The sequence below is a fragment of the Pseudoalteromonas sp. L1 genome (assembly GCF_021728095.1).
Lineage (GTDB): Bacteria > Pseudomonadota > Gammaproteobacteria > Enterobacterales > Alteromonadaceae > Pseudoalteromonas.
In genome coordinates, this window is record NZ_JAKKCT010000002.1 from 634,385 (window position 1) to 692,055 (window position 57,671).

Here is a 57,671-nt window from a genome sequence, read left to right on the forward strand (position 1 = left end):
ATGTAAGGAATAACATTTATGCGACCAAGAAATGCTGCTTTAAACACATCTAACAAATCATTTTGTAATGCTTTTTGCAGACCGGCAATGCTTGGTGCAGTCTCCTCGTCCTCAAATAAGCTCATTGTGGTGTCGGTACCCACGTTAGAAGTCATGATTATGATGGTATTTTTGAAGTCGATATCTCTACCTTCACCATCTTTTATTGTACCTTTATCAAACACTTGATAGAAAATATCATGAACACCTGGGTGTGCTTTTTCTATTTCATCTAACAAAATTACGCTATAAGGTTTACGACGAATAGCCTCTGTTAATACACCGCCCTCACCGTAGCCAACATAACCAGGAGGAGAGCCAAGCAACAGCGACACTTTATGCTCTTCTTTATACTCAGACATATTAATGATGGTGATATTTTCTTCACTACCATACACTTCGTTCGCTAAAGAAAGCGCAGTTTCTGTTTTACCTACCCCGCTTGGGCCTGCCAACATAAAGATACCATTAGGACGGCTTTCATCGGCTAAGTGTGCTTTCGATGTTTGCACAACTTTCGCAATTAGATCGAGTGCGTGGTCTTGGCCTACAACACGTTGTTTCATGGTATCAGCAAGTTTTAAAACACTGATAACTTCATCTTCATGCATTTTACCTACAGGAATACCAGTCCAATCAGAAATAACTTGGGCAATTAATTCATCATCTACTTGCCAATGCACCATATTCGAATCAAATTGTGCAAGGTTCTCTTTATACTGCTGCAGTTTCTGAATTTCCTCAGCGTTGTCATTGTCATCATCGTTAAGCGCAGTAAGTACTTCTTTTACGTCTTTAATTAATGACATTTCACTCTCAAATTGCTCTTTTAGAGGTTCAAGCTGCTGAGAGATTTGCTCACTTTTTTCGTTTAGTGTTGCAAGTATCTCGCTGTGATCAAGGCCTGTACGCTGTTCACGGCTTAACATAGCAATTTGAGATTTAATTTCTGACTGCTCGTTTTCTAGCTTTTCGATCGAGTTAGGTTTAGATGCTTGGCTCATAGCAACGCGCGCGCATGCAGTATCCAGTAACCCAACCGCTTTATCTGGCAGTTGTCTGCCAATGATATAGCGGTGAGATAAGTTAACAGCGCTTTCTAATGCTTGCTCAGAAATAAATACATTATGGTGTTTTTCCATCACTGGCACTAAGCCACGTAACATAGCAATGGCTTTTTCTGGTGTTGGTTCTTCCACCTTAACGACTTGGAAACGTCTTGCTAATGCAGCATCTTTTTCGAAAAACTTCTTATACTCAGCCCATGTTGTTGCAGCAATCGTTCTTAACTCACCACGCGCTAGTGCAGGCTTTAATAAATTTGCCGCATCATTTTGACCCGCTTGGCCACCGCTGCCGATCATAGTGTGTGCTTCATCAATGAAAAGGATAACTGGGTAAGGGGCATTTTTAATTTCTGAAATAAGTGACTTTAAGCGATTTTCAAACTCACCTTTCATACCTGCGCCAGCTTGTAATAGCGCAAGATCTAAAGTATGTATTTTTACATTTTTTAATACTTCAGGAACACTTCCTTGCGCTATACGCAGTGCTAAACCTTCAACTACCGCAGTTTTACCTACCCCAGCTTCGCCCGTTAAAATTGGGTTATTTTGCCTGCGGCGGGTAAGAATATCGACCATTTGGCGGATTTCAAAATCGCGGCCTAAGATAGGATCAATCTTGCCTGCTTTAGCTTGCGCCGTTAAATCAACTGTAAACTGATCTAGATTAGGTGTTTTCGATGACACATTTACCGGCGCATCTTGTTGTGTCTGTGAAGCAGGGTTTACCTCATTCGATTTAGTAACCAGTTCTGGCCAAGCATGTAAAAGTTGCCCTGCATCAATTTTATTGAACTCTTTACTACAACGGCTGACAACGCTTGCTAACGTATCGTCTTTCACTAGCGTATAAATAATGTAGGCACTGCGTATTTGTGTGTCTGTAAACTCAATGCTTGTACTTAGCCAAGTTTGTTTCAATAAGCTTGTTACATGAATTGATAAACTAGGTGATGAGTTACACCCTGTTTTATGCGATTCAAGTGACTTATTTAAGTCGTGCTTAAGTTTGTCTTCATCAATATCGTAAGCACTTAAAATGAGTCTAAGGTCATCAACTTGCTGTTCAAGCAATGCTATAATCCAATGCTCTAGTTCAACAGTAAAATGGCTGCGGCTATTACAAATAGCAACAGCTAGCTCAAGACTTTTTTTACATTCAGGACTTAGCTTTTCAACTAGTTTATTTAGTGTCATGGTAGACATAATATTTCCTTGTATTTATTTATCCTTTAAACGACAACTCAGTGACGTTTCCCTTACGAACACCACTTTGCGGTAAAAGAAAGCTATTACAGCCTAATTGAAAACGCTCTTCTTTTAGTTGTGTTGCATCTAATTCATAAAAATTCGACTTAATAACCAGCTCATGTTGAACTTGATTACCGAGAAAATCTTTCGTTATTTTGTGTGCCAGATCGTATAAATCTCTGCGCGGCAAAAGACGCGTTGTTTGCTTTGCATCTTTTGGTTTAACAATCACTTTCACTTTTGTAGAAATATCCCATACTTGCTTTCCTGCCATCGCATCTACACCTAAACGCGCATGCTTTGCATTAAAACCCGTACTGGTTATTTGTGTTTGTTCGCTTTGTTTTAATGGTTGCCACTGGCCAACAAACTGCGCAATTTCAACATCACAATCGAGATAGAAAGCGAGAATATTTCGCAAATCAGCAGCATTACGTGCTCTTCTGCTAAATAAACCACCAAAATACAACTGATGCGGGGCACGACCACCACTTAACAAAGATAAGATCTTTGTATGTTGGTCATGCTCTTTATTGGCAAAGTTAAGTGTGGGCTTATACTTCTTCCAAGCACGATAATATAAAGAGACTAAGCGATGATTAAACATGTCATAGAAATCACGCATGGTTGTGTCTTTAAAGCGCAACCTTTGCATCACCAGCTCACTATAAAAATGAGGCAACGCACCAGAGCATCCCGTCATTCCCATAAATGAGACTTCCATATTAAATTTTGTGGCGCCTTGGTATGTTCCTGATGACTTTAGATTTGTGATCGCATTGCCGGCAAAACCAAATTTTTGAGTGGCCGAAAAACGAATAAGTTCTAGCTTAGGGTGACTGTCATAGCCAACCTTACGATACTGCTGCGCAGATTCTTGTAACTGTGATTCAATAATGAACACCGCTTTATAAAAATCAGTTTGAGTTGCACTGTGCAGTAACTTATCAATCATAGTAAAACCCCAGAACCAACCCGAGCAGGCCATTGATGGTAAACTCGATCTTGCTCTTTGAGTTTTAAACTCAACCGGGTGAAGCTATTAATTGATGCAAATTGTGAGAAAAAACAATCTAAAACAGATGCAAAAAAGAATACACCACTACCCGAGAAGTCATCATTTGCAAAGGTAATTTCGATATCTGTGCCAGATGCAAACGCCACTCGACCATTTTGCACTACACGCGCCGTTGCAGGCTCAATTTTTACATTGTAGATATTATCGATCATGCCTTTTGATTGTGGTGTTGCTTTGAAATCATATAATCTAAGTGTTTCTTTCAACTTATCGACTGCGTTTTCACCGCTAAATGAATCAATGGTGAGGTGATTAATTAGCTGCCAACGCGTGCTACTTCCTAATACTGGTCTGACTGCGTGAGTAGGTGCCACTAAACACCTAATTTTTTTAATTACATCACCCCGTTTTGGCATAGACAAACCAAGCTCATCATCACCAAACGGTAAGCTTGCTGGCAGATTTCGGTTACTGCATTGAGCGCGCACGGTTAACACACTATTGCCTTCACTCAGCTCTTGGGCACTATTTTCAAAGCCACCATTAACCAAAGATAAATAGGTTTCTGTCCCCGCCTCTGCATAGCCGCCAGCCCATAAAGCGGTTTCACGGCGTGTATGCCAAAATAGATCTTTATGTTCTTGATATTTAGGGTGTGTTTGCCCATAAAAAGGCGTAACGATTTGTTTATTACCCTTATGGTCAAATGCCACGACTTCTTCAATGCTTATGATTTCAGATATTTCAGAATCGATATAACGTGGTGCAAGCTTGTACTCGTACTCACTTAGCTCAGGTCTGATCGGCTCAATTTCTTGTTCAAACATGTTAATAATGGGTGTGCATCCCAATAAGAACATGTCTTTATCAACTTGTTTTTCTAACTCTGTAGACTCTGTATCCAAATAGAAATACAAGGTCGTTGTGTTTGAATCACGCGGCAACACATGGCGAATATTTTGTAATTCGAAAAATTTAAACTTTTCAGGAAAAATAAAGTGTTCAACCAATAACCTAAAGCCAGATGAAGAGCGTAATGAATAAGGCACTACAGCCTCATCGTGCTCAAAACCAACAGGCTTTAAATGCTCATTTGACAGATAGTGAACACCTTCATCGCCATTATCAACGGCAATACCAATACAGTGTTTGAATAATAATTCGTACACTTTTAATGAAAAATGCCACTGTCCGTGTATAAATACTTTTAGATTATTAAGCTCAGTCTCATGCAGCGGTACTCCTTCGTACTCACCTGTGAGCTGTACTTTGAAAATGGCTTTTGCAGGCTCATTCCAAGTTGGTTTTGGTGCAATAAACGGACTATTATCAAATTGAGCCGCCGTGATTTCAACTGGCCAAAGGTTGGTGTCAAAGCAGCTTTTAAACTTACACTGCTTCATGTTTTCAACATTGGTTTCGACTTCACTTCCTCTCGGTATGACGATACCTGTTGTCGATAAGTTTTCTGACTCAAGCTTAATAACAGACAGTGAAGGGATAGGTGCTTGGTAATCAGGATAGAGCTGACCTAATAGTGCATCTGTAAGTTCAGGAAAACTATCATCAAGCTTTTGCCTGATGTTCGCTGTCAAAAACGCAAATGATTCAACCAACCTTGAAACATGAGGATCTTCAATCGTTTCATCACTGAGTTTTAGTCTTCCAGCAACCTTTGGGTATTTCTCAGCAAAGTCTTTACCTAAGTGGCGAACATACGCCAACTCACGGTTATAATATTTTAATAATTCATCATTCATAGTGAAGACTCGAAAATTTTCATGCCAAGGCTAACCGGCTCAACCTCAGAGTTAAAACTAATAAACTCAGGCTCAGGATCGGCATATAACAATGCATTTATTCTTAGGTTTAAAACACGATTAATTGGCAACTCTTCGTCAACTAACACTTCAACTTCAATGAAACGCGGCTCAAATCGTAAAATGGCATCGCGTACTTTTTCGCACAACACGAGTCGCCCCTCATGAGAGCTCACAGACATACTCGAAAAGTCGGGGAGCCCATAAGATAAGCAAGATGTCGCAAGCTCAGTATACTGACTAGGCCATGTATGCCATTGAATACGAGCATTAAGCAAAGCTTCCATATCTCGTCGCACTGAATTTTTTAACTGAGATAGACTAATTCCATCCGTTCTTTGTGGCGATTCCTGAATTTCAGGTTCATCGTCAATTAAACGGTCTAGAATCGAAGCTTTAAGCGACTGTTTGCTTTCAATCATGATTATGCGAACACTCGTTAAGCGATGAAACGACCAAGGTCAGAAATAAGAATGGCTTCATCATTTGCATAAAACATTTTCATTCCTTTACCTTGAATCAAGTTTTCGCTTAATTCTTGCCATTCAGTCACTTGCCCTAGCTTCTCAAGCTCCGTTTCAGAATACGGGTAAACGAGAGGGATATGAGCTGTACCACTTGGGCCATTTTTGATGATAACTTCAGCGCGCAACCAAATTTGTTCAACAATTGAATCAACAGGTTCGAACTCAAGCTTTTCAATTTCATCAAAGCGAGCTAAATAAAACTCACCATTCGTTCCAAGTATCTCTAAATACGGATTAATCGAATCATCTAGGTCTCGGATGGCAGCTTGTTGATCTTCAACTGTGTTAGTACGAAGCTGCTCAACTTGCGCTGCAATCTCAGTAGCTTTATCAATATCGTTAGCTAGTAAGTTGATGTGCATTTCCAGAAAAGCTTCATCTAGCTCATTTGCATCATGAAATAACTTGGGTGCAGCTTTACCCGCGTAAAAGTCTTGTCTTGCCTGCTCTGCTCTAATCAGGTGTCTTAAATTAACAGCGCCTACAGCAAATTCTGGTGACTTGGTTACCATAAAATCAAGCTGTTTATCTGCCTTTTCTAATTCACCATTTACACATAACAATTCCGTGTAGGCACTTCTGATGTCAAAATTAAGCGGATCATCTTTTAATTTTTCAGCACAATACTCAAGTGCTTCTGTTAATTTTCCGTTTCTGATGAGTGCATGGATCTCTCTCATTTTTATTCCTTTATTTGGTGGTGAGGACTGAGCTCAGTCACTAATTTGATACTCGATATCATTTGATCAAGTTGAAAATGCGGCTGTAGTTGCAAAACTGAAAAATAATGCCCTGGCCTCGATTTATTTTCGGTCACTCTCACTTTTGCATTCGCAAGAGGGTATTTACTACGAATATGCTCCGACGCGGAGTCAGACGCCGTAGTGTAATTATTCACCCACGATTGCAACCCTTGCTCACATGCTTGTGCAGTGCTGTACGAGCCAACACGGTCACGGGCAAGTAATTTTAAATAATGGGCAAACCGTGACACACATAAAATATATTGCAGCATGGATGAGAGGCGCGCATTGACTGTTGAAACTTCACTGTCATAGTACTTAGCCTGTTGCACCGAAGCATTACTATAAAAAACTAAGTGCTCAGTATTCGTCACAGATGATGCAGGGATAAAACCCAGCTCAGAAAATTGTTTTTCTAATTTACTCGTTACAATTAAATCCAGCGGTGGTTTCGCTTCTTTTCTGTAAACATCTGTCGAATAATAGTTTTTCGTAAGCCCTGTGACGATGCCTTTGGAAACCTTACCTGGCTCAATGCCACGAATTTGACCAAACCAGCCACTTTCTGAGTAAGCACGAACAAGCGTTAATACAAACTGATAAGCTGCATTGCCCCAAAGCATTTCGGTTTCAGGGCTGGTTATTCGCTCTTGATAAGCAAAATCTTGGTTGCGAGTGCCATCATTTTTATAAGGGGCACGCGCCAGCACATGGGGTAAAACAAGCCCTACAAAGCGTGAATCTTCCATCTGCCGAAAACTTCGCCATTTAACATATTCAACTTGTTCGAATTGATTATACAAATCGAAGTAATAGCCAAGATCAGCAAAACTATCGGCACCGAATAAGTTTGCCGAAGCTGAACTTATAAAAGGTGAAAAAGAGGCAGCGGCTACTTTAGATATTTCTTTTAACGTATCTATGTCGTTATAAATCGTCCCTTTTGTATATCCATTGGTAATTTCATAATCACCAATAAGCACACCAAATGGCTCTCCACCTGGGCGGTCAAATTCATTTTGATAAATAAGTTGAAAGAAACTACTTTGATCAAAGTCGATCGCTTTATTTACATCACGAGATAACGTAATCCAATCGCAATTAAGTACACGCAACTTCACTTTTTTTTCTTTGTCGTGAAGTTCGGTTTGCCCTACTAACCACCACAAATTACGCCAACTTGCTTCTAAGCGTTGTAATTGTGGGTGATGTAAAATTTGATCTAATTGCTTAGATATAAGTGCGTCTATTTTGACAATGGTATGTTGTAAATATGAACCAACTGATTCTTTGTTCCATATTAATGGTGAATCTGATGAGCCTTCAAGCCATAGCAACAGTGCCTTATAGGTGTCTTTCTCATTGAGAAAACGTTCCAATAAAGCACTGTTATCACAAATATTAGATGCTGTATTGCGATTCAATACAGCATCTGATTCTATGAATGAAAACTCTTCAGAGTTCATTTTGCATCATCCTTAATGCACATAGGTATTAGCCAATCTCAGGGATCTTCGCTACTAATCTTAGTGACGAAGTTAGCTCTTCCATTTGCAACCATGGACGTAACCACGCAACTGCGTTGTACGCACCAGGTTGACCTGGTATTTCTTTTACAGATACTTTTGCATCCGCTAATGGGTAACGCGCACGGATATCTTGACCACCACCCTCAGTCGCATTCACGTATGACAGGATCCAACGGTTTAACCAAGACTCAACGTCTTCTGCTTCCATGAAGCTACCAATTTTATCGCGTGCCATTACTTTTAAGTAATGAGCAAAACGAGATGTTGCCATCAAGTATGGTAGACGTGCTGAAATTGCAGCATTTGCTGTTGCATCTGGCGTTGAGTAAACTTGTGGCTTCTGACAAGATTGGCCACCAAAGAATACCGCATAATCAGTATTCTTATAATGACAAAGCGGTAAGAAACCAAGTTTGCTTAGCTCTGCTTCACGACGGTCAGTAATACCGATTTCAGTTGGACATTTAAGATCCGGATCACCATCATCACTTGTGAAAATATGGGTTGGCAAGCCTTCAACTTTACCACCACCTTCCGCTCCGCGGATAGCTGTACAGAAGCCATACTGAGAGAACGCTTTTGTCATGTTGGTCGCCATTGCGTATGCCGCATTACTCCAACAGTAATCACCGTTATCAGTATTAACAGAACGGCCATCAATCGGATCAACTGTGAACTCTTCGAAATTAAACTCTTCTACTGGCTTAGACGCCGCACCGTAAGGTAAGCGAGATAAGAAGCGTGGCATAGTAAGCGATACAAAGCGAGAATCATCGCTGTCTCTGAACGAGCGCCATTTAGTGTATTCAAGTGACTCAAATACTTTTTCTAGATCTCTAGGCTTTGTTAGCTCTTCCCAGCTGTCAAAACCGAATAAAGAAGGTGATGACGCAGAAATAAACGGACAGAAACCAGCTGCTGCAACATTAGACATTAAGCTTAATGTTTCAACATCTTCTGGGTGATTTGTGAATTCAAAGTCACCAACAATCGTGCCGTAAGGTTCACCACCTGGTGTACCAAACTCTGATTCATAAATCTTTTTAAATGTCTGGCTTTGGTCAAACTCAACCGCTTTACTTAAATCTTTATGAAGTTCTTTTTTCTTCATGTTAAGAACGCGTATTTTAAGCGTTGAGCTGGTCTCTGAGTTCATCACTAAGTGACTTAGACCACGCCATGAACCTTCAAGCTTTTGGAAGTCTTCGTGGTGCATAATGACGCTGAGCTGTTTTGATATTTTTTGATCAATCAGCTGAATGGCTTCATTAAACGTCACTGTCATGTTTTTATTCCATTGCACAGTGCCCTTCAATGCTTCTTCAGTTAGCGTACGTAATAACTCTTCAGCCCTGCTTGCATCAGTTTGTTTTGTTGCGCCAATCGCTTGCGTTAATAACGACGCCGACTCAGTTGTTGCTGTATTTTCTACATCTTGTGCTAACGTTTCGGTGCTCATTTTTCAGACTCCTCAACTTTTAATTCCTTCGCAATAGAGTCAAGACTCGCTGTGTTGCTCAGTACTTCTTCTAACACATTCTCTAACTCTTCAGAGCGGTCAATCTTTGTCATTAAGTCACGTAACTTGTTGCGTGTTTCCATTAGGTTACGTAGTGGTTCAACTTGGTTAACAACAGCCGCAGGCTCAAAGTCATCAATCGTTTTAAAGTTCAGATCAACACTGAATTGTGAGCCATCATCCGTTAAAGTGTTGTCTACATTTAACTGTAGCGAAGGGCTCATTTTCTTTAAAACATCATTGAAATTGTCACGGTCAATTTGAATAAACCGTCTGTCTTTTAATGGCTTTAATACTTCTTTATTGTGGCCAGAAAAATCACCCATTACACCAACAACAAAAGGGAGTTCTTTTTTTACAACTGCGCCTTCAGTTTCTACATCATAGGTAATGTGGACTCGTGGTTTACGAACACGTTTTAATTTGTCGTGGATACTCATTCAAAACTCCTTTTACTCGGTTTCTGTTTCGCTAACTTTGATGCCAGACAGCTTAAAGTATCCAGTCCTAGCATCACTATCGGTTATTAATTCATTTAATAGCTCTGGTAACGACAATTCGCTCCATCGAATAACTTGCTCAATGGTATAAGACATAGGTGAATGTGGTTCTGTCTTTCTAAAGTAGAGAGCTATTTCTTGTAATTTTTTAATTGCGCCTTCACGGCTGGTGATTGCACCATTATCACTTTTGCTGGTGCTCGCAGAAGATGACTCTTGAGACTCATCTTCCTCAGCAATATCTTGTTGTTCTTCTAAAACTTGCTGTTCAAGCGCAGACAGCTTATCTGCACCAAGATGAAGTACAGCATTTAAGCATTGTTCAAGCGCTTGTTTAATATAAGAAGTTGGCTGTGATTGGTTTGTTGCTTTATCAAGTGATGCACTCAGTTGTAAAAACTCTGTCAGCGAATTTTCAATGCCATTCTTTAAATCAACAAAATACTCAACGGGCGTTTCTTGGGCGCCTTTTTCGATGACATCAAAATCAATAGCGCCTTGCGCTATTTTCTTTTCACGTTTTTCGTCACTTAACCTAGAGGTGTCGTAAGCTTGTTGATATTCCCAGAAAGTAAATGGTTCATAGTTATGGCTTTCTGTCAGTGGAATACTTTTAATAGGGATAATTAGCGCCCCTTCACTCGCAACACCATTTAAACCTATTAATGCAGAGACTTTATCGGATATCTCGTCGTCTTCATCCAGTAATGGGTATAATTCATCGAAATGATTTTCGATTAGCTCATGCGCGGCACGAAAAGCAAAGGCTAAGCCTTTGAAACCGTGTACTCTACACATTGCTTCAATGAACCAAGCTAAGTATTCAATATCTTTACTTTCGGTTTTTAACGCATTGCTACATTGGTCAAGTAATGGCAACCAATCACGTGCTATAGATGCAATTCCTTCATCATCAACAAGCGCTAAGCGCTCAGCTGCACGCAACTGATTTCTTAAATCTTTCAGAGAATAATACGTTGATGTTGGAGACACATCTGAGCGAGGTTCAATACCCGCAAAATGCTCTTCTGAGATGGGGGCTATATATTCTTCAAGTGTGAACATTCCATTGCCTTTATTACCTTCCATTTTACACCTAAAAAAGAAACGATATGGTATATTACATTTCTTATTTAAGATTACAAGAGAACATCGCTCTTATAAATACACAATTTCAATTATAACAACCAAAATAAATAATAAAACCATATTTATGATGGAGTTAATAAAAATAACAAAACTTACTTTCTTGACAACATCGGGATAGTCAAATCATCAAGCGTTAACTTTTGATTAGCACAAGAGTTAACCCCTTCATTCTTCACTAAAATAAATGTCACATTATCTTTTGCGCCACGCACAAGCGAAGAGTGAATTAGTGCCATGCCAGAATCAATAATATTTTTTGGTTCTAACGCAAGACTTATCTCTGAGTCGTTCAATTCTCCAGTTAAGCCATCCGAACAGAGCAAAAAAATGTCTTCGCTGCGCAAATCACCTTCTTTAAAATCAACATCAACTTCATCTTGCACACCTACAGCACGTGTTATCACATTCGCTAAAGGGTGATGCCTTGCTTCTGCTTCAGATAAAACACCCTCATCGATAAGGTCATTGACTTGACTGTGGTCCCGAGAGACTTGTGATAAGCCGCCGTTACGGTATAGATAAATGCGACTATCACCCACCCAAAGTACATAGTATTTGTCATCCTTCAAAAGCAAAACAGTGACCGTGCTCCCTGCGGTTTTATTCGATAGGTAGTCAGTGCTGTACTCAAACAACTTTTGGTTTGCTTTTTTTATCGCGTTAATAAGGATGATTGTTGATATGGAAGAAGCTGGTAATGATTCAACTTCATTCTTAATAACATCAACAACCATTTGGCTTGCAAAATCACCCGCCTCATGGCCACCCATACCATCAGCGACAACCCAAATATTAAACTTATTTAGCTCAACATAAGCATCTTCGTTTAACTGCCTTACTGCACCTCGATGAGACACCGCATAACTTGTATAATTTTTATTCACGCTCTCTTACCTGAGTATAATTCCACTCCCAATGCTGCCATCGGCCATCTAGCATTGCTGCAACCTGATTAACAGGCGGTAATCCAGCAGTAATAAATACCACTGGTTTAATGTTTATCGAACCATGTGTCCACCAAACACTGTAATCGCCATACTTACTTGTGAGTAAGCTATGTAAAACGTCCTCTAATGATTCGTCGCCAAGCTCAACCCCTTGAAACTCAAAAGCTATCGCTGATTTATTCTCATCTGGTGAAGTATGCTTACTAAAACGTTTTTTCACCACAGGCGTATTTTGTAATGTACCCAGCACTTTTTTACGCCACACACTTAATTCAACGCTCTCTTCAAGCACTGATAGCACCGCATCTTCGTACTCCAATGAAAGCAAGTTTGAATGTAAAGCCTTCATTGGTAACTGCTGCGTGTCTATCACGACGGTAAACGGGTAATGTCTGCCAACGGCATCAACACTCGGCAGTAATGTGCCTACTTTTCTATCCTCAGTGACAACATTTTCACATAATGCAAAATGCCATACAGGACTGGTCAAGTATCGCTCCTGCCACTGTGAACCGAGCTGTTCTTTGCTTACAGCAATAGCAGCTTGTAACCAATGTTCCCAATGCTCACTAAATTGCTGACAAATGCCATCTTGGACAAAGTCGCCCAGAAAGGGGACCTTACCCAAGTAGCCTAACTTTAAAGCCTGGTCGGACATGAAAAACTCTCTATACTTGCGTTCCAGAATGGATGTCTAATCGATTTCGGCAGTAACTCAACCGTCGCATTATTTCCTTGCAATGAAAATTGCAGCTGCAAATCCTTTTCTGTCTGTGCTCTTTTCGCCTGTAAGTCGTCTAGCATACGATACAAAGACCATTCACCTTCGTAACTGGCATTAATAGTGCGTCCTCCATATGGTGGAGTAAACACAATACGCGTTTTATTTTGAGCGACATCACCAGGCCAAACGATGCTTTTAACTTTAGGTGGACCATGACGATAAATCATTGATTGGCCATCTATTTCTAGCATGAAACTGGAAACTGTTTGATCTAACTTTAATGGTTTTAAACCAAATTCAATGCGCGGTGTTTTGCTGTTACCATCAAAAAATACTTCGCGAATTTTGGCGGCTTTTTCAAACATTTCTAATGCTGACTTGCTTACACCGATATTCTTTTCGAATCGCCAAGGACTCTTACTGGTGTCGACACTTGGTGCAATATAAGTATTAAAAAAGCTATCGATTGTGCCATCTGGGCCAAAAAAGTCTGAGAAATCTTTAAGATTTACCTCTTTAGATGAAGTTGAAACAAACGGATAACGACCGACAATTGCATCGTTGTACTCGCGTAATACAGTACTTTTCCATATTTCATTCAAGTGACGATTTGCACTGCTTCTGGTGATATTTGATGTATCTTGACTGATATTCAATAACCAGTTGTTCGCAGGATAAGGTAACCCTTTACTCTGGAACTCTAATTGACTAAGAAACTCAGGCTTACTCTTACCACTTAATTGATTTTTTACAGATGATTTTAGTAACCCGCCTCTATCAAGTTGATTTAAATAAATATTTAACTCTCTTAAACTTGCTTGAATCTGTTCAAGTTGCTGCTCATCAATTTCTAAAATATCACTAAAAGCTTCTTCAACCTGATAACCCGGAAGCTTTATATCAAACTGTGGTGCTTCATTTGGCAAATAGCGCTTAAGTCTATTAGCCTTAGTATGCATTGCAACTTCAGCAGCGTTCGCCGCAACCTTACCGGCTGCTTTTTGATTTTCTGAGATAGGTAGCTTAGTTAAACGCACATTCTTTTGTACTGTGGTAATGATATTTTTTATTGGGGTTTCTGGACCCGCTAACACATCAGTAACTCTGACGCCTTCATTAGGCGAGTTAAACTCATTTAGCGTAAGCTCATTAATAAACGAGCGCCAATAATAGATGTAATCTTGGAAATATTTCTGTTCAAGCTTTTTCTCTATATCTGCTTTCGAAATATCATAGGTCCCTGACGCTTCTTCACCATAAACCCAGCTACTTGCCATCAAATTACCCAACATCTTACTTTTCTCGACATTGAAGATGCCATGATAGCCATTATAGGTGTAAAGGCCTGGAATACTTTTCATGATTGATTCTGAGTTTTGGAAGCTAAACTGTTTCGCACTTTCATAGCTGATGATATCAGTTAATTTGAAAGGCGGAATGCTGCTGTCGATAAAGTCAGCTTGTAACCTTTGATAAGCACGTTCAGCAATAGGTAATTTAGTTAACTCCGCTCGCGCTAATCGTACGGCTTGATGATCAATTTCTGATTCTGAGAAACCATGCTCTAACAATGCTTTTGTGTGCTCAAATAATTCAGCACGCGTTTGGAAATTAACATCACCTGGTAAGTTTCTCTCGTAATAGGCACTAAACCAAGCAAGCACATCTTCATTATTGTAATGCTCAGGTTCAAAGAACATTAAATAACAACGTAAGGTTTCGTAGAGATAACTTAAATAATCAGCCTGCTCTGTCATCTCAGAGGTCAGCGCATTTAATAAGTAAGGCTCTAAGTATGTTTTTAATGAACGTATATATGCTTTCTGTGAAGCCTCTGTAAGAGGTTCTACTTTACTAAAGCCATACGCTTCAAAATCATCGGCTTCTAACTGATTAACAGGGAAATTTTTAAGCATATTAAAGCGCTGATTTAGCACAATTAAATTCGCTTTATCGACCGTATTTTGATCAAGAGCTTGATACTCACTGAGCGCATTATCGGTTTTACCGATAAGCTCATTATTCCACGAAAAGCTCACATACCATGAAATACTCAAGCCTAATAAAACGACACTCGTTACGGCCAAGCAAGATATACGTAGCCACTTGTTCTGTTTCTCATGGTGTTTGTTAGTGCTTGCTAAGTTTTGCTCAGGAAAAATGACTTTTTCTAATAAGCGTTTAATAAAGAAACTTCTTGTCTGATTGATATAATCTTTCTTTACCGAACTTTGCTCGTTTAACAGGTTTGAAGGTACGCCTTCTTGAGTCGAACTTGTTAAATAAACACCGCGGAATATTGGCAGACTTTCGTATGCATTAGGTGTGAAAATTTCTTTTAAGAATGAGTAACCTACATTTTGTAAAACACGAAGCTGTTTAGGAAACTCAAAGATCTTCGATCTATTCGTTAGATCATGTTCATTGATCAAACGTCGATTAAGTAATGTTGTTAAATTAGAGATAAGCGCGTGAAACTCTTTATTAAATGCATCCATTTGATTGTCAGAGTTAGCATCAAGTTCGAAGGTAACACCCCAAACCTGCTCACACTCTTCATCGCTGAGTTCACAAAAGAATTCTCTAAACCCTTCAATTAGGTCAACTTTTGATAAAATAACATACACGGGAAATGTCATTCCAAGTTGACTTTGTAGCTCTTGTAAGCGCTGTTTAATGGCGCGTGCGTGTAAGTTTCTCTCTGTTTTTGTTTGGTTCATTAATTCAGAGATGCCCATACTAATAACCACACCATTGATGGGTCTTTTCGGGCGGTACTTTCTTAATAAGCCTAAAAATCCTTGCCACGCTTTCGCATCATGTAGAGCATGACTATTTTGTGTTGTATAGCGCCCTGCTGTGTCAATAATCACGGCTTTGTTGGTGAACCACCAGTCACAGTTTCGCGTTCCGCCAACACCATGCACTAAATCAGTGCCAAGCTTATCTTTTAATGGAAAATCAAGACCTGAGTTATTGATGATATTTGTTTTACCGGCACCTGGAGGGCCAATCATGATATACCAAGGCAATTGGTAGATGTTTCGCCCATTGAATAACTTAGCATTCTTAAGTAATTCAATCGCCTCAACCATACGTGCTTTTAATGTTTTGATCTCCTCTTGGATTTCATCACCAGCACCTTCATCAACCTCAATTAGTTCTTCGGCCATGCTTTCGTTGCGTTTATTTTGCTTTCTTAGATGCAATAGCTTGGTTAAGGTATAAATTAATAGAATAGCGAGTATCAGAATCGCGCGTGCCGCAACACTTGCCAAAGGAGTGTAATCAGCAATAGAGATCAATGGACCGCCAAACCAGATCAATAAGAAGAGCGCTATAAAGCCAATTACAATCATAACTTTACGAGAGGTAAGCGCGTACATAGCACGCTTGCACTTTTGAATAAAACTCATTGCAACTCCATTAAAAAAGTAAGTCGATTTCAATTCTGCGATTCAATGCTTTCTGATTTGAATCGGCATTACTCACCAAGGGCTCCGCAGAACCTCTTCCTTCTGGCCATAACCTACCCATTAAGCCTGTATTTTTGGCCATAGAGTTTGCAACTTGCGTTGCTCTTGCTAATGACAGATGCCAATTTGAGGGGTACTGGTTGGTACTTATTGGACTGTCATCAGTGTGACCTGTTATTAAAATTTTACCTTTTGTGCCCTCAAGGCTTAGCGCAAGCTTTTCTAATATTGGTTGGAATGAAGGACGTAACGACGCTTCACCAACATTAAAGAGGCTTTCGTTATTAATGGTAATTCTAATTCGATCCGATTGACGCTCGATACTAACTACACCACGTTGTATTTCGGTGTGCATTAACTGCGTTAGTAGATCAAGCTGTGTATCTTTCGTGTCTTCGGTTTGTGAAGATGAAATAGGATGTACTAAATTTAAATTATCCGTTGTCGTCGCCACTTTTTCATTCAAACGCATATTAAAAAATAAATACACGGCCAATGTGAGTAGGGTCAAAACAGATACAACGACCCAAAGTGGGATCTGGTTTCTTAACTCCATACCGGCTGCAACACGGCTCTTCCAAGACGGAGTTAGGTATTTACTTTGAGGTCCATCTAGTTGATTTAAAATGTGATATACGCGATTTCGATAATCATCTATCTTACTATCGCCGCCGGTATCAACCCGATACTTACCTTTAAAACCTAAATTTAGACAGTGGTACTGTAGTTCTAAAAATTCTTTGTTTGCTTCAGGGTGTAGCAAGGCATCATCTAGCAGAGTGAAAAAGTATTCTCCGCCAAACGTCTCTTTGTGGAATGTTGATAGTAAACTTTCTTCAGCCCACTCCAGTGAGCTCCACTTAGCATTTAACGCAGCTTCATCCAGTGCAGCACACAAACAATAGCGGGCATTATTTATCACTGACAAATCGATAGATTTGGCACGCAAAGTACTTTCAAAACGTTTAATCGACTCAATGGCTCGGTGCTTCAAGGCCGCTAAATTTTCAACTTCCGAAGATTGGTTGATGAAAATCACTAAAGAAAAACAGTCATTAGCAGCTTCAAGCAAGCCATTTTTGAATATTGAAATATTATTTAAAGGTGCACTTCCACTTTCAGATTGACTCAACGATACGACTGTTTTGTCTGAATGCGATTTTGAAGTATTTGCATCCTCCATGCCTCGGCTCAAACGGCCTGGACGTGGTTTAATTATTGTTTCATCCATTGAAACTTCCCTCTGTTAGCTTCTAATAGCCCATAAAACCAAGTTAAGATCCGGATAGTTACCGGACAAGTGAATTGCAATCCCACCGCTTGATTTTAGCTTATTCCAATGTTCACTTTGTTTGTTCAGTTCAAAGTAATGATAGCCCGCATGATACGGAACCTGACGCGGTGCTGTTGGCAGACTATTAATCGAAATCCCTGGTATTTGGTTATTTACCAAGTCACGAATAGTCTCCACACTACCTATCTTAATTTGTGAAGGTAGTAGTTTACGTAATTCTTCATGCGGCACACTGGCTTTAACTGCAAGCACAAACTGAGACGAATCAAGAATACTTTTATCTTTTAAGGCGCCAAAAGAAATACCAAACTTGCTTTGTTCAAGCTTAATTTCGGTTGCAGTTTGTTCAATAACTTGACTCAGAGATTGATACAAGAAGCTTACAACCTCAGAAAAGACGAACTGTAAATTTGCATGATCATACTTAGGCAAGACGGGCACACGCTTATTGGCCGCACTAAATGTCGCAAGTTCGCCAGCCATCTCAATTAAGCGCGTGTAAAATGCTCTCGGATGAACGTGAGAATGACTTAATAAGCTTTCAAAAACAGCGTCGTATTTGTTAAGTGTTTGAAGCATGATGAAATCAGCCACAGACGCACTGCCAGCATACCCTTGACATAATCTTCCAGAGATACTTTCAGCGCGCTGTTTTATCAAACTGCCAATCTCTCTTACAAGTCCAATTAACGCTTTACAATGAGTAACTTGCAAGCATGGCGGAACGTATTTAGAGTCAAGCTTAATCGCCCCCTCGTTCGTTACTTCACTAATACGCGCAAGGGGCAATGTTACATAACCGGCTGTATCATCAGACATTAACATTAGTTTGCTATGAAGCTGTGCCACCTGAATAACTTCTTGCGCTTGAGAACCTAAGTTATCATCACTAATCGATAAATCGGCAATTCGGTATCGTGTAACTAGCTCATCTTCTTCAGTCGCTAAATTTATACCACTGCTTTTCAACGCTGGAACAGCTAAACATACAATTTCATTGTAGGTATTTTTTGGCACCACAAGCGGAGCAGGCAGCTGCTCATTACTTGGCATGTTAATTGGACACAAATCAGAGGTAACAGCCGTTAGACTATCAACAGCGAACTGCCCTGTTACCAATAAGCCTGTGTCAATATCGATATCAACAACACCCCACGAGTCAGCAACATTCGCTTCTATAATTTTCCTAATCGTGCTGAAGGTATGCTTGTCTGCTTGCTGGAAATGTTGGGGCCTTAAAAACATGCCCTCTGTCCATGCGACCCGCGTGTAATCACTCATTTTAATTCCTTTTAATCATCTCATGTAAGTCGCTAGCGACTCTACATTCACATCGATATCGTCATAACCTGTTGGATCTACTTCAATAACTGAACGCCAACGTGCTTTTTCAATATCTCTGTACGCCAATACAACACCAATGAATCGTGTGTTTCTATTTAAGCTCATTTTATACTCGAGCTTAGACCCTGGCTGTAACTCTAACTCATCCTTCTTTAGGAGGTCAGGTCCTAAAATTTCTTCTGGTGTATCATAAAGACTAAAAAAGTCTTGCGTATCAAAAATAGTTCGCGAACTAAGTTCAAACACTTTTAAAACTACAGGAGAAGGACGTCCTGAAATATCAGGGTTTACGTCAGCGGCAACATTAATATTTAGATCAGTTGACGGTGGTACAAATTTATTAACCGTTGAGCAGCCAACTAAAAAAACTAATAGAGCTCCAGCAAAAGTAAGTTTGGACTTTAACATGCTTTTATTCCCTTATATCACGCTTTACTGTGATTATTGTAAGCTCGCAAAAATTCTTCAGATAATGCTAATACACCTTTTGTTTCAACATCTTCAATAATTTCAGCGTGTAATTTTTGATATATATCCCAACTCGATGAGTCAGAATAAGTTGGTAAGTAATTTAAGATACTCTCTTTGTTACGCACTTGCTGCTTGATACCATCAGGAGATAATTGCTCTAATGCACCAGAAAGCGCGCCGGTGGCACCTGCTAACAGCCCTTTTTCATGAGCTTTGGTGTCGATAAAGCTCTCTTGAACGGCTTTATTTGCCTGTAAGTAGCTTGAACTTTTACGAATAAATAAGTTTTGAATAGCATCATCAAGCGTAGCAGAGAACTTCAAAGGGTTATTTTGTTCAACCTGAAATGTCGTGTGATTCAACTTGAGTTGATTTTTCAGTAATGAACGTTGACGAATTAAATCCATAGAGCCAACTAAAAAGTGTCTCAAGCTCTCGCCCATTTGTGCCCAAACACGTTCATCGTTTAATTCATTCGCAAGTTCACTATTCACTCCCAAGCCCTCTAAAAAAGCAGCAACTAAAGGCGAATCACCATTGCCAGTAACAGGTTTAGGTGCTTTAGCAGGTTGAGTAGCGCGAGGCTGAGCTGGCTTTTGTTGAACTTGCACAGGCGGTTCAGTAACAGGTGGACTAGCCAAATGTTGACTACTTTCACTTGCTACTTCATTACTTGAACCCATAAACGCTATTTCATCCCAGTCTTCAGGGATTGGTTGGCTTAATGGGCTACTGTTAACAGGCTCTGAAATAGGTGCTTGCGGTTGCTGGAAAGAAGGCGCAATCATCGCTTCATCCATGCCATTAGTAAATTCATTATTTAACGACGAATTAGCCACGTCATTATTCTGGTTATAGTTCTCTACTGACGGATTGGGCTGACTAAAGGCTGCAGCTGATTGATGTGAACTTTGCTTTTGAAGCTGATTAGACAACTTAGCTTCAATTTGAAAATCACCAATGGATAGTACGTCACCATCCGATAGCAAATGTTTATTTTCCTTACCCAGCGGTGAAACAGAATAGTTGATAAATAAACCATTCGTAGAGTAATCATAAACGTAGAAGCCATCTGCTTCTTTGACAACTTTACCGTGTTGACCAGAGATGACCTTTTCAGGATCAGGTAGATGCCAATCACATTGATCAGAGCGGCCAAAAGTTAATTCCTGTTCTACTGTTTTTGTAGCCTCAATCTCAGGTGAAAGTCTATGATAGCTGGTAACATTTAAAACCACTTCCATTTGATTGTTAGTCCCATAAATCTAAACATTCTAATAGAATAAAATACTTCGTTAACCAAAGTCAACGCTGTCTAATATACAAAAAACCAATTTAATTATTTCATAAAACTAAACAATAGGCGTTCTATCTAATAAAAATAACTCAAAAATAGTTAAACAACATAGTTCCTTGTTTATTTATACTAGCTGAATGATTGCTTATTATTTTGTTTTTTGTAAAATACACACCAATCAAACAGGAATGTTGATTTCAAAAAAGGAATTTAAATGACGACCGATAACGATAAAACACGCATTGCTTCAATTGAAACTAAAGGCAAAAGCCAAAATTCAAATAAACTTCATCTTATTGGTAAGAAGTTAGCCCAACGATATCTAATTGAAGAGTTAATAGGCGAAGGTGGTATGGGCCACATATACCGTGCCCGCGACATTCACTTAGAAACAAGCACCCATCAAGATAACTTTGTAGCAATAAAAGTTTTGCATGAGGAGCTTTGTGACTCAGAGGAAGCCATTTCGCTTCTAAAAGACGAAACAGTCAAAACTCGTTCTTTATCTCATCCAAATATTGTAAAAGTATTCTCTGCGTCTTCAGATGAATCACACCACTTTGTTGTTATGGAGTGGGTTGAAGGTGAAACATTAGAACAGCTAATAAAAAGAAATAAACCTAATGGACTCACTCAAAAGCGTGCTAAGCCTATTTTAAAACAGCTTATTGATGCATTGTCATACGCGCATGCAAAAGGGATCATTCACAATGATCTTAAACCATCTAATGTTATGTTTGACTCTCAGGGCAATTTAAAGATTTTAGATTTTGGGATTGCAAAAACCCATAGCCATGAAGATCTATATGCAGCACCTAGCCTAAATGATGACAAACCAACCAGTACTGGTTACACCCCGACCTATGCAAGTCCTGCACAGCTAAATGGTAAAGAAGCCACTAAGAAAGACGATATTTTCTCTTTAGGCTGTATCGCGTACGAGCTTTTAACAAGCAAACATCCTTATAACAGAAAAGCCTCTAACACAGTTAGCAAAGACACTACAGTTAAAAAACCAAGCAATTGTTCAGCCTTTCTCTGGGCAAAATTAAAAAGATGCTTACAACTTGATGAAGCCAAAAGAGCTGATTCTTTAGCCGAACTAAATAATGAACTAACTAAAAGCAGAGTTCCTTTACTGGCGCATGTTGCATGTTATTTCATTATTATTGCTGGTAGCTTTTTCTACATCAACTCGGTTAAAGAGCAGCAAACAACATTGGATGCTAACTTCAAGAACTCAGTTGCTAAAGTTGAACAGCTAGAGGCATGGATGACTTGGGGCGGCGATGAGTTACCTCAACGATTAGATGAAATACCTCCACAATATAATGTTTTAAAAGAAGGTCTTTTAAAAGTTCATCAAAACAAAATTGTTGCTAGGTTTGAACAACGAGTCGACAACTTAGCTCGCACGTCACTTAATACAAAAGACTATGATAAAGCGATAGACATTTATAATGAGGCACGGGTGTATTACCCAGATTCACAATTATTAGCTAGCAAGCTTGATAGTCTACTAACAGAAAGACAATCTATTATCTCAGATTTAAGCTACCGCTTAGATGTGCTGCTTGCACAAGGTAGATATGATGAAGGTGGCGAAAATAGTATTGAAAACTTAATTAAGCAGCTTTCAATTATTGACCTAAATTACCAATATAAGCCAAGTGAAGAGTACGAAAATGTTTATAAATTAGCTGTAATGGATGCGATTGAAAACGACGACTTCGCGATGCAAAAAACACTGTTAAATGTTGGTGAGCTCGCATTTAAAAATGCTGATAACCTTCAACCTCTGCTTATTGCACTTAGGAAGAAAGAGTCAGCAATGACTGCGCTTATTAACTACAACGATAAAGTAAGTAACGGCCAATCAGCAAGCTACCCTTCTGAAGATGCGCTTATTTTTTATCATGAAAAACTAGAAGGCTTTAAAACTCGTTTAGCTGAAATAGAAGACTATAAAGAGCTAATGGAGTTCGATGAAGCATTTTCTAAACAAGCTGAGATTTTCCCAGAGACCTTTGAGCCAATCTTATTAATTAAAGATGAAATTGCGAGCAAATATATTTCTATGGCAAGTCAACTAATGAAACGCAAAATGTATAGAACCGCGGAAAAATTAGTCGAACGAAGTGAAGTAATAAGAAAAAGTTTAGAGAATACAATTTAGCGCTATTTATAAATTAGCCAAACGTCAAGGAAGACTCAATTTGCACATCTCACGTGCTGGTTTTCCTTGTTGTTACATTTAATTTTAGTCTATGCAGTCAACGTCAATACAACAGAATATGGAGTAGTTATGAAAAAGTTAAGTACGTTATGTGTCATGTTATTTTTAACAGGTTGTTCGACAACCTCTACCGAAGTTGCTCCTGAACCCGAGCCTGTAGTAGAGCCAGTGGCGACAGCCGTTGTAGCAGAAGAGACAGCAACCTCTTTAACTGTTATCACAACACCTGACGATGCGCGTGTGCGTATTATGAATATTAAGCCTGTTTACCAAGACGGTATTGAGCTTGATGAAGGTAAATACGATATTGAGGTAAGCAAACCTGGCTACTTAACTTATCGTAAATGGGTCGAAGTAAATAAAAAGACTGTATTAACTGTTGAGCTTGATAGCGTCCCAGCAACTGAATCAGCACAATAACGTATAGTTACTTTTTAACAACCATAAAGGAAAGCTCAGCTTTCCTTTTTTATGCCCTACTACATATATTGCAAATAATACAACAATGATAAAGCACATCCATTTGCAATAATTGTGAGCCAAAGCACAAAGATAAAACGGCACTTTTTAGATTTATGCCTTAACCATTGCTGAGCAAGTAATGAGCCTGGCCAACCACCGAAAACACCTAAAATATGCAAGGTACGCTCAGGGACTCTAATCACATTCTCACCGTGTTCAACTGCTAAACGTTTATCCCAGCCATACACCAAAAAGGTTATCAGACTTACTCCCGAGTAAATACCAGCAATCAAGTAAGATAGATTTAGCTGCCAAGATACAACCCATAAAAATAGTAAAAAACAAACGGCAAAAAACGTTAGTGCTTTCTTAATCAAAGAATTATCACCTATACTAGACAAAATTATAACTAAACGAGGCATTATTATGGCACATCTAAAATCGCTTTTACTATCAATGTGCTTGTGTACTTTTTCGGTATTTTCGGCAGAGCCGCAGCTATCAGAACATTTGCAAGTTTTTAAACCTTATTTAGGCACATGGCAAGCTGACTTTGATGTTGCACAAGGTAAGCCAGCTGTACAGGATGTAAGTACATGGCAACGCGCACTCAACGGTATGGCAATAAAAACCATTCATTCAATAAATGAAGGTGAATATGGCGGCGAGTCGATGATTTTCTGGGATAATAACAAGCAGTCTCTGGTATTTTATTATTTCACGACCGCAGGGTTTTACACAAAAGGAACGATGAACGTCCTCAGCCCTACTCAATTTGTTGCTTACGAAAATGTGACTGGCAGTCAAGAAGGTATCACGAAAGTAAAATCGACGAGTGAGTATAAAGATAACAGCTTTATTGTTTCAACGTCATACTTAAAGAAAGGTCAATGGACAAAACCTGAAAAGCGCATCTATACCCGAAGTAATAAAGAGGTAAAGTTTAAATAATCACTCAGTTTGAGCACGGTCTAAGCGAGCAAACCTAAGCCGTGCTCAGTAAACACTATTTTGCAAACTTTTTAAAAGGCTCATCAATCTCAGTGTTAGCAAGATGGTTGGTATAGTTACTCATCACTTTTTGCGATAAGCCTAATACAATTTCTAATAACTGCTGATTCGAATAACCCGCATCAAAAAAAGCGTCTAGTTGCTCTTTATCAATAACTCCTCGATTTCGCGTCATCGCTAATGTAGTACCACGAAGGATCTCGAGCTTAGCACTCGCCAAAGGGGTTTTATTAACAAGCGCATCCACAATTGCTTGATCAACTTTCATACTTGCCGCTATTGCACTATGTGCTGGCACACAATAATGACAATCATGTTCTACATTAATCGTCTGCCATACAACCGTTAGTTCTTCAGCCGTGAATGATGTTTTTTGGAATAGCTCATGCAACACTTGATATCCCTCAAGTAATGTTGGTGCTTCAGCCATTACAGCATGCAAGTTAGGGATCATCCCAAACGCAGAAACTGAATTATCTAGAAGTGACTTAGCCTCTTCTGGAGCGGTGTCTTTAGTATGTAACGTAAAGTTTGACATGTGTTCTCCTTAGTCTTTTTTAAATTATGAGTGCATAGCCTAGTTGTTTTTGAGCACTCGCTCAAGTTAAAATTGAACAAGTGCTCAAATTGGTGTAAAAGATGGTAAATAAAGTTAAGTTCGACCGAGAAAAGGTAATAAATAAGGCGGGGATTCTATTTTGGCAAAAAGGCTTTTCGGCCACCTCAACGCGGGATTTACAAACCACTGTTGATATGCGCCCAGGGAGTATTTATGCTGCCTTTGGCTCAAAAGAAGGCTTATATAGTGAAGCACTTAAGGACTACGCTGAACAACTTAAAACATTACTTGCCAAGCACTTATCAAGTAGTGATAGCATACTTGAAGGGTTGCACTCTTTTGTTCAGGCTGTATTGAATGATTCAGAACCCGGTTGTGAAATATGTATGTTAATTAAAGCAAATGCTGAATTTGACCACTCACAACCACTACTTAAAAACTTAACGAATGATCTACTGCAACAGTTTGAATGTTACTTAACACATATTTTTGACACTGCGCAAAAACAAAACGAACTAGCAACAAACCATGCACCGCTAGAATATGCGCGCTTGTTCCAAATCCAATTTACAGGCCTTAGAAGCTACATGCACAGGCCTCACTCACACACAATAAGCAATGAATTAGTGAACATGATGTTTAAATTAATTAAAGATTTTTAACTAAGCAAGTTAGGGCAAGACACTCGCCTTGCCCTTAAAAATTAATGTCTAAAATCAGCCATTAACGCTGGAATACCTGGCAGCATACCCACAATAGCCATCACTCCAGTTAAAATGACGAACATTACCAGTGGAATAATCCAACGACTCATTGGAGTCAACTCAGAGCTACGTTCTTTACAGCCAATCAAACCCAAGTTATCCAATAACATAGTCAGTGACCAACCAAACGCAGGGTTCACTAAAGCAGAAGAAAACACCACAATTGCTGCTGACTGGGTAGTTTTGCCTTCTCGCGTCATTTCCATACCAGCTTCAAGTAATGGAATAAATACTCCGACAATAAGTGCAACACATAATACCGGTTGCCAAATAGCTAAATCCATTGGGTATCCCCAAATACCTGCGATGATGCAAAATAAAGCCGTCAACACCGCACCGGCTGGTATCGGTCGCTTCGCGATGGCTGCTGGCACAATGTAAGTTCCCCATGACGAGGTAAAGTTTGAACCACCTAACAACGAACCAAAGGTTTGACGAATTGAGGCGCTAAACATTGTATCGTCTATATTCATTTGTACCTTTTCGGTGCGCTCAGGGTAACTGATTTTTTGAAACACCTGATGCCCCAAAAAGTCAGGTGACCACATCGCAACCGCCAGCACCGCGAATGGCAATACCACTACAAAGCTCTCAAGTGTTGGTAAACCTAGCATCCAACCGGTATTTTCACCCCACCAATACATCGGGTTCATATTAGGCAACCCTGGGGCTGTTTTAAACTCAAACGGAGCACCCAGTAAAAAGGCGATTAAACCACCCAGCAAACAACTTAACGGTACGGCTAACCAGCGCTTTTTGTAATGCTCAAGCAGTGCATACAAAACAATAGTCGATAAGATCACAATAAAGGCTATGTGAGTCATATCGATGCCCTCAGCCCATGCAAACAGCTTTTTAACCTGTGAAATTGTACCGATAAAGCCTAGGTAAAGCAGTAATCCCCCACACACACCACGGCTTGTTAAGCCCGCCAGTAAACTGCCTCCTTTACTGAGTGCGAGCAATAAACCAAATGCCCCGATCAGTAATCCAAACGCCATAGGATGCCCTCCCGCAGCAACCACGATAGGTATTAAAGGGATCAGCGGCCCATGCGTACCAGCCAAGTTTGCTGTAGGTAAAAAGAATCCTGAAAACAATAAGATAAATATAGAAACAATTAATAGCTCGTAGCGAACGTTTTCTAAAATAAATGCTTCGCCAAGGCCAAGCGGAGCTGCAAATGTGGCAGCAATTGCCCCCACCATCACCACTTTACCAATAGTACCTGCCATCGCAGGGATTGAATCTTCTAACTCAAAACGATAATCCCGAAAGGGTAAGTTTGGTCGCCAACGCTTAGGTTGCATGATTTGCAGTTCATTCTCGAGGTATTCATCGCGGCTTGAAAATTCGCTGCTAGGTTTGTGGAGTGCTTTGTAGCTTTGCTGGTCGAGCTCAGCAGGCGCAGTTGATGCTTGATGCTGCGTCTTATTCATGACTTCTCCTACTACTTAATCTTGAAAATTGTGTGAGTCTTTATTCTGCATTTAGGGTAAAGCAGCGAGATATAAAACACGATTAGGCAAAAGGTAGGGTATGAATTTATAAAAAAGGCTGTTTTAAAATGTAGAACATTAAGAAAGAAAAGTTAAACCAATGAAATAAAAGAGCTTTTTAATGTATAATTTATAAAAAGGCAGACAAAAAATAAGTTACAGTTTACTTTTAAAGCACATTAACTATTAGTCTAATAAATTGTATGAATAGCAAACAGTGACGTTATTAGGTCGGAGAAAACAAGCGTCACGCTTGCTTGGCGCGCGAAACAAGTTTCACGCCTACGTCCAAGGTTTTACCTTTGCGTTGTGATTAATCATTCATGACTAAAGTCATTCCTACGAGAAATAGGAACGAGGTGCGAGCCTGTAGCAACGATTTTACATCGCGTGTTTATCGCGTATCTCCCTTCCCCCACCAATGACGCGGCATAAAGCCGCTGCTACATGTAGGCGTCACGCTTGCCTGTCGCGCGAAACAAGTTTCACGCCTACGTCCAAGGTTTTACCTTTGCGTTGTGATTAATCATTCATGACTAAAGTCATTCCTACGAGGTGCTATAAACGGGTTACGAGAAATGAGGTACGAGTTCGTAACAGCGATTTTACATCGCGCTTTATCTCGAACTCGTATCTCGCAACTGGCTCCTTAGAGCTATTTCGTCTTCAACTTATTCAATTCATCATCTTGCTGTGCAACGAGTGCATTAAGCGTTTGACTACCATCTCCAGCTTGTGTTGATAGCTCAGCTAATTGCGATGCAGCATCCGAAATTAACGTAAGGTTACGGTTAATTTCTTCTGTGACTGAGCTTTGCTCTTCTGCTGCCGTTGCTATATGGGTAATTTGTTGTGTAATTTCATCAACTTTTACCACAACTTCGTGCAACGCATCAAAAGCGACCGAGGTTTCATCCACCGCAGTTTGAGCTCTCACAACCCCTTGCTCAATAACTTTAGAGGCATTGCCCACTTCAAGCTGCAAGCTGTCGATTAGACCACTGATATCATCCGTTGAAGCTCGTGTTTTAGATGCAAGCGCCCTCACTTCATCGGCAACCACAGCAAAACCACGGCCTTGCTCCCCTGCCCTTGCCGCTTCAATAGCTGCATTAAGCGCAAGCAAGTTAGTTTGCTCTGCAATTGTTCTGATCACGTCTAGAATTTGTGTAATGTCGTTACTTCGCGCCGCTACTTTTTCAACGGCTTGATTAGCTTCTTTTATCTCGCTCGACATTGTTTTAACTTGTGTCACCGCAGACGATAAGCTTGACTCACTGCTGACCACTAACCCGTTAATTTCATCAGCTTGTTGAGCTGACTGCTCCGAAGCTCTCGCTACTTCCAGTGCAGTCGCGCTCATCTCATTCATTGCAGTTACGACGCTCTCAATTTCTTGGAACTGAGCTTGAACATTATGTTTGGTATCAACGGCCACACTGGTTGCAAGCTCTGCCTGTTGCTTTGTTTGAGTTGATACGTTTTTTAGCTCGCTAATCAGTGTTCGTAGTTTGGTAAGAAACGCATTAAAACCTGTAGCCAATGCAATAAGCTCTTCGTGGGTCTCAACATGCAAAGTTTGTGTTAAGTCACCTTCAGCACTGGCAAGGTTATCGACCCGTTGCTGAATTTGTTGCAGTGGCGCAACAATCGTTCTTATCACTAACAGCATAATCAAAAATGCGGCACCAGCAATGATTAGTCCTGTAACCAGGATTAAACCGCCTAACGTATTTGCATTTTCACTCATCGTATTAGCAAGTGCTTGCGGGCCTTCAAGAGCAAGCTCTGCTGGCACTTCTATTAATAAATTCCACTGTGTGTTTGCAAGCTTAATGGTGATTGGATAATTAACCAAATACTCTGCGCCCACCTTAAAAATACCACTTTGCTTTTTTAACTTATTGTAGTTTTCAAGCATATTTTTTGGCACAGCTTCTTTTAAAGGTCTGCCAAGCTTGTCTTTGTAATGACTACTGCCAACGACTAAATCAAGCGAGCTTAATAAAGTAACCCGGGCTTTACCGTTATACAGTTCTTTTGACAACTTTTCGGTCATTTTTTGGAAAACAGGAAGGGTTAAATCAACACCTGCAACGCCTATAAACTTTTCACCTCTAAGAATTGGAACAGTTAGAGAAGTCATCATTTCTGAGTACCCAGGCGAAATTTCGTAAAGGTACGGCTCCATAATGCAAGGGACTTTCGTATCTTTCACACACAGGTACCATTCAGCCTCCCGTTGACCAAATTCATTGAGTGTGTCTACGTATTTTTCTTCTACCTCTTCAACAACTTGCTGCTCAATAGCACCATCACGATTACGGGTAAAATAAATTTCAAGCGTCCCCGCCCCTGCAACTGAGTGATCATAACCGCTGACAAAGTTTGCATCGCGGTTGTCAAACCCATTGCGCTCAAATTGAGTATAAATAGACGACAGTAAGGTGTTTTTTTCAAGCAATGAGCGGTTTAACTCCACAACAGCTTCACGCGTTAGAGTACTTGCAGCTTTTTCATCACCCAACATCGCAGCATAAGAGTATGGCACACGATACGCTTCGTTAATAAACCCAGCAACTTGCTCACCATAGGCTGCTGCATTAGAGGCGAGTTTGTCTTCAACTTCAGCAACAATCAGCTTTTCTGATTGTGCTGATAACTGTTGGTTACTGCTTGATAACTGCCACCATAAAATACTCGATAGAACAAACACAGTAATGAAAATACTGCCTACGGTAAGCCATAATAATTTCTTTGCTAATGCTAACTGCCGCATCGATTTTTCCCATTTTTATTGTTGATTTGCTAATAGTTTAGACCATTTGCATGACAACAGAGGGACGAATAGAAAAAAAGTATGAATTTAAGGGCCATCAGTCCATGTAAATTGCTTTACTCTGTTTCTGCCGAAACGTCTTAGCGCAATTAATTAACTATATTTAGATGGTTATTTAATTTTTTCAAATTACGTTCTATCTTTTACCCAGAAACGTTCTAAGTTATAAGCACATAATAATAAACGCCACTAGGTGATAATAATGCAGCAACACACATTTGATTTTGACCAAATTATTATAGGCTCTGGATTTGGCGGCTCTGTGAGTGCGCTTCGCCTTAGCGAAAAAGGCAACCGAGTTTTAGTACTCGAAAAAGGCCTACGCCGCGACGATAAAGCGTTTCCAAAAACCAACCTAGATATCAAAAACTATATGTGGCAGCCAGAAATTGGCCTAAAAGGTTGCATTCAATTTTCGTTTACCAGCAAAGTCACTGTGCTGCATGGTGTGGGTGTGGGTGGTGGCTCACAAATTTATGCCAATGTGCATCTTATTCCCGATGATGAAGTCTTTCAATCTCCAGCATGGACACGAATAAAATCAGACTGGAAAGAAAGCCTAATGCCCTACTATGGGCTTGCACAGCGGATGTTAGGCAGTGCCAAAAATACCTATATCAATGTTGCCGATCACACACTAAAAGAGATTGCTGAGCAGATGGGCCAAGGTGACTCGTTCAAAACCGTGAATACCGGGGTGCTTTTTGCAAAACCTGGCGAAGCCTATAACAAAGAGCTACCCGACCCATACTTTAATGGCGATGGTCCAAGGCGGAATACCTGCCATTATTGTGGTAGCTGCATGATTGGTTGTCGCCATAATGCCAAAAACACCTTAATGAAAAACTATCTGTACTTTGCCGAGCGCAATGGCGTAGAGATAAGACCCAGCTCTGAAGTAATCAAAATCACCCCGCTCAATGCAGATGGCAGCGCCGGATACAAAATTAAGATTAAAGATACCAGTCATCGCAATAGCCATGTTTATACGCTAACAACACGTGGCGTTGTGCTAAGCGCAGGGGTCATGGGCACCGTGCCTTTGCTTTTAAAAATGCGCGATAAAGACAAAACACTGCCCAATATTTCAGCTTGGCTGGGTCAGCAAATTCGCACTAATTCAGAAACTCTCACCACCGCAAACAACACTACTAAAAAAGTTGATGATGGCGTTGCGATCAGTTCATTTATTTCGGTCGACAAAGACACCAATATTGAAATTTGCCGCTTTAGAGAAGGCGCCGATGGCACATGGCTATATTTACCTTACGTTCCTATGGTGACTGGAAAAGGCCTCAAGCGTATTGCTAAGTTTTTAGTGAATACACTGCGTCATCCAATAAAAACAGCCAAAGTATTGCGGCCAAAAGGCAAAGCCCGCAGCTCAATTCTCTTTTTGGTGATGCAAAAATCCGAGGCGTTTATTCACCTAGAATGGCGACGTAAATGGTATCGATTATTTAAAAACGGCATTACTGCGGTGCAAAAAGACAATGACACGCCGCTTAGTGTTAGTTTTCCAAAAGCAGAAGAAGCAACCAAACTCTACGCCGAGAAACTCGGTGGCGTGCCAGGCTCAGCCTTATCTGAAGTGCTCTTTGGTGCCCCGATGACAGCGCATATAATGAGTGGAGTCGCCATGGGCACTGATGCTTCTAACGGCGTTGTTGATAGCTCAGGCGAAGTGTTCGGCTATCAAAACCTACGTGTTATTGACGGCTCAATCATACCGGGTAATTTAGGGGTAAACCCATCATTAACCATTACCGCCTTGTCGGAATACGCGATGAGCCAAATACCGGTATTCGATGCAGCCAGAGCAAGCATGATTAAGCCAATACAATTTAGTGAACCACGCGAAGGCCTAGTATCAGCGCTTACTGGTTCAGGTGATTTAGCAAAATCGATTGCTGAAAAGCAAAAAAGCCGCGCATAAAGCACGGCCTATTTTGGTATAGAGCAATTAGATCACTGATAATTCTACAGCAATGTTACCGCGCGTTGCATTTGAGTATGGGCATACTTCGTGCGCTTTATTAACCAGTGCAAGAGCGGTGTCTTTATCAAGATCACCTACCGATACCGCAAGCTTAACAGCGATACCAAAACCACCTTCGATAGGACCAATTGATACTTCAGAGTTAATGTGAGTATCTGCAGGTAATTTAATTTTTGCTTGGCCAGCCACTAACTTTAATGCACCGATAAAACAAGCCGCGTAACCTGCTGCAAATAATTGCTCAGGGTTTGTACCTTGACCATCATCACCACCTAACCCTTTAGGTGTTGATAGTGCCACATCTAAACGACCATCATCTGATTTTGCTGTGCCTTCACGGCCACCTGTTGCTGTTGCTTTTGCTGTGTATGCGACGCTTTGTAGTTCTTTCATGATTACTCTCCTAATTGAGTGAAAATATATTTTGCATGCAAAATATATTAGATCAGCTTTTTCGGGATTGCAAATACTTTGTATGCAAATTAAAATACACGTATTGAATTTTGAGGATCGAGTATGAAGTACCCACAACTAAAATTAGATAACCAGCTATGCCACCGCTTATATATGGCATCGAATGGGATTGCCCGTGCGTATAGAGATTCTCTCAACCTATTAGATTTAACCTACCCGCAATACGTCGTAATGATGGCGCTGTGGGAAAAAGATCAGATCAGCATTGCTGAATTACTTGAAAAAACCGCCATTGATGGTGGTGCGATGACGCAAATTTTGAAAAAAATGAGCGATAAAGCATTGTTGTCGATCACTAAAGATAGCCAAGATAAACGCAAACGACTGGTGCAGCTCGAAGCCAAAGGCAAGGCGATGCAAGATCAAGCCGCTGAGATACCGTCGCAAATTCGTTGTCGCTTCCCAAGCATTAACGAGCAACAAGCCTTACAACTGATTGAGTTACTCGATTTAGTAAATAGTGACCTTAATTAACAAAAATTATTTGAAAGTGAATTTGGATTACACCGCTTTTTAATAAAACTAGATGCGCTATAGTGTTTAAAACTCATCAATACGGACACCATCATGAAAGCATTTGGATACACTACAGCAACCCCAACGTTGTCGGACTCATCACTACAAGCGATTGAATTACCAGATCCCGTTGCGACAGGTCACGACATTCTTGTCGCCGTAGAAGCAATTTCAGTTAACCCCGTTGATACTAAAATTCGCGCGAATGTGTCACCAGACACTGGTTACAAAGTTATTGGCTGGGACGCTGTGGGAACAGTTAAAGCTGTTGGCGACAACGTATCGTTATTTAATGTCGGTGATCGTGTGTTTTATGCTGGCGACTTAACGCGCCAAGGCAGTAACGCTGAGCTGCAACTTGTTGATGAACGCATTGTCGGTCTTGCACCAACAAGCCTGAGTAATAGTGAAGCAGCCGCCCTGCCATTAACCAGTATTACGGCATGGGAGTTATTGTTCGACCGCTTACAGATTGAAAAATCAAAAGATAATAAACCAGCCTCTGTATTAGTGATAGGTGCCGCAGGCGGTGTAGGCTCAATTTTAGTGCAACTTGCCAAACAGCTTACCAATTTAACCGTTGTTGGTACCGCCGCACGAGAAGAAAGCGCCAACTGGCTTAAAGATTTAGGTGTTGATCATGTGCTTGATCATAGCAAAAACCTTAACGAGCAACGTCTTGCATCTGACTTAAATGAGTTTGATTACGTAGTGAGTTTAACCCACACCGACCAACACCTTGATAGCATTATGGAAGTGATCAAGCCACAAGGTAAATTGGCTCTGATCGACGACCCTGCAAGCTTTGATATTTTAAAGTTAAAGCGTAAAAGTATTTCGCTGCATTGGGAGTTTATGTATACCCGCTCAATGTTCCAAACCGATGATATGATTGCCCAGCATCAGCTTCTTTCTGAGCTTGCTAGCTTAGTTGATAACGGCACAATCAAAACAACACTGGGTGAGCATTTAGGTAAGATAAACGTAGCAAACCTTGTTAAAGCCCATGGAATTTTAGAATCTCATAAAGCTCGCGGAAAGCTTGTTTTGGAAGGATTTGAGTAACGAGCATGTAGGCGTCACGCTTGCTTGGCGCGCGAAACAAGTTTCACGCCTACGTCCAAGGGTTTTACCTTTGTGTGGTGGTTAATAATGCATGACTAAAGTCATTCCTACGAGTTGCCAGCATGTAGCAGCGATTTCACATCGCGTTTTATTCTCGTATCTCTCCGACCTCATCTATGTCGTGGCATAAAGCCGCTGCTACGAAAAACGAGATACGAGTAAGTAGCAGCGATTTCACATCGCGTTTTATTCTCGTATCTCTCCGACCTCACCTATGTCGCGGCATAAAGCCGCTGCTACCTGTAGGCGTCACGCTTGCTTGGCGCGCGAAACAAGTTTCACGCCTACGTCCAAGAGTTTTACCTTTGTGTGGTGGTTAATAGTTCATGACTAAAGATATTCCTACAAGGCGCAAGCATGTAGCAGCGATTTCACATCGCATATTTGCTCAAACAATAATACAAGCACGCATCATTAAAGTGCATTACTGCGCTTGCCTTTCACTATTTTAGTGCCTGTTTGTAGGGACGCTCTAGCCGTCAAAAATTAACCGATTGATTTTTAGTACATTTAAATTTAATAAAGGTTTGGCACAGATCTTCCTATATTGAGTATGAACTGGCACTAACAAGGAGACTAACGTGACTAACTTTTTTCACACTCTTTATCTACTTTGGCGATTAGATATCAGCACATGGCATATTCATGAAGCACACGATCCGCATAATGTTGCTGATTTGGAGCGTCGCTATGTTAAATAATGACCCCGCATTTATCGAAGCATTAAAAAAGGTTTCTGTACATCAACTTACAATCACCGAAGCAGCAGAACAATACGACATCCCTAAAAGAGCTATTTACAAAGCATTAAGGCAGCAACAGACAAAACTAAACAAGCAAAAGGCATATTTAATTGCTACTCAAAAACGTCTTAAGCAAAACCTACGTAATGTAGAAATGGAGTTAGCTAGCTTCAGCTAAATAACTTCTGTATGGTTAAAATACACGCACAACAATGATGGATTAAGTATGCACGCAGTAGAAGTAAACTTTGATGGCTTAGTGGGGCCTACCCATAATTACGCGGGATTATCGTATGGCAATGTTGCTTCGCTAAGTCACGCCTCTTCGCATTCAAACCCAAAAGAGGCGGTGCTACAAGGCCTTGAAAAAATGAAGGCGATGCACGAATTAGGACTTGAGCAAGGTATTTTTGCACCTCATGCTCGCCCCGACATTAACGTGCTAAAACGCTTAGGTTTTACAGGCACTGATAGCCAAATTATTGAAAAAGCATTTAAAGCCGACCCAGTTTTGCTACGAGCTTGTTACAGTGCATCGGCAATGTGGACAGCCAATGCTGGCACTATCTCACCTTCAGTTGATACCCTTGATGGCAAAGTGCACTTTACGGCTGCAAACTTAAATAATAAGTTTCATCGTTCGTTAGAGCCAGTAACAACATCCGCGTTGTTAAAAGCCATGTTTACCGACGAGCGTTACTTTAGCCACCACACACACTTACCTGAGCAAGGCTTTTTTGGTGATGAAGGCGCTGCAAACCATAATCGATTATGCGACAGCCATGCAGATGCAGGGCTTGAGATCTTTGTTTATGGGGCAAGTAGTTTTAATAGCGCCCTTCCAAAGCCTGTAAAATTTCCTGCAAGACAATCTCTTGAAGCATCGCAAGCCATTGCCCGCTTACATCAACTAAAGCCTGAAAATCAGTTATTTATTCAACAAAATCCTGATGTCATAGACCAAGGCGTGTTTCATAACGACGTGATTGCGGTAGCCAATGGCAATGTACTTTTATGCCATGAACAAGCGTTTTTGCATCAAGCTGATACGCTAAAACAGATTAAACAAGCCTACCTTGGCAATAAGCCGCTACATATTATTGAAGTGCCGACCAATAAAGTGAGCATTACAGATGCTGTTAGCAGCTATTTATTTAATAGCCAATTAATTACCTTAAGTGATAACAGCATGATGCTGGTTGCACCTAAAGAGTGTGAGCGCAATCAAGCCGTTCACGATTACATTCAAGAAATGATTGTGGCAGATAACCCAGTTCAACAAGTACGCTTTTTTGACTTACGCCAAAGTATGCAAAATGGCGGCGGCCCTGCTTGTTTACGCTTACGTGTTGCACTCAATTCGGATGAACTGGCAGCGGTCAATCCGGCTGTACGATTTAGCGAAGAAAAATATAACCAATTAGTGAGTTGGGCGAATAAGCATTACCGTGACTCTTTAAGTAGTGACGACTTTGCCGATCCAATGCTTTTAACCGAAAGCTATCAGGCACTTGATGAGCTAACCAGCGTGCTTAACTTAGGCTCTGTGTATCAATTTCAACAAGAATAAATAATGAAAATTAAAGCAGTACATTCTATTAAAGGTGTGTCTAAATCACTTAATGCATTGCTGATTGATAGCGTCGCCAATGGCGCATCAGTCGGCTTTATAGCCCCGTTATCATTACAGTCGGCACATGACTACTGGCAAGCAGTCGATGCCGATTTAGCCACTCCCTATCGTCGTTTATACCTTGCTTTCGATGGTGAAGATGTAATCGGCTCTGTGCAGCTTTCTTTATGTGCAAAGACGAATGGTAGCCATCGAGGTGAAGTTGAAAAGCTGATGGTACATAGTGATTATCAGGGCAAAGGAATTGCAAAACAACTTATGAATAGCCTTGAAACAGATGCACAGGTGTTAGGTCTAGCTTTGCTTGTCCTAGACACACGACTTGGCGATACCGCATCACATCTTTATCGAAAGCTAAGCTACATAGAAGCAGGCACAATCCCTAGGTTTGCTAAAAGTTCAACAGGTGAATTTGATGCGACTGTGTATTTTTACAAACAAGTCGCTTAATTTAGTCAATTCAGGCGAATATAGCCATAAAGTCGACTTATAAAATTCTATAAACCCACTACACTAGTAGTAAGAATTCTATAAGGAGAAATTAATGGCGCTATCAATTCAGCAAAGGGTACTGCTTCTTGCCCTTCTTCCACCTTTACTCATTGCTATTATGCTCACTATTTATAACTATGTGCAGTCAAAGAATAGTGGTGCTCAAACAGTGGAAAGCTTTGCTTCACAGATGAAAAGTGATCGCAAAGCAGAAGTGAGTAATTACCAAAAAATTGCCATGAGCTCTATCTCTCACTTAGTAGCACAGGATAACGGTACAAATACTCAACAATTACAAGCTCAGGCTAAAGATATTCTTAGAAACTTACGCTTCGATGATGCCGGCGATACCGGCTATGTGTTTGTTTATGACCTACAAGGTGTCAGTGTTGCCCATGGTGTAAATGCATCATTAGAAGGTAAAAACCTCTACGATTTTAAAGATCCCAATGGGGTTTATTTAATTCGAGAGCTCATTTCATCAGCGAAAGACGGGGGTGGCTTCGTCGAGTATGCATGGAAAAATACCCAAGGTGTTATTAGCCCTAAACTTGGCTACGCCGCACTCATCCCAAAATGGAATTGGGTGTTAGGTACCGGATTTTGGATAAGCGGCCTTGAACAACAAGTTGCCAGCACAGAAACAAGAGTTAACGACGCGATTGATAATGCATTTGTAAACACCATTATTGCCTCGGTGCTTGCTGTTGCTGTAACAGCCGCGATTGCCGTTGTGGTATCTCGCAGTATCACAAGTCCGCTACATACAACTGTGCTTGCCATGAATGACATTTCTCAGGGGGATGGTGACCTCACTCGACGACTCATGGAAAAAAGAACTGATGAGCTTGGCCAGCTTGGTAGTTCATTCAATCGCTTTGCTGATGATGTCGGCAAAATGGTCATCGATATTCGCCAATCATCACAATCGATGAATCACGCCTCACTCAAGCTCAATGAGCTACTTGCTAATATGCATACAGGTATTAATCGTCAACATGAAGAAAGTGAGCAAGTTGCAACCGCTATTAACGAAATGTCGGCAGCGTCAATGGAAGTTGCACGTAGCGCCCAAGAAGCATCAACCGCGGCTGAACATGCTGATCACTTGGTAAAACAAGCTAATAATCAACTTCTTATTGCTATAAAAGTGATCAACGGACTTGCTAAACAAGTCGACGAAGGGGCGAATGCGGTTGACCAGCTCAATCAACAATCAAGTCAAATAGGCAGTGTGCTTGATGTGATCAGAAATATTGCTGAGCAAACAAATCTATTAGCACTCAATGCAGCAATTGAATCAGCACGCGCAGGCGAAGCTGGTCGTGGTTTTGCGGTGGTAGCTGATGAAGTTCGCACGCTTGCAAAACGCACCCAAGACAGTACCCATGAAATTGAAAGCATGATTGAACAAGTTCAGCAAGGTACAACAACGGTTACAAGTATAATGCAGGCAATAAAGAGTGGTAGCGCAACCAGTGTTTCTGAAGCAAGTGAAGTAGAAAAAGCTTTAAATGAAGTGTTGCACTCGGTTAACACGATTACATCACAAAATGCACAGATAGCCACCGCAGCTGAAGAGCAAACATCGGTCTCTGAAGCGATAAACCAAAACATGACAACTATTGTTGAAATTGCAAATAAGACGGCCAGTGATACCGATGTAGCAACCTCTTATATGCACGAGCTTACTGATACAGCCACTCAATTGGAGCAGAACGTTAGCCGTTATAAGGCTTAGGTTAGGTCACACTTTTCAGCTGAAAAGTTATTTTTCTTAAGTTCAAGTTGCATTAAGTTTAATTCATTACACTTAATGCAACATTTAGAACACAAAAGGGATCAATCATGAACTTCAAAACAACTTTATTAAGCAGCGCCATTTTATTTGCACTTGTAGGTTGTGGCTCAGATAACGACGATAACGACACGCCAGATCCAACACCTCAAACAGCTCAGTTCACACTAGGTGTATCGGATGCGCCTGTAACAGGTTTAAAAGCGGTTAACGTTGTCTTTGATTCAATCACACTGAGAAGCCAAGGCGGTGAAGATTTTACATTTGAGACTCGTGAAGAGAGTGATGACACACTACCAGAGATGGTTAACTTACTCGATTACACTGGCGATGATGTTTTCTCACTACTTGATGATGAAGAAGTCCCTGCTGGCGACTATCAATGGATCCGTGCTGATGTAATCAATGGTGACAGCAACAACCTAACGATGACTTCACATGTTGTATATGAGGATGACAGCATTGCCCCACTGGTTGTAAAACGCAAAGGCAACGATGGTGTAGGCGAAATCCAGCTAGATGGTTTTACACTTAACCAAGCTGGTAACGATTTTGTAATGGAATTTGATCTTAAAAAGTCATTGGTTGATCCACAAAATAGTGACGAGATTTTCTTAAAACCTCGTGGTGTACGTCTAGAAAACCTTGCTGAATCTGAAGATATTGAAGGTACAGTAAGCGACGTATTAATCGCTAACTGCGAAACAGATAACATCGATATCGCTCTTGAAGATGGCTCGTTTGGTCATGCTGTTTACCTATACAGCAGCTACGTAGAAGTACCAATGGATAACTACGAAGAAAATGAAGATGAGACCCCTGCTGATGCCCCGCTTGCAACAGCTGATGTCGTATTCGATAGTGATGACAATCAATTTGAGTTTGAGCTTGCATTCGTACAACCTGGTGATTATCAATTAGCATACACATGTGCAGCACATATTGATGATGCAGAAGCGCAAGACGAGGCTTTCACTCTTTATCAGGTTAAACCTGTAACAGTCACTTCTGGCGACGATTTAGAAGTTTCATTCACTGTATCTCAATAATATTACAGCTTGCAAATTAAGCCCGCTATGCGGGCTTAATTACTTGCAATCCACTTCGCTACTCCCAATGCTTCCATAACAAATTCAACAGACAAAGCGGCCAAAATCAACCCCATAATACGTGTTAAAATTGACGCACCGCCAGTGCCTATTAATTTTAAAATGCGACCACTGAGTAATAACAATACAAGCGTTATTAACAACACCCCTAACATATTTAGAGCCGTTATAACTTGCTCTTTTATGGTGTATATATGGTTATCCGTTATTAAGATAACTGCCAATATTGCTCCTGGTGAAGCCGTTGCAGGAATAGCTAAAGGAAAAACGGAAATATCATGTTGCGGTTCAATATCGTCCTGTGAAGAATCATCAGCAAATATCATTTGCAGGCCAAATAAAAATAAAATGATGCCACCAGCAACCTGAAATGATAACAAGCTAATGCCCATTGCACTCAATAGTAATTGGCCAATAACAATGGCTCCTATAAGCACAATGGCAGCATACCCCACCGTTTTAAAGGCTGTTTTACGCCGCTTTTTAGCAGGTAATTTAGCCGTTAGAGCAGCAAACAGTGCCATCGTGCCTATTGGGTCAATTGTGGCCCAAATAACTAAAAAATCATGCAATACTTTATCTAACATACACACCTTAACATTTAAAAGCTGTGCCCTTAGATTAGCAATAAAGCATGAGAATAAATATCAAAATTGACTCTTTTTCATACTTTCGCAATGCTTGCTTGCTTCTTTGTAATGATTTAATGAGGCGATAACATGAGCAATAGTGCCATTATTATTCGCAATAGGTTGAACATCACTCGTGTTAAAAGATGCCTCTATTTGCTTGTAAGCCTGTTGCCACTCAGGAATTGATTCAATAACCTTTTGCTGGTTGGTTATAAATTCTCTCCAACGGCTGACTTGTGACTGCAACGTTTCTTTTAGCTCTGTAGCGCATTGCTGTCGAAAGTCTTCAACTTGATAATTAAACGCACGTAGCTGCAAACTTTCAACAGGGAGTACATCTACAAGCTTATCAAGTGGCACATCATGGTGATATTCATTTCTCAAATAGGCTAAATGGTGCAAAGTATAATAATGTGCAGGCTCAATAAACGTACTAAATGTTAGTAGTGTATTGATATTAGCCTGATTGGCATTATCAGCTAACACGTTTTCAAGACGAGAAATAAATTGCGCCTTATGTTTACTACCATGTTGTATAGCAAATTCATCCATAATCGCTAAACGGCGATACATATCTCGCTCATCGGTCATACTCTTGGGTGACCAAAAACGCTCAGCAATAGCATAAACGCGTGGCCAAAGGCGTGTATCTATGGTGTCTGTTGTGATTAGCTCCGCCCATATTGTTGCCTCACCGCCCAATACTTCGCCTGATTTTTTAACCTGCTGTGTATCGTGTAATGTTTGATTAAGCACTTGAATACTGGGTTTCTCATCAGGTGTAGTCTGTAAGTCATACGGGGTATTACCAACAAATGCTGGTAAGTTACTCACTTTGTTAGTCGCAACAACCAGCATCGTAGGCCCCATCCATGTATCAATTAATACTTCGAACCCTGCTGCTCGTTGTTTCACATTTTTTGTTATAAACGCCCCTTTGCCTGTTATAGTAACTAAAGCGGCAAGCTCTGAATCGGCAGTTGTAAATACACTTATGTCGCCGGTAACAGCACTGCCCTTAAGGCGTGTTAGAGTGAACTGTGCGCTGCTTAAAATGTTGCTTGCGGTTAATGGGTCACGCTTTAAAGGCTCAGGATGATTACGATAATGATAATTTGTCCATTGTGGCTGATCGATGTAAAAACCACTGGATAATAAACCATCAAACCCCGCCTTTTGAATGGCAGCAAGAGAATGATGACCACGCCAAGACTGCACTAATGTTTGCTTAGGTAGTGTTGGATGTAGTACTTCATCCCAACCAATCATTTTGCGATTATATTTAGCTAAGATTTTAGCAACACGTTGATTAAAATAAGCATGTAATGCGTGACTATCTGGTAAGTCGTGCTCAGCCATAAACGCTTGTATTTTTTTATTTTCTTGCCAGTCACGGGCATCCACTTCGTCACCACCGATGTGTAAATAAGCGTCGGGAAATAACTCCGTTAGCTCTTTTATCACGTCCTCTACAAATGTATACACTTTTGGATTACTAGGGTCTAATAAGGGTCTAAATACCCCCCAGTGGCGCTCTATCGACGTAGGAGTTGTGCCACTGCCGAGCTCAGGGTAAGCAAGCACAATACTGCTCGCATGCCCTGGCACATCAAACTCCGGCACCACTCGAATACCTAACTGTGCGGCATAGCTAACCACGTCTTTAATCTGCTGCTGTGTGTAATAAAGCCCATCCGAAGCGTGTTGATGTAACTTAGGGTAACTTTTAAGCGCTATACGCCAGCCCTGATCATCTGTGAGGTGCCAATGAAATACATTCATTTTTGCTAAAGCAAGCCCTCTAAGGGTACGCTTTACATCTGCAATTGGTAAAAAGTGTCTAACGCTATCAAATAGTAGCCCTCGCCACGGGTATGCTGGCGTATCATCAATTTTGATCGCACTCAGTAAGTAAGGCTGCTTTGTTGAAAACACTAACTGCGACAAAGTACTAAATCCTCGGAGCATACCAAACTGAGTCGCGCTCTTGAGTAAAATACCTTGCGAACTAATACTCAACTGGTAGCTTTCATCCACTCCTAAAGTAGGGACTGCGGGTAACCAGTTATCAACGTCGATAACCAGCTGTGCTTTATTTTCTTCTGCCCAATTGACCTTCGCAAACTGCTGAAAAAACGCAGAGTGCTCAAATAACCCTTCACTAGGGTCTCGGTATTTCTCGGCTAAATAGACAGTTAAGTTTTTTTGATCTAATTGAAACTTGCCTTCAAGTTCTGTGATACTTGCAGGCATCGGCATTAAAGGTAATGATTTAGCATGCGCAACACTTAGTACCCAAAGGCTACAAAATACAACGCGTAAAATAAATAACATGGTTTAACCCTCACTATGCTCTAATTGAATGCTGGTTGCGACTATCGCCCCTTTAGCAACGATAACTTGACTCGCCAATTGCTGAGCAATATCTACGGCGTATGTAATGGATCCAGTGTGTAAAAATGCAGCTAAAAAGCCAGCACTAAAAGCATCTCCAGCTGATGTTGTATCTATAACCTGTGTTACAGGCGTCACTGGAAAGCGCTGCAATGTTCCATGCTCAAGCACCAGTGTATCTGCCAGCCCTTGCTTTATCACAACAAGGTCAGATGAACATTGTTGATAAAACGCGACTAACTGCTGCTCTGTGCATTCACCAAACACCCCATAATGATCATCATCAGTAACAAACAAATAATCAGCAAGCTGGAATGCTTTTTTAAAGTAACCAGCAGCATCGTCTGATCGCCAAAGTACAGAACGATAATTACTATCGAAAATCACTTTGCCGCCTGCGGTTTTAAAGGTATGCAATGCATCTAACAATAACTGTCGGCTAGGTGTATCTAAAATAGCTAGACTAATCGCTGAAAAATAACAATGACTCATATATCCTTCGCGCAAGGCATTAACGAACCTGTGTTGTGTATCTAAATAAAAATACCGCTTGGCAGCGCTGTCATCACGTTCATAACTAAAATAACGCTCTCCTTTTGTATCGGTTGTTATACCGTAGCTACCAAGGGTTTTATTCGCTGCTATTTGCAAGTAGTCAAGCGATAAGCCCTGCTCCTGCCAAAGGCAACGTGCAACGTCACTTACTTCATCACTGCCCAGCGCCGTTACAAAATTTACCTTCGTATTTTTTAATTGTAAGCGCTTAAAATACACCGCAGTGTTATAAACATCGCCACCAAATCGAATGCTGTTATCACCGCTAAGCTCTTGCATTGCTTCGCCAAAGAAGGCCACATTAATCATGATGCATCGCCTCTCTTTGCTTATTTAAAATTGCTAATGCTTGTTCGCTACTGCAGCGTTGTTTTGGGGTGAGTAAGGTAACAATAATACAAAGTAGCATTGATGCAGAGGTTGCTGGAATGATGGGATTACTCCAATAGGCTTGCCAATGTGGCGTTAAAATTACCGCCATTGACACGATAAATGACACTAATAATGCCGTCATCGCGCCCTGCCAATTAAATCGGGGCCAAAAATGCCCAAGCAGCACACAAACACACAACCCCGACATCAATGTCGCAATCATATTGGTGATGTAACCAATAACATCGTTAGTAAGTAACGCCAAAAGTAACGCCGTGCCAATTGTTAGCACTAAACCTATGCGTGATAGCAAAACGACCTCACTGGCATGTGGCATCCGTTTAAATACCAGCATATAGATATCACGAATCAATACGCTTACCGCCGCAATGGCATCGGAACTGGCACTTGAAATAGTGGCTGAGAGTCCAGCAATTATTACCAACGCCGCCAAGCCAAAAGGAAGAAGCTCAAAGGCCATATAAGGAAATGAAAAGGCACTGTTTTCAAGGGTTGGGTTGAGCTTGTATGCAGCCATACCTATTATGGCAGGTACAATTGCAAACAGCAGATATAAAGCGCCAGATAAATAAAATGACTGACGAATACTGCTAACATGCTTGCCAGAATATATTCGTTGGCGAAATGAAGGTGCAACAAGTACGCCAACCAAGACTGCAAAAAACAACGAAATACCATGTACAACACCTATTTTATCGAGTGATAAAAAGCTTTGATTCAGTACAGGTTGTGCTTCGTTGATCATCATCAAACCATCCGCTTGATAGAGCGCAACACCCGCCATCAAGAAAAACCCAATAAACAATACTAGAGCTTGAATAGAGTCTGTCCACACAACGGCAACATAGCCACCTATTACCACATAAATACTAAAACCAAGAGCAATGAACAATTTAGCACTCAGTGGTGATAACCCCGTTAACCAAGCCAAATACATTCCGCCACCTAGAATATGGGCGCCAAGCCAGCCAATACTGGCTACAAAAATGAATATAGCGATAGTATTCTTAACAAGCGGATCAGCCCCTACATAAAAAGAAACCTCTTCGCTCATAGTCATAAATTCATGCTTTCTGACAGGTGCAAATAGCTTTGCTAGCAGCAATATGCCGCATGCTCCACCAAGCCCATAAATCATCCCCGCCCAGCCATTGTTATAAGCAAAGCCAACTGCCCCCATTGAGGAGCCCGTACCAACCATAGTCGCAACGGTTGTACCCAAGGTTAAAATAAAAGGAAGGTTTCGTCCGCCTAGTAAAAAGTCGTCACCGGTTTTGCTATTCCGACTTACCCACCAGCCAAACCAGATCATAAAAATCAGGTAGCCTAAAAAGGCCATTAGTAATTGCCACTTCATACAACATCCTGCTTCACCTCAGCCAAATTATTATCATTGCTTTATGCTTTTTACACGGCTTTGGTGCTTATAATTATTTTTATGTATGAGTTCAACAGCCTAGGCTGTCGAACTTTTTTAATTTATGGGGCTTTATAACACGTCACATCGACTTCAACTTTGCAGTCAACAACAAGGTCTGCGACGGCACAAATTCGAGCAGGCGGGTGCTCACCAAAAACCTCTTTGAACACCTTATTAAATGATTGAAAGTAACGCGCATCCGTTAAAATCACTTTGACATGCGCAACATGTTCAAGGCCATAACCCGCTTCATCCATAATATCGATGCAGTTTTGAATCGCTAAACGAGACTGATCGATAATGCCACCTTCAACCACTTCACCGTCTTTCATTGGCGTTTGCCCAGACACCATCAACCAGCCTCCAGCTTCGATGGCTCGTGCAAAAGGTAAATGCTGCCCACCGGTGCCTGTACCGCCCTCTGTTCCTATACGTTTAATCATATTACTCTCCAGTTGAAGTTAAAAACTTGCCCGAATATGCAGGCACTACTTGGTCATCAATAAAGGTTGGTTGACCATTGGTCCACACTCTGTGAATACCTGATGCTGGTAATTCAGAGTCAATAAATGTGGCGTTATCGCAAATGGCATCGCTGTCAAAAAGCACCAAATCAGCAAACTTTCCTACGCTAATCTCACCACGGTCAGTTAAACCGTAATTACGAGCGCTGAGTCCTGTCATCTTATGTATTGCTGTTGCGAGTGAGAAAATGCTCTCATCACGTGCATACTTACCTAATACACGAGGAAACGATCCCCACAAACGAGGATGCGGATGAGGATCACACGGCAGACCATCGGAGCCAATCATGGTTTTTTCAAAGGCTAGAATCATTGCCACATCTTGCTCATCAAGCCCATGATAAACAGCACCAGCCGGTTGCAGCTTCTTAGCACTTTCAAGTAACGACAACTGCCATGTATCTGCAATATCTTGCAGCGAACGCTCCGCCATTTCGGGGTGAGGATCTGACCACGTTATAAAAATTTCGAAGTCGCTGGTCACTTGTTTTAAGTCCAAAGTGCTTGAGCTGGCTGCATAAGGGTAAGCATCGCAACTGCAACGAGAATGCGAACCTTGTCTTGAAAACCGATTAATCAGCTCTGGCGCACGTCCCCAGTTATTTTTACCAGCGCATTTCAAATGTGAAATAATAACTTTTATATCAAAAGCTTGCTCCATCGCAAACGCTTCATCCATCGCCTCAATGACAGCGTCAAACTCAGTACGCAAATGAGTTGTATAGATAGCGTCATGGGCTTTTAAAACAGGGCCAAAGGCTTGAACTTCATCACTGGGGGCCTGATTCGCATTTTTATAAGCAAGCCCCGTACTCAAGCCAATCGCGCCAGCTGCAAGAGCAGCATCAAGCTCTTTACACATATGCTTAATCTCTGCATCATTTGCACCTCGCAAAAGATCATCCATGACATTATTACGCAATGTGGTATGGCCCACTAAAGCCGCTACATTCACATTTGCAGGTCTTGCTTGCAAAGCGTGGATATAATCAGCCATGGTGGCAAATTTAAATTCACTGAGTGCCCCCAATAAGTTCATCGGATCTGGGGCTGCTTCACTTACCACAGCAGGGGCAGCACTGATCCCACAATTTCCAGTAATGACCGTTGTGACACCTTGGCTGATCTTCGCTGCCATATTAGGGTTACGCAGTACTTCCAAGTCATCATGGGTATGTACATCAATAAAACCAGGCGCTAAGCATAACCCTTTTGCATCTATAACTTGTTTAGCAGGCAATTCGTTGAGCTTACCAATTGCAATAATGCGATCATCGCTTATCGCTACATCAGTGACTGAGGCTTCATTACCTTGGCCATCAAATACCTTCGCCCCTAGAATCAATGTATCCACAGGCCGTGAGTCTTTGCTGTGCATTATTAATCTCCTAATGGGGCGCGATCAGGTCCTTGGCGATATTCATCTAACTCGTGTTTAATACGACGTAGTTTTTCGCGTGATTTTTTCTGCGTTAAAATTGCCACTTCACTTGCTAGCACATCGACTGCGGCTAACATGGCATAACGCGCTGTACTTGGTGTGAAAATATAGTCAGATTCATTTGTTTTTATTGGTAAATGAATAGTGGCAGTGTTAGCAAGTTCACTCTCTGGGCAAATCGCAATCACTTTTGCCCCATAATCTTTCGCGATATTCGCTGCATCAATTAAGTCTTTGGTATAGCCTGTTAGTGATAACACCACCACAACATCACTCACATCGACACTTGCTGCAGTCATGCGCATCATTACAGGGTCACTGTAAGCATTGCTTAAAATATCAAGTCTGAATAATCGGTTGTGGCACTCTTGCGCAACCACTGAGCTTCCTCCACCCACACCAAAAATCAAACTATGGCGACTATTTGCAATGAAATGAGCTGCTTGCTCAACATCAGTTTGATTAATTAGCCCTGCATTGACATCCAAAATGTCATGAATGGCCTGATAAATTGCCGGTATATCTTCACGCTGAGTGTTATTTTCAGTGATAAAACGCTCACCAACCGCTAAAGATTGCGCTAACTGCAACTTCATATCACGGACATTATTACAACCGAGCGCTTTCGCTAGCCGTGTAATTGATGCATGACTCACGTTTGCTTTGTCAGCCAAATCACTAATGCTTGCCGAAGCTGCAAATTGCAAATCAGCTAAAATTAACTGAGCAACAGCTTGTTCTGATTGGCGTAGATGACCCAAGCGCTCTTTTATTCTTGAAACTATATCCAAACGTCTTTCTCCTAAAAATAAGTCTCGACGACATCAACCACATTGTAGTTATCATCTATTACGTTGATGTAGCGCCACTTATCGAATGTTAAGCACGGATGAGAGGTAGCAAAGGCTACCATGTCACCAACCCGAAGTGTGGTATCATTTGGTACTTTCATCATGGCATGCTGGTCCATCATTTTTTCTATTTTCCAATTGCTATTTGCCGCGCTTATCTGCCCTTGCTGATCAACATATAGTGTTGGGATTGGAAACCCTGCATCAAACGCTGCATCTCGTTTACCAAAGCCGATTATAGCCCTTCCCGCCTCGGGCATTGACTGCACATACGCCCAAATTTCTAAGCAAGATGTCAGCTCACTTCCTAAAGAGCATGCCAATTCATTGCGCGCTAAAATTTGCTGTTGGGCTTGCTCATAAATTCCCTGATCGTGAGTGACGTAACAACCAGGTCGCAACACGGCTATCATATTCTCGGTTAAATTATCAGGATGAAATGCCTCACACACTAAATCGTAGTATGCCGACCCACCAGCGGTGATCATCACTTGCTTAGTATCAAACGCATTATCGGCAATAAGCTGTTTGCAGGTCGCAACCGCATACTCAAGAAATTGACTCACGGCAAGGGGATCGCCCAGCACACCTTCATAAACCTCTATACCCGCTAGAGCTAATGAATCGAATTTTGCTATTTCTGCGATCAACTCTGCCAATAACTGACTGTTTACCACACCACAGCGGCCATCAGGAACGCCAAGCTCAATCAGTACATGAATAGTGTGCTGAGTATTAGCAAAATATTCACCAAGCATACGTACGTTATCAAGGTTATCGACCAAGCAATAAAATACAATTTCATTGCTACTGAGCAAATCATCAAGCTGTTGATAGTTTGCCCGACCAACCAATTGATTAGCCATCAAAACTCGCTCAGCGCCACTCGTTACTGCTGCCACAGCTTGAGCTGTGGTTGCCACAGTAATTGCATATGCTCCAGCCGCTAATTGTTTTTTAAAGATGGCAGGTGTCATGGTTGTTTTACCATGCGGAGCAAATAACACATGGCTTTGGTTGGTAAAGTCAGCCATCCAGCTAATGTTATTCAATAGGCGTGATTCATACAGACACAAACATGGCAAACTGACATCTTGCTGTGCAATGTTCCACCCTGATTTGTGAAGCTGCTGAACATTACCGAGTCCTTTATTGGCTCGGCTTACGGTTTCCAAGTTTGCAACGCTTAATTTTTTCATTCAAAAACTCTTCATATAAATCAGCTGGTTAATTACTTTTCATTAAAAACCATACAAAAAATGTGACTTATTTAATGTAATGGGTATTGCAATTTTGTTAAATCTAATGTTAATTAATAACACACCAACAGTCAATACATGTTACAAATTAACAGAAGATAATAATTAACTTTAAAAATACAGGATGAGGAACGTTTAAAATGAAAACTAAAACCCGTCACCAACATACACTCTCGCCAAGCATAACGGCTAAGGCTGTGGCAGCGGTCATTTGTGGGCTAAGTGGCCTAAATACAGTAGCCGCGCAGCAAAGTGATTTGACAAACGATGAAATAGAAACCATTGAGGTACGTGGTATTGCAGCCAGTAACAAGCAAGATATTAATAACAAACGCTTTAGTACTGGTGTGATGGATTCAATCACCGCAGAAGATATTGGTAAATTACCCGATGTGACCATTGCAGATACTCTACAACGTATACCCGGTATTCAAATTCGTCGCTCAGCAGGCGAAGGCTCAACGATTAATGTTCGTGGTATGCCGCAAGTGACAACGCTGTTAAATGGCGAACAATTTTTAAGTGCAGGCTCAATTACAACACTTCAACCTGACTTCACTGACGTACCTGCTGCGCTTTTATCGGGTATTGATGTACTCAAGTCTCCCCAAGCCGATATTCTCGCAGGTGGTATTTCAGGCACATTAGATCTAAAAACTCGCCGCCCATTCGACTTAGAACAAGGCACGACTTTTTCATTTACAGGCGAAGCGACACGCGGCAGCTTATCCGAAGAAACCGATCCTAAGTTAGTGGCATTCGCGGGCTATAACAATGACAAATTTGGTATTATTTTCACTGCCGCTTATGATGAAAGTACACTTGCTAACTACCGTAATGGCACGATTTTAACCTCCAACGAGATTCAAAATGAAACCTCTCGAGATTTCAATGGTGATGGAGACTTAAACGACAGTTACTACAGTCAACGTTTTTATGGCGTAATGCATCGTGAAACTGAGCGAGATCGCCTCGGCTTAAACACCACTGTGCAATATCAGTTGTCTGATTCACTGACTTTTACCGGTGATATATTCTATACCGACATGGATGATGCGGATCGCAAACAAGGGATGATGGTCGATAATGCGCGCGGCGAGATTTGGGCTTATTCAGATAACTTTATACCACGCCTCGACAACGACCGTGGTGGACAAATTTACACTGTTAACGACGCCACATTAGAAGCACGACGTGTCAGTGCTTACTCAGAAAGCTTAACCAATGATCGTGAATCAACTAACGCAAGCTTACTCTTTGAATACCAAGGAGATGGCCCTCTTTCAGGTGAGTTCAGATACATTCATGGTAGTGCCGAGCGCGGTCATACCGAAAATGTAGCGCATGGTTATTTAACCTCTGGCGCACAACATGGCTTACTTAGAAACGACGGCACAGGCGCAACACCGGTTAACCCAAATGGTGTTGGCCCAGATCCTGTCATGGTTGATTTCTCTCGTACTGGCGAGTACATCACCCTAGGTTTTGAGGAAGGCTTTGGCAGCGATATCAATCAATATAACCTAGTATCAACTTACTCAGAAAATAACTTCGAAGAAGAAGCAACGCTTGATGTTGCTAGACTTGATGGCCGTTATGAGTTTTCAACAGACCACCTCACTAACGTCGACTTTGGATTACGGGCATCAAAACGCGATGTAGAGCGCGAAACGTATATTTTAGTGGCACCATTTACATCTGGTGATATTACCGCTGATGTCATGTGGAAAGACTCAGGGGCCTCTTTAGGCGATACCAATGGCGATGGTGAAAACAGCGTTGCGGGTGGTGATTTAACTATTGGTCATCCCAACTATTTTAGTGATTTACCAGACGGCTGGGTAAACCAAATAAATGACTTTGGGCCAGGTGGTGTAGGACAAGGGTTTTATCTTATCGATCCGAAGGTAATGGATGACCCTATGGCATTTCAAAATGCTATTTACCCAGGGAATAAACGACTGGCTAACCCATCACGCACTTACAAAGTAAAAGAGCAAACCCAATCAGCTTACTTTAAATTTAATTTTGCAGGTGAGTTGGCTGATATGAGTTACACCGCAAATATTGGTGCGCAATACATCAAAACAGAACTCGACATGTTACAAAACCAACTTGGTTCAGCACGTCCATGTTCATTATGTACCGCGAGTGAAAAAACAGGTGAAAAATGGTTAAGTCGTGATTATTCAGACTTTTTACCATCAATGAACTTTAATTTAAACCTCACTGAAGATTTCATTCTACGTGCTGGTTACGGCAAAACAATGACAACGCTAGACATTGGTAAACTTGCAGGCGGCATCAGTGTTGGTCGTACTCGTGCAGGTGATATCCTCGCAGCTGAACTCGGTGTGAGCCCAGATCTACTCGTTGCGGTACAAGGCACGCAAAATGGTAATCCAGACTTGGAGCCTTGGCGCGCAACTAACTATAACTTATCTGCCGAGTGGTATTTTAATGAAAGTGGCTTATTAAGTATTTCTGCTTTCTTAATGGATATAGAATCATTTGTCGAAAGTGGCACTGTAATGCTGGGTCTGCCAGACATTGACGGCGTAATTCGTCGCGAAGTACCTGTAACGACCGAAATTAATGGTGAAGGTGGTGAAATCAAAGGCTTTGAGGTTACCTATCAACAAGCATTCGACTTCTTGCCAGAACCTTTTGATGGTTTAGGTACATCTCTAAACTTTACCTATGCCCCGAGTGACAGCGCTAACGTCGATGTTTACGGTAAAAGTCTACCAATCCAAGACAACTCTGAAAAATCAGCTAATGCTGTTTTATGGTATGAAAAAGGCCCATTACAACTTCGCTTAGCTGCAAACTATCGTAGTGACCGTCTCGATAGCTTAAGCTCCGCTATGGGCGAAGGCGTGGTGCCGTTTTGGACTAAAAGTACACTGTATTATGACATGTATGCTGGTTATGAATTTGCAGAAGATATGAGCATTTATACGTCAATCAGCAATTTAACCGAAGAAAAAGAAGATATATACGCCCAGTGGTCAGACAATGTGATTACTCAAAATATCTTTGAGCGTCGTATTACATTAGGTATTCGTACACGCTTTTAAGCGTTAGCTAAATTTGGCTCACTTCTGCCCAAGTGATAAAAGACTAACTTAGTCTTTTTAATGAACAACGCACCGCGTGGTTTAGCCAAATACTAAACCAGTACAGACTCCCCTTGGTGCTGTACTGGTTTTCTCGTTGTTACTGTATGAATATGTTAATATTATAAGCCTAACCAGTTCTACCTAGGCTATGTGATGACATCTCGTTTTTTTAACTCTATTCTGTGTGCTTCTGTATTACTAAGCTCAGCTATTTTTTTACAAGGCTGCCAAGAGCAACCAAAAAGTAACAATATCAAAGTCAATGGTGGATTAATCCAAGGACAGCAACAGGGTCACGTAATAACTTATAAAGGCATTCCTTACGCCGCTCCCCCTGTAGGTGATTTACGCTGGCGAGCACCGCAACCTGTGCCCAAGTGGCAAGATGTAAAAGTACTTAACGATTATGCCCCTGACTGTATGCAAAAGCCATTTACTGGCGATGCTGCGCCGCTTACAACAACCCCTTCGGAAGACTGCCTTTATTTAAATGTATTTAAACCCACGAAACACAGCGATACTCCCTACCCTGTTGTGGTTTGGATACACGGTGGTGGCTTTGTAAATGGTGGCGCATCTCCCGCTGTTTACTCGGGTGAAAGTTTTGCTAAACAAGGCGTTATTTTTGTTAGCTTTAATTATCGATTAGGCCGATTTGGCTTTTTTGCACACCCTGCTCTTACTCGTTTTGAGAATGATGCACTAGGCAACTACGCATTAATGGATCAAATTGCTGCCCTTGAGTGGGTGAAACAAAATATCGCTCAATTTGGTGGTGATGCTTCTAAAGTGACACTCATGGGTGAATCGGCTGGTGGCGCATCGGTGCATGCGATGATGCAAACCCCTGCTGCTAATGGCTTATTCCAACAAGCGATTATTATGTCGGCAGGCGGACGAGAGCTATTTAAGCAATTGCCACTTAAAAGTGATAACGACACTGTATTAAGCGCCGAAAAAATTGGCGAAAACTTTGCCAAGCAACACACCATTTTAGGCAGTGATGAAAATGCCCTTGCTGCACTACGTGAATTATCTGCCGAAGACGTGGTTGATAACCTCAATCTGAGCACATTAAACCGACAAAATGATGATGAGTCTACCTACGTTGGCGGACCAATTATTGATGGCACTATCATCAATTCGGCGACAGAAGCGCGCTTGAGTAAAGGCACATTTAGCCATGTTGCGACCATGGTCGGCACAACAGATATGGATTTAGGCTTTGCTAATTTTGCTTCAAAAGAGGCGCTATTCGCAAGTTTTGCTCCGCACAGTACACAAGCAAAAATGACTTACGATGCAGATGACCAAATGCCATTGCCTTTACTCAATTATCAAGTTGGTCAAGATACTTTAATGCAAGAACCAGCAAGGTTCGTTGCAAAACGTGTGACAGATATGTGTAAAGATGCCTTTTTGTATCGTTTTGGCTATGTGGCGCAAACCTTAGATAAACCTGGTGCAGAGCACGCCAGCGAAATTCCGTACTTTTTTAATACTGTGGCAGCGAAATATGGGCATGTCACCACAGAGCAAGATAAGCAAGCCGCTAAAATAATGCACCGTTATGTGACTAACTTTATTAAATTAGGCACACCAAATGGCCCAGGTTTACCAACATGGCAAGCATATAAAACTGATGAATCTTTTATACTGCAAATGAGCAAATCAGGGACTGCAGAGTTTTTACCCGACCCCTTACAGGCACGGTTAAACATCACAGCAACAAAAGCTGAAAATTAATTAAATAAGGCGCTTAATATAAGCGCCTTATTTTTTACCCTTGCTGCTGAACATACTCAAGCGCTGTCATTTTGTGGTAGGTTACATTAGAATGAAATACATGAGTAGGATCGGGGTCAACCACTTCTATTGGTGTGCCTCGACTACGTGCAATGTCGAGTGCCATTTGCGTAATATTGACGCTAAACGAGGTGCCGATAAAGACGATTTTATCAGCATCGAGCATACGCTGTTGCGCCTCTGAAATTCGATAAAGTTCAGTGTAGTATTCGTCAAATAACAACACGTAAGGCTTAAACGATTCGTTAATCATCGGGCTTTCATTATTAATATTGAACACCTCAAGCAAGGAGTTGTGGAGATTGTCTTCATTAACTTTATCCCACGGCGCGTTAAAAGCCATCACATCGTCACCCTGATGGTGAAACAGTGTCATTTGATCTAAGCGACCATGAATAGCAATAAAATCAGTATTACCTGCTTTGCCATCAAGACCATCGATATTTTGCGTAATAAGATTTTTATCACTCAACCAATGATGTACCTCATTGGGACCGTGATGGCGATAGGTTGCAAAACGATGATAATACCAAGCTAAAAATTCGCGAGGGTTGTTTTCGTACATAGCACGGGTTGCCATTTCCATCGGCGTATAATTTTTGCTACCAATGGTCCAAAAGCCATCTTCACCACGAAAGGTCGGTATACCGCTAGCAGCACTCACTCCCGCCCCTGTTATATAGAGTGTATTCATAAAGAAAGCGCCACCTTGTAACCAAGTGCATCGGCTGTCACTTGTTGATTATTGTCCATACCACCAAGACGATACAAGCTTCCTTGGTGCTCTAATAAACCTCGATGATCCATGCTCGCAGTATCGGCTTTTGGCATCACTTGCCACGTGTTTTTATTAACATCAAAGCGCCAAACATGATCACTCGCTGGCGCGGGTTTGCCATCGTATCCCATACCATTGTAGTTATATGGGTTATCAGAGCCGCCCATCATATAAATATCGCCATTGAAATTGGTTGCAGCCATACGGTAATGGGCAACACCTGTTGGATGTGGCACGGTACGCCAATCTATTTTTAATGGGTTATTAGCATCAATTGTGCCTTTTAAACACTGTGCAACCGCAGCAAATGAACGACGCTTATCTGCATTCGCCTGTGTTTTAACGCCATCACACACTAAAATAGTGTTGCCACTAATTGCCGCCGCTTGACCAAACACCGGTTGGCCTAAAAAGGGCGAAGCCTGTTGCCAAGTATCTGTTTGCGTATCATAAACTTGAACAAGGTTAACATTGCCATCGTTATGCCAACCACTGACTAAGTAGATATAACGCTGCTTATATGAAAGCGCCACACTGTCATCCACCGGCACAGGCATATTGGCAAGTTGCGTGTATGAATCAGAGCGCACATCATAGCGATATACATCGGGAGTAGAGATTTCTTGATGGTCGGCACTAACGGTATAGCCACCAAATACATAAGCATGTTGACCCACCCCCACCGCGGTACTCGCCAAACGACCAGTAAGGGGCAATGTACTTGGCACCGCTTTAGCTGCTTGCCACGCATTATCGCCCACTTTAAGGACCCACACTTTATTGTGAACATCATTATGTGTTTTGCCTGAGCTCAGGCCCATAAAGCTTAAAAAGTAGGCGTGTTCATCAATAACAACTTTGGCAACAGCATTGTTCGCAACGGGCTCAGGTAAGGCGGGTATGGTTGCAAGTGCAACAGAAAATAGCAGGCTCATAAATTAAATAGGTAACTTAACACATCACTTAAGCATACCATTTTATGAGCCTGAAGAAAGACTCGTTATTAGTAAGCAACACTAATACGTTGATTTAAATGTGCTGCCGACTGTGCTTCATCAAGCATCGCTTTTGCATAGTCGGTGACTGATATTTTGCTTTCGCCGTTTGCATCAGTAAAGAAGCTGTCGCCACCGACACGGTATGGGCCTTCTGACTCACCTGGGTAGATAACCGCAGCGGGTGATACAAAGGTCCACGACGTATCTGTTGTTGATGCTCTAAATACATCAAGCGCTTCACCTTGAGCAATGGCTTCTGCTTTGTATTCAGCAGGAAAATCTGGGCTTGATACCAGTGTTACACCGGATGCCACTTCTAAGCTACCTGCACCGCCCACCCATAAAATGCGTGCGCCAGTACCTGCAAGCGCGTTTAGTAATTGCTTTGCTGTGTTTGCTACAATTTCATGGTTACCTAAAGCACGACCACCAATTGCAGCAATAACAACATCGCTACCCGCTGCTGCACTGGCGATATCGTCTTTTGTTAAATCAAATTCAGTCACAGTAACGTTATCTTGCGTTACTTTACTTGCATCTCTTACTAGTGCATTTACTTGATGACCACGTGCGATTGCTTCTGATGTAATGTGACTGCCAATCCAACCTGTTGCGCCAATAACTGCTAATTTCATGAGGAATTCTCCGTTGTTTGTTTCAATGATTGCAGTTTACTTGTTCACTATTTACTGATAAATACACTAGATAGATACACATTGTTTCACTTTAAGATACTAATGGACAAACTCAATTCAATTACTAGCTTTGTCGAAGTTGCCCGTACAGGCAGCTTTACTCAGGCCGCTGAACATTTAGGCTTGAGCCGGTTACAAGTTTCTAGGCATATTCAAGATATTGAAAAGTGGCTAAGTTTAAGGTTATTTCATCGCACAACACGAAAAGTAAGTTTAACTGTTCAAGGCGAAGAAGCCCTTAGCTATTGCCAGCAAATACTAAATCAAGTGTCTGACTTACAAAGCCGAGCGCACAGTCATAACAATGAATTGGTGGGGACTATTCGCGTTGCCTCTCCCATTGGACTTGGCCAACATAAGCTGTTTGATGCCATTGCAGAGTTTACCAAGCGCCATCCACAGACGCGATTTGAACTGTTACTTTCAGATAGTTTATCGCAGTTGGTTGATGACCGCGTTGATATTGCTTTGCGTTATATCCACCAGCCCGATGACGGGCTCATTGCCCGCAAGCTCATGTATATCGCAACTGCAGTGTGTGCATCACACGATTATTTAGCTGTGAACCCACAGATTTTTGAGCCGAGTGACTTAACTGCACACAATTGCCTTATTCATAACAAACACACTATTTGGCAATTTCAACGTGACGACAACACACAAAAAGTGACTGTTAAGGGCAACATTGTTGCCAACGATATGGGCGTACTTTTAAAAGCAGCAAAACAAGGGATGGGGGTGGCTCATTTGCCTTGTGACCTTGCTAATGACTATTTAGCATCGGGAGAGCTTGTTAAAGTACTGCCAGAGCATACAACAATTGGCTCTCACT

At 41.2% G+C, this 57,671-nt stretch carries 47 protein-coding genes (2 of these 47 running past the window's edge); 15 read left to right on the forward strand and 32 right to left on the reverse strand.

Annotated elements, in window-relative coordinates:
- The 16 genes from tssH to tagH all read right to left on the reverse strand — a co-directional run.
- Positions 1-2,309, reverse strand: partial view of a type VI secretion system ATPase TssH gene (tssH, locus tag L3V38_RS08980; RefSeq protein ID WP_237119165.1) — the 5' portion only. It extends 295 nt beyond the left edge of the window; 2,309 of the gene's 2,604 nt are visible here — the first part of the coding sequence; the start codon lies at positions 2,307-2,309; its stop codon lies beyond the left edge, outside the window.
- A 19-nt stretch (positions 2,310-2,328) separates the two neighbouring features.
- The gene (gene tssG, locus L3V38_RS08985) at positions 2,329-3,309 is read right to left on the reverse strand and encodes a type VI secretion system baseplate subunit TssG (protein WP_237119166.1); all 981 of its coding nucleotides are present in this window, start codon (positions 3,307-3,309) and stop codon (positions 2,329-2,331) included.
- Positions 3,306-5,132 carry a type VI secretion system baseplate subunit TssF gene (gene tssF / locus L3V38_RS08990; RefSeq protein WP_237119167.1) on the reverse strand — a complete coding sequence of 609 codons (1,827 nt, stop codon included), beginning with the start codon at positions 5,130-5,132 and terminating at the stop codon, positions 3,306-3,308. The genes tssG and tssF overlap by 4 nt, the downstream gene beginning before the upstream one ends.
- Positions 5,129-5,614, reverse strand: a complete 486-nt coding sequence (gene tssE, locus L3V38_RS08995; protein WP_062567655.1) for a type VI secretion system baseplate subunit TssE — start codon at positions 5,612-5,614, stop codon at positions 5,129-5,131. Before tssE ends, tssF begins: the two co-directional genes overlap by 4 nt.
- A 17-nt stretch (positions 5,615-5,631) precedes the next feature.
- Positions 5,632-6,399 (reverse strand): type VI secretion system accessory protein TagJ, encoded by a 768-nt coding sequence (locus L3V38_RS09000; RefSeq protein WP_062567656.1) that lies wholly within the window; start codon positions 6,397-6,399, stop codon positions 5,632-5,634.
- Positions 6,400-6,401: 2 nt separating this feature from the next.
- Positions 6,402-7,928 (reverse strand): type VI secretion system contractile sheath large subunit, encoded by a 1,527-nt coding sequence (tssC, locus tag L3V38_RS09005; RefSeq protein WP_130151807.1) that lies wholly within the window; start codon positions 7,926-7,928, stop codon positions 6,402-6,404.
- Between the two features lie 28 nt (positions 7,929-7,956).
- Positions 7,957-9,450 carry a type VI secretion system contractile sheath large subunit gene (tssC, locus tag L3V38_RS09010; RefSeq protein WP_062567658.1) on the reverse strand — a complete coding sequence of 498 codons (1,494 nt, stop codon included), beginning with the start codon at positions 9,448-9,450 and terminating at the stop codon, positions 7,957-7,959.
- Positions 9,447-9,950, reverse strand: coding sequence for a type VI secretion system contractile sheath small subunit (gene tssB, locus L3V38_RS09015; protein WP_062567659.1), 504 nt, complete (start codon positions 9,948-9,950; stop codon positions 9,447-9,449). Before tssB ends, tssC (L3V38_RS09010) begins: the two co-directional genes overlap by 4 nt.
- 12 nt (positions 9,951-9,962) lie before the next feature.
- Positions 9,963-11,099 carry a type VI secretion system protein TssA gene (gene tssA, locus L3V38_RS09020; protein ID WP_237119168.1) on the reverse strand — a complete coding sequence of 379 codons (1,137 nt, stop codon included), beginning with the start codon at positions 11,097-11,099 and terminating at the stop codon, positions 9,963-9,965.
- A 152-nt stretch (positions 11,100-11,251) separates the two neighbouring features.
- Positions 11,252-12,043, reverse strand: coding sequence for a Stp1/IreP family PP2C-type Ser/Thr phosphatase (locus tag L3V38_RS09025; RefSeq protein ID WP_130151808.1), 792 nt, complete (start codon positions 12,041-12,043; stop codon positions 11,252-11,254).
- Positions 12,036-12,764 carry a type VI secretion system-associated protein TagF gene (tagF, locus tag L3V38_RS09030; RefSeq protein WP_237119169.1) on the reverse strand — a complete coding sequence of 243 codons (729 nt, stop codon included), beginning with the start codon at positions 12,762-12,764 and terminating at the stop codon, positions 12,036-12,038. The genes L3V38_RS09025 and tagF overlap by 8 nt, the downstream gene beginning before the upstream one ends.
- Positions 12,746-16,246, reverse strand: coding sequence for a type VI secretion system membrane subunit TssM (tssM, locus tag L3V38_RS09035; protein WP_130151810.1), 3,501 nt, complete (start codon positions 16,244-16,246; stop codon positions 12,746-12,748). The genes tagF and tssM overlap by 19 nt, the downstream gene beginning before the upstream one ends.
- Before the next feature lie 10 nt (positions 16,247-16,256).
- Positions 16,257-17,537: a type VI secretion system protein TssL, long form gene (tssL, locus tag L3V38_RS09040; protein WP_130151811.1), complete on the reverse strand. Its 1,281-nt coding sequence runs from the start codon at positions 17,535-17,537 to the stop codon at positions 16,257-16,259.
- Positions 17,538-17,552: 15 nt separating this feature from the next.
- Positions 17,553-18,881: a type VI secretion system baseplate subunit TssK gene (gene tssK, locus L3V38_RS09045; RefSeq protein WP_237119170.1), complete on the reverse strand. Its 1,329-nt coding sequence runs from the start codon at positions 18,879-18,881 to the stop codon at positions 17,553-17,555.
- 15 nt (positions 18,882-18,896) lie between these two features.
- Positions 18,897-19,352, reverse strand: a complete 456-nt coding sequence (gene tssJ, locus L3V38_RS09050) for a type VI secretion system lipoprotein TssJ (protein WP_062567665.1) — start codon at positions 19,350-19,352, stop codon at positions 18,897-18,899.
- 17 nt (positions 19,353-19,369) lie between these two features.
- Positions 19,370-20,659 carry a type VI secretion system-associated FHA domain protein TagH gene (gene tagH / locus L3V38_RS09055; RefSeq protein WP_237119171.1) on the reverse strand — a complete coding sequence of 430 codons (1,290 nt, stop codon included), beginning with the start codon at positions 20,657-20,659 and terminating at the stop codon, positions 19,370-19,372.
- Between the two features lie 267 nt (positions 20,660-20,926).
- On the opposite strand from tagH, the gene L3V38_RS09060 reads away from it, so the two are divergent.
- Both L3V38_RS09060 and L3V38_RS09065 read left to right on the forward strand, forming a co-directional pair.
- Complete coding sequence (locus L3V38_RS09060; RefSeq protein WP_237119172.1) at positions 20,927-22,888, forward strand: serine/threonine-protein kinase; 1,962 nt, start codon at positions 20,927-20,929, stop codon at positions 22,886-22,888.
- Positions 22,889-23,017: 129 nt separating this feature from the next.
- Positions 23,018-23,368, forward strand: coding sequence for a PEGA domain-containing protein (locus L3V38_RS09065; RefSeq protein ID WP_130151815.1), 351 nt, complete (start codon positions 23,018-23,020; stop codon positions 23,366-23,368).
- Positions 23,369-23,427: 59 nt separating this feature from the next.
- Here L3V38_RS09065 and L3V38_RS09070 read toward each other — a convergent pair whose 3' ends face one another.
- Complete coding sequence (locus L3V38_RS09070; RefSeq protein ID WP_237119173.1) at positions 23,428-23,787, reverse strand: DUF1294 domain-containing protein; 360 nt, start codon at positions 23,785-23,787, stop codon at positions 23,428-23,430.
- Between the two features lie 49 nt (positions 23,788-23,836).
- Between L3V38_RS09070 and L3V38_RS09075 the strand changes: the two genes are divergently transcribed.
- Complete coding sequence (locus tag L3V38_RS09075) at positions 23,837-24,361, forward strand: hypothetical protein (protein ID WP_130151817.1); 525 nt, start codon at positions 23,837-23,839, stop codon at positions 24,359-24,361.
- 55 nt (positions 24,362-24,416) lie between these two features.
- Here the strand turns inward: L3V38_RS09075 and L3V38_RS09080 are convergent, their stop codons facing one another.
- Positions 24,417-24,959, reverse strand: coding sequence for a carboxymuconolactone decarboxylase family protein (locus L3V38_RS09080; protein WP_237119174.1), 543 nt, complete (start codon positions 24,957-24,959; stop codon positions 24,417-24,419).
- Positions 24,960-25,060: 101 nt separating this feature from the next.
- Between L3V38_RS09080 and L3V38_RS09085 the strand changes: the two genes are divergently transcribed.
- Positions 25,061-25,642, forward strand: a complete 582-nt coding sequence (locus L3V38_RS09085) for a TetR/AcrR family transcriptional regulator (protein WP_130151819.1) — start codon at positions 25,061-25,063, stop codon at positions 25,640-25,642.
- Positions 25,643-25,683: 41 nt separating this feature from the next.
- Here L3V38_RS09085 and L3V38_RS09090 read toward each other — a convergent pair whose 3' ends face one another.
- The gene (locus tag L3V38_RS09090) at positions 25,684-27,183 is read right to left on the reverse strand and encodes a DUF3360 family protein (protein WP_130151820.1); all 1,500 of its coding nucleotides are present in this window, start codon (positions 27,181-27,183) and stop codon (positions 25,684-25,686) included.
- Positions 27,184-27,898: 715 nt separating this feature from the next.
- The gene (locus tag L3V38_RS09095; RefSeq protein WP_237119175.1) at positions 27,899-30,022 is read right to left on the reverse strand and encodes a methyl-accepting chemotaxis protein; all 2,124 of its coding nucleotides are present in this window, start codon (positions 30,020-30,022) and stop codon (positions 27,899-27,901) included.
- A 262-nt stretch (positions 30,023-30,284) separates the two neighbouring features.
- Here L3V38_RS09095 and L3V38_RS09100 point away from each other — a divergent pair, with 262 nt between their 5' ends.
- Positions 30,285-32,018, forward strand: a complete 1,734-nt coding sequence (locus L3V38_RS09100) for a GMC family oxidoreductase (protein WP_237119176.1) — start codon at positions 30,285-30,287, stop codon at positions 32,016-32,018.
- A 27-nt stretch (positions 32,019-32,045) separates the two neighbouring features.
- Here L3V38_RS09100 and L3V38_RS09105 read toward each other — a convergent pair whose 3' ends face one another.
- Positions 32,046-32,474, reverse strand: coding sequence for an organic hydroperoxide resistance protein (locus L3V38_RS09105; protein WP_054553604.1), 429 nt, complete (start codon positions 32,472-32,474; stop codon positions 32,046-32,048).
- Between the two features lie 123 nt (positions 32,475-32,597).
- On the opposite strand from L3V38_RS09105, the gene L3V38_RS09110 reads away from it, so the two are divergent.
- From L3V38_RS09110 to L3V38_RS09140, 7 genes are all read left to right on the forward strand, one after another.
- Positions 32,598-33,029: a MarR family transcriptional regulator gene (locus L3V38_RS09110; protein WP_237119177.1), complete on the forward strand. Its 432-nt coding sequence runs from the start codon at positions 32,598-32,600 to the stop codon at positions 33,027-33,029.
- A gap of 93 nt (positions 33,030-33,122) precedes the next feature.
- Positions 33,123-34,136: a zinc-binding alcohol dehydrogenase family protein gene (locus tag L3V38_RS09115; RefSeq protein WP_237119178.1), complete on the forward strand. Its 1,014-nt coding sequence runs from the start codon at positions 33,123-33,125 to the stop codon at positions 34,134-34,136.
- Between the two features lie 750 nt (positions 34,137-34,886).
- Positions 34,887-35,117: a helix-turn-helix domain-containing protein gene (locus L3V38_RS09120; protein WP_165381505.1), complete on the forward strand. Its 231-nt coding sequence runs from the start codon at positions 34,887-34,889 to the stop codon at positions 35,115-35,117.
- A 48-nt stretch (positions 35,118-35,165) separates the two neighbouring features.
- Positions 35,166-36,509, forward strand: a complete 1,344-nt coding sequence (gene astB, locus L3V38_RS09125; protein ID WP_237119179.1) for an N-succinylarginine dihydrolase — start codon at positions 35,166-35,168, stop codon at positions 36,507-36,509.
- 3 nt (positions 36,510-36,512) lie between these two features.
- Complete coding sequence (locus tag L3V38_RS09130) at positions 36,513-37,022, forward strand: GNAT family N-acetyltransferase (protein ID WP_237119180.1); 510 nt, start codon at positions 36,513-36,515, stop codon at positions 37,020-37,022.
- 94 nt (positions 37,023-37,116) lie between these two features.
- Positions 37,117-38,805, forward strand: a complete 1,689-nt coding sequence (locus L3V38_RS09135; RefSeq protein ID WP_237119181.1) for a methyl-accepting chemotaxis protein — start codon at positions 37,117-37,119, stop codon at positions 38,803-38,805.
- A gap of 107 nt (positions 38,806-38,912) precedes the next feature.
- Complete coding sequence (locus tag L3V38_RS09140) at positions 38,913-39,911, forward strand: DUF4382 domain-containing protein (RefSeq protein ID WP_237119182.1); 999 nt, start codon at positions 38,913-38,915, stop codon at positions 39,909-39,911.
- 35 nt (positions 39,912-39,946) lie between these two features.
- Here the strand turns inward: L3V38_RS09140 and L3V38_RS09145 are convergent, their stop codons facing one another.
- From L3V38_RS09145 to L3V38_RS09180, 8 genes are all read right to left on the reverse strand, one after another.
- A complete protein-coding gene (locus L3V38_RS09145) occupies positions 39,947-40,558 on the reverse strand; it encodes a MarC family protein (protein ID WP_237119183.1) in 612 nt (203 codons plus the stop codon).
- Positions 40,559-40,618: 60 nt separating this feature from the next.
- The gene (locus L3V38_RS09150) at positions 40,619-42,937 is read right to left on the reverse strand and encodes a family 20 glycosylhydrolase (RefSeq protein ID WP_237119184.1); all 2,319 of its coding nucleotides are present in this window, start codon (positions 42,935-42,937) and stop codon (positions 40,619-40,621) included.
- Between the two features lie 3 nt (positions 42,938-42,940).
- Positions 42,941-43,861 (reverse strand): sugar kinase, encoded by a 921-nt coding sequence (locus L3V38_RS09155; RefSeq protein ID WP_237119185.1) that lies wholly within the window; start codon positions 43,859-43,861, stop codon positions 42,941-42,943.
- Positions 43,854-45,302: a sodium:solute symporter family protein gene (locus tag L3V38_RS09160; RefSeq protein WP_237119186.1), complete on the reverse strand. Its 1,449-nt coding sequence runs from the start codon at positions 45,300-45,302 to the stop codon at positions 43,854-43,856. Before L3V38_RS09160 ends, L3V38_RS09155 begins: the two co-directional genes overlap by 8 nt.
- A gap of 122 nt (positions 45,303-45,424) precedes the next feature.
- Positions 45,425-45,808, reverse strand: coding sequence for a RidA family protein (locus L3V38_RS09165; protein ID WP_130151833.1), 384 nt, complete (start codon positions 45,806-45,808; stop codon positions 45,425-45,427).
- A 1-nt stretch (position 45,809) separates the two neighbouring features.
- Entirely contained in the window at positions 45,810-47,267 is a 1,458-nt protein-coding gene (locus L3V38_RS09170; RefSeq protein ID WP_237119187.1) for a D-aminoacylase, read from the reverse strand.
- A gap of 2 nt (positions 47,268-47,269) precedes the next feature.
- Positions 47,270-48,121 carry a MurR/RpiR family transcriptional regulator gene (locus tag L3V38_RS09175; RefSeq protein WP_130151835.1) on the reverse strand — a complete coding sequence of 284 codons (852 nt, stop codon included), beginning with the start codon at positions 48,119-48,121 and terminating at the stop codon, positions 47,270-47,272.
- Positions 48,122-48,132: 11 nt separating this feature from the next.
- Entirely contained in the window at positions 48,133-49,380 is a 1,248-nt protein-coding gene (locus L3V38_RS09180) for an amino acid deaminase (protein WP_237119188.1), read from the reverse strand.
- 200 nt (positions 49,381-49,580) lie between these two features.
- On the opposite strand from L3V38_RS09180, the gene L3V38_RS09185 reads away from it, so the two are divergent.
- Complete coding sequence (locus L3V38_RS09185; RefSeq protein ID WP_237119189.1) at positions 49,581-52,520, forward strand: TonB-dependent receptor; 2,940 nt, start codon at positions 49,581-49,583, stop codon at positions 52,518-52,520.
- 195 nt (positions 52,521-52,715) lie between these two features.
- Positions 52,716-54,308, forward strand: a complete 1,593-nt coding sequence (locus tag L3V38_RS09190) for a carboxylesterase family protein (protein ID WP_237119190.1) — start codon at positions 52,716-52,718, stop codon at positions 54,306-54,308.
- 34 nt (positions 54,309-54,342) lie between these two features.
- Here the strand turns inward: L3V38_RS09190 and L3V38_RS09195 are convergent, their stop codons facing one another.
- From L3V38_RS09195 to L3V38_RS09205, 3 genes are all read right to left on the reverse strand, one after another.
- Positions 54,343-55,062, reverse strand: a complete 720-nt coding sequence (locus L3V38_RS09195) for a Sir2 family NAD-dependent protein deacetylase (protein ID WP_237119191.1) — start codon at positions 55,060-55,062, stop codon at positions 54,343-54,345.
- Positions 55,059-56,081, reverse strand: coding sequence for a kelch repeat-containing protein (locus tag L3V38_RS09200; RefSeq protein WP_237119192.1), 1,023 nt, complete (start codon positions 56,079-56,081; stop codon positions 55,059-55,061). The genes L3V38_RS09195 and L3V38_RS09200 overlap by 4 nt, the downstream gene beginning before the upstream one ends.
- 68 nt (positions 56,082-56,149) lie before the next feature.
- Positions 56,150-56,779, reverse strand: a complete 630-nt coding sequence (locus tag L3V38_RS09205; RefSeq protein WP_237119193.1) for an NAD(P)-dependent oxidoreductase — start codon at positions 56,777-56,779, stop codon at positions 56,150-56,152.
- A 102-nt stretch (positions 56,780-56,881) separates the two neighbouring features.
- On the opposite strand from L3V38_RS09205, the gene L3V38_RS09210 reads away from it, so the two are divergent.
- Positions 56,882-57,671, forward strand: partial view of a LysR family transcriptional regulator gene (locus L3V38_RS09210; RefSeq protein WP_237119194.1) — the 5' portion only. Its footprint extends 95 nt past the window's final position; the window shows 790 of its 885 coding nt (coding positions 1-790); the start codon lies at positions 56,882-56,884; its stop codon lies beyond the right edge, outside the window.

What these genes read in the sequence shown, in the direction of transcription:
- tssG (WP_237119166.1), bottom strand. Translation starts at nt 3,309, where the DNA reads ATGATTGATAAGTTACTGCACAGTGCAACTCAAACTGATTTTTATAAA.
- tssF (WP_237119167.1), bottom strand. Translation starts at nt 5,132, where the DNA reads ATGAATGATGAATTATTAAAATATTATAACCGTGAGTTGGCGTATGTT.
- tssE (WP_062567655.1), bottom strand. Translation starts at nt 5,614, where the DNA reads ATGATTGAAAGCAAACAGTCGCTTAAAGCTTCGATTCTAGACCGTTTA.
- L3V38_RS09000 (WP_062567656.1), bottom strand. Translation starts at nt 6,399, where the DNA reads ATGAGAGAGATCCATGCACTCATCAGAAACGGAAAATTAACAGAAGCA.
- tssC (WP_130151807.1), bottom strand. Translation starts at nt 7,928, where the DNA reads ATGAACTCTGAAGAGTTTTCATTCATAGAATCAGATGCTGTATTGAAT.
- tssC (WP_062567658.1), bottom strand. Translation starts at nt 9,450, where the DNA reads ATGAGCACCGAAACGTTAGCACAAGATGTAGAAAATACAGCAACAACT.
- tssB (WP_062567659.1), bottom strand. Translation starts at nt 9,950, where the DNA reads ATGAGTATCCACGACAAATTAAAACGTGTTCGTAAACCACGAGTCCAC.
- tssA (WP_237119168.1), bottom strand. Translation starts at nt 11,099, where the DNA reads ATGGAAGGTAATAAAGGCAATGGAATGTTCACACTTGAAGAATATATA.
- tagF (WP_237119169.1), bottom strand. Translation starts at nt 12,764, where the DNA reads ATGTCCGACCAGGCTTTAAAGTTAGGCTACTTGGGTAAGGTCCCCTTT.
- tssM (WP_130151810.1), bottom strand. Translation starts at nt 16,246, where the DNA reads ATGAGTTTTATTCAAAAGTGCAAGCGTGCTATGTACGCGCTTACCTCT.
- tssL (WP_130151811.1), bottom strand. Translation starts at nt 17,537, where the DNA reads ATGGATGAAACAATAATTAAACCACGTCCAGGCCGTTTGAGCCGAGGC.
- tssK (WP_237119170.1), bottom strand. Translation starts at nt 18,881, where the DNA reads ATGAGTGATTACACGCGGGTCGCATGGACAGAGGGCATGTTTTTAAGG.
- tssJ (WP_062567665.1), bottom strand. Translation starts at nt 19,352, where the DNA reads ATGTTAAAGTCCAAACTTACTTTTGCTGGAGCTCTATTAGTTTTTTTA.
- tagH (WP_237119171.1), bottom strand. Translation starts at nt 20,659, where the DNA reads ATGGAAGTGGTTTTAAATGTTACCAGCTATCATAGACTTTCACCTGAG.
- L3V38_RS09060 (WP_237119172.1), top strand. Translation starts at nt 20,927, where the DNA reads ATGACGACCGATAACGATAAAACACGCATTGCTTCAATTGAAACTAAA.
- L3V38_RS09065 (WP_130151815.1), top strand. Translation starts at nt 23,018, where the DNA reads ATGAAAAAGTTAAGTACGTTATGTGTCATGTTATTTTTAACAGGTTGT.
- L3V38_RS09075 (WP_130151817.1), top strand. Translation starts at nt 23,837, where the DNA reads ATGGCACATCTAAAATCGCTTTTACTATCAATGTGCTTGTGTACTTTT.
- L3V38_RS09080 (WP_237119174.1), bottom strand. Translation starts at nt 24,959, where the DNA reads ATGTCAAACTTTACGTTACATACTAAAGACACCGCTCCAGAAGAGGCT.
- L3V38_RS09085 (WP_130151819.1), top strand. Translation starts at nt 25,061, where the DNA reads ATGGTAAATAAAGTTAAGTTCGACCGAGAAAAGGTAATAAATAAGGCG.
- L3V38_RS09090 (WP_130151820.1), bottom strand. Translation starts at nt 27,183, where the DNA reads ATGAATAAGACGCAGCATCAAGCATCAACTGCGCCTGCTGAGCTCGAC.
- L3V38_RS09095 (WP_237119175.1), bottom strand. Translation starts at nt 30,022, where the DNA reads ATGCGGCAGTTAGCATTAGCAAAGAAATTATTATGGCTTACCGTAGGC.
- L3V38_RS09100 (WP_237119176.1), top strand. Translation starts at nt 30,285, where the DNA reads ATGCAGCAACACACATTTGATTTTGACCAAATTATTATAGGCTCTGGA.
- L3V38_RS09105 (WP_054553604.1), bottom strand. Translation starts at nt 32,474, where the DNA reads ATGAAAGAACTACAAAGCGTCGCATACACAGCAAAAGCAACAGCAACA.
- L3V38_RS09110 (WP_237119177.1), top strand. Translation starts at nt 32,598, where the DNA reads ATGAAGTACCCACAACTAAAATTAGATAACCAGCTATGCCACCGCTTA.
- L3V38_RS09115 (WP_237119178.1), top strand. Translation starts at nt 33,123, where the DNA reads ATGAAAGCATTTGGATACACTACAGCAACCCCAACGTTGTCGGACTCA.
- L3V38_RS09120 (WP_165381505.1), top strand. Translation starts at nt 34,887, where the DNA reads ATGTTAAATAATGACCCCGCATTTATCGAAGCATTAAAAAAGGTTTCT.
- astB (WP_237119179.1), top strand. Translation starts at nt 35,166, where the DNA reads ATGCACGCAGTAGAAGTAAACTTTGATGGCTTAGTGGGGCCTACCCAT.
- L3V38_RS09130 (WP_237119180.1), top strand. Translation starts at nt 36,513, where the DNA reads ATGAAAATTAAAGCAGTACATTCTATTAAAGGTGTGTCTAAATCACTT.
- L3V38_RS09135 (WP_237119181.1), top strand. Translation starts at nt 37,117, where the DNA reads ATGGCGCTATCAATTCAGCAAAGGGTACTGCTTCTTGCCCTTCTTCCA.
- L3V38_RS09140 (WP_237119182.1), top strand. Translation starts at nt 38,913, where the DNA reads ATGAACTTCAAAACAACTTTATTAAGCAGCGCCATTTTATTTGCACTT.
- L3V38_RS09145 (WP_237119183.1), bottom strand. Translation starts at nt 40,558, where the DNA reads ATGTTAGATAAAGTATTGCATGATTTTTTAGTTATTTGGGCCACAATT.
- L3V38_RS09150 (WP_237119184.1), bottom strand. Translation starts at nt 42,937, where the DNA reads ATGTTATTTATTTTACGCGTTGTATTTTGTAGCCTTTGGGTACTAAGT.
- L3V38_RS09155 (WP_237119185.1), bottom strand. Translation starts at nt 43,861, where the DNA reads ATGATTAATGTGGCCTTCTTTGGCGAAGCAATGCAAGAGCTTAGCGGT.
- L3V38_RS09160 (WP_237119186.1), bottom strand. Translation starts at nt 45,302, where the DNA reads ATGAAGTGGCAATTACTAATGGCCTTTTTAGGCTACCTGATTTTTATG.
- L3V38_RS09165 (WP_130151833.1), bottom strand. Translation starts at nt 45,808, where the DNA reads ATGATTAAACGTATAGGAACAGAGGGCGGTACAGGCACCGGTGGGCAG.
- L3V38_RS09170 (WP_237119187.1), bottom strand. Translation starts at nt 47,267, where the DNA reads ATGCACAGCAAAGACTCACGGCCTGTGGATACATTGATTCTAGGGGCG.
- L3V38_RS09180 (WP_237119188.1), bottom strand. Translation starts at nt 49,380, where the DNA reads ATGAAAAAATTAAGCGTTGCAAACTTGGAAACCGTAAGCCGAGCCAAT.
- L3V38_RS09185 (WP_237119189.1), top strand. Translation starts at nt 49,581, where the DNA reads ATGAAAACTAAAACCCGTCACCAACATACACTCTCGCCAAGCATAACG.
- L3V38_RS09190 (WP_237119190.1), top strand. Translation starts at nt 52,716, where the DNA reads ATGACATCTCGTTTTTTTAACTCTATTCTGTGTGCTTCTGTATTACTA.
- L3V38_RS09195 (WP_237119191.1), bottom strand. Translation starts at nt 55,062, where the DNA reads ATGAATACACTCTATATAACAGGGGCGGGAGTGAGTGCTGCTAGCGGT.
- L3V38_RS09200 (WP_237119192.1), bottom strand. Translation starts at nt 56,081, where the DNA reads ATGAGCCTGCTATTTTCTGTTGCACTTGCAACCATACCCGCCTTACCT.
- L3V38_RS09205 (WP_237119193.1), bottom strand. Translation starts at nt 56,779, where the DNA reads ATGAAATTAGCAGTTATTGGCGCAACAGGTTGGATTGGCAGTCACATT.